Origin of the sequence: Shewanella piezotolerans WP3, from assembly GCF_000014885.1 — a bacterium.
GTDB lineage: Bacteria > Pseudomonadota > Gammaproteobacteria > Enterobacterales > Shewanellaceae > Shewanella > Shewanella piezotolerans.
Genome location: NC_011566.1, coordinates 115,344 through 173,014, shown reverse-complemented (window position 1 = coordinate 173,014; position 57,671 = coordinate 115,344). Strand labels below are relative to the sequence as shown.

The window sequence follows — 57,671 nt, the reverse complement described above, 5'->3', positions numbered from 1 at the left end:
TCCTGATGAAAAAGCACGCTGGATGGGTAGTGGTGCAATGGACACCCAAGGTAATATCGCTTTCGGCTACTCTGTTTCTAGTGTTGACAAGCACCCTTCTGTTTTTGCTGCGACCCGTAAAGTTGATGATCCTTTAAACGAACTAACCAGTGAAATTGAACTCAAAGCGGGTACAGGCTCTCAAGGTAATATCTATCGAAATCGCTGGGGTGATTACTCCAGTATGAGCATTGATCCGGCAGATGAATGTACATTCTGGTTCACAACAGAGTATTACAAAGCGGAAGATGACAATACCACAGCATGGTCGACTAACATCTCTAGCTTTAAACTACCCGAGTGCCAGGTTGGCCCATCCGGAGAGATTAGTGGAAAGGTAACTGATGGAGATACTGAGACAGCGCTTGCCAATGTCGTAGTCACTGCTGCAGGACGCTCAACGGTAACGGATGCAGAGGGGAATTACTCTTTTACTGTTCCTGTTGGTGATTATACGCTTTATGCATACAAGTATGGTTGGGAAGAACTCACAACAGCAGAATTTACAGTAGACGAAGATGAATCAGAGCTATTAGATGTTAGCCTTACCAGCGCAGAAATGGTTACCGTTTCAGGCTCAGTGATGGATACTTCAGGTCAAAACTGGCCTTTATATGCCAAAGTTAATGTCGAAGTACCGGGTGATGTGATTTCAACATTTACCAATCCAGAAACTGGCGAATATAGCATAGATCTTGTAGCAGGGACGGCCGTGAAAGTTGCGGTATCAAGTAACGAGCAAGGCTACCTAAAAGCATCTGAAAATATCACTCCCGTCAACAGCGGTGGTTCATCGGCAACTTTTGCTCAAAATTTCAACCTCAATATAAATCCTAACTGTACAGCTGATGGCTACGAGCTAAATGAGCTCAGCTTCTTTGAAGGCTTTGAAGGGGATGTATTCCCTCCAGCAGGCTGGACAACAACAGATGATGCTACAAGTGGTTTTACATGGTTCAGAGCAACAACGGAACGCTCGATTTCAGGGATCACTAATGAATCTGTAGGTTTTGCTCTAGCTGATTCAGATGCAGCTGGAACAATAAACTTAGATACTTCGTTAATATCACCTGTCTTTAATACTGCTGACTACACTCATTTCGATTTAAGTTTTACAGCTTTCCACTATTATATAGGCGGAGATAAAGTAGCTGTAGAAATAAAAATTGACGACGGCAGCTGGATAACTTTAAGCGACTTAAACAAAACAACCAGTAGTTCTACTTCAGCAGAACAATATCATTTAGATCTAAGCAGCTATGTTGTTAATGCAACTAGCTTCCAGCTCCGCTGGAGATATTATGATGCCTACTATGCATGGTACACCGCCGTTGATAATATCAGAATCGGTTCATCGACTTGTGATCCAATCTCTGGAAACAAGGTCACAGCATATGTAAATGACGCAAACTTTGCTACGACGCTAAACAATGCGCAACTCATGGTTGATGGCCAGCCTATTACAGTGTCTGTAGCGACAGAAGAGGACGAACAACTTAGCGATGGCCTGCTAATGTCATTTATTCCTGATTCAGCTACCGATATTAAATTGACTGCACCCCTCTATGAAAGCAAAGATGTTGTTGTTTCAGACTTTAGCTTAAGCTCACCAATTGAACTGAATGCAGGCTTACTAGAGGTGTCAACCGACGCTCAAACTGATTTCAACATTACCGTAGGCCGTGATGAAGAGCGAACACTAGCGGTTGAAAATACAGGCACAGCAGGTGCTACTTATCAGGTACTAATGATCCCTGGTAGCAGTGAGCCACTGCATGTTGGTGTTTATGATGCTTCAGGACGCCATTTTGGTCCCAAAAATCTACAAGATATGGATGCTAAAAAATCTCGTTATGCAGCTGATATTAAAGCAACACAGCTACCTGGCGGCGATATAATTGGTAATTTCGATTTAGGTTTACTCTATGGCTGGGGTCTAGTAATGGACCGCAATACAGGTAACCTGTGGGTCAGTGATATAGATGCAGATCCACAATTACTCACTGAATATCAGACAGACGGGATCCAAACTGGGCGCACAATACTGACCCCTAAAGAGCAAGGATGGGGAGCAGATTTAACATTTAACGGCAGAACCAATAGTTATTGGCAAGTCTATGTCGGTGGGGATAACTGTATCGTCGAGATCAGTGAGCAAGGTGGGCTTACTGGCGAAAAGATATGCCCGGAGTTTGCCCAGTCACAGCGTGGACTAGCCTATGATCCAATGACAGACACCTATTACTCTGGCAGCTGGAACGACTCACTAATACATCAGTTCAATACTAACGGTGAGCTGCTCCGCTCTATAAATGTCAATATGGCTATCGCTGGATTAGCATTTAACTCCGCTAATGGTCAACTATATGTCACTCATAACGCTGCCGCTGCAACAGGTGTTTTTGACATATATGTGCTCGATGTAAATACCGATTACCTCGATATTGTAGGTGGTTTTAATGTTGAAGATCAAAATGGAACCTCACTTAGAGGTCAAGCAGGTCTAGAAATAGACTGTGATGGCAACCTGTGGACTGTAGATCAAACTCAACAAAAAGTGCTTGGTATTGCAACTCAATCTGGAGGCGTATGTGACTGGAAGATAGTTCCTGGACTTACGTTAAAAGAAGATCATGAAGGGGCTATTGAAGCTGGTGAAAGTAACGACATACAGCTCACACTAAAAGCTTCAGAGCTTGCAGTCGGCGAATATGAAGCAACCATTATTGTTATGAATGACACCCCTTATGGTGTAACAAACATTCCTCTATCAATTGTGGTAACTGAAGCAGTTGTGGGTGAACTCGGCTTCAAAGAAACCGCAGCTTCAGTGAAAAATGGTGATGCTGTTGAGTTACTCATTGCTCGTACTAACGGCGATGATTTTGCTGCTTCTGTAAAATACGAGTTAGTCTCAAACTCAGCTATTGCGGGCGAACATTTCGATGCTGCAAACGGATTAGTTGAGTGGGCAGACAAAGACGCCACTGATAAATCCGTACTAATTGAAACGATTAACCTCGATCTTGATCAAGATATATCATTCACAGTACGCCTATCTGACGCTTCTGGAGCAACGCTTAACGAGGCTGCGAAAGATACATCTCTTATAACGATTACTGCAGATAAACTAGGCGTAATTGCGGTAAAAGAGACCAACGTATCTGTCAATGAAGAGGATGGTTCTGCTGAAATTACCCTTAGCAGAACTGATGGCTCAGATCGTGAAGTTATGGTCAATTATGCCGTTAGTCATATCTCAACAAATGATACAGATCTGGCTGACACTACGGGTACAGTGGCTTGGGCTGATGGTGATATAGAAGACAAGACAATATCTATCACTATCAATGACGATGCTAATGTCGAAGCCGATGAAGCATTTAACCTTGTCATTTCGGCAACAGATAGCACCATTGAGCTTGGCGCTACAGTAACAGCCGTGCGAGTGTTGAATACAGACAAAGTAGAAGTTAAAGCGAAAGAAAGTAGCGGTGGCTCTCTGGGCTTCTTATCGCTAGTAATATTGAGCTTATTCGGCTTAAGTCGTCGAAAGTTTATGGGCTAATGCTCGGTTAAACCTAAAACAGGAAAGGGGCTCCCTTTCCTGTTTTTCATGGAGTTCCATTTATGAAAAAACTCGCATTACTATTTATTCTCACTACAGGTACAGTTATGGCTTGCGACTCAGCTTCCAACTCCTCTAAGGCAAAGGTATCGAAACCTGCCTCAGAAACTCAAGCAGCAGAAACAATTGAAAATGATGACGTTCATCTTGTGCCGAACCAATTCCCATTAGAAGATGGAGTTTTACCTAAACAAGAAAACAAAGAAAACAAAGAAAACAAAGAAAACAAAGAAAACAAAGAAAAAGAATAATTAGTTGTACAAGGAATGTCATGAATCGTTTATTTTTTGCTGGGGTGCAGTTAGCCATTTTATGTTTTTTTTTCGGGCACTCAGCCTTTGCTAATACTGATATTGAACGCATTCAGGTTACGGCCAGCAAAAATCTTACTAAAAATCAGTCTAGCTTTGACAATCATAACATTATCGACATAGAGGCAATCGACTTTCCAATACAAAAAGTTTCTGACGCACTACTCTATACCCCAGGGGTGACACTTAATGGGCAAGGAGGGTTGTGGCAGTCTTACAATATACGTGGTCTATCTCGCTGGAGAATAAAATCGCTCATTGACGGTATTAATATCAACACAGATAGGAGAGCTGGTAACTCGCTTTCTTTTATCGATCCCAATCTACTCAGTAGCATAGACGTCATTAGCGGCCCAAGCTCTATTTATTATGGTTCAGGTGCAATTGGTGGTGTTATAAATTCAAACCTGAAGCGAAGTAATACAGGTTACTTAAATGCTGGCTACCAGTCCTTTGGCAATGAAAATAGTATTGCTTTAACAGCACCGATTAACAATGATCTCTATACAGGGTTTGCTTATAGGGAAGCTGAAAATGACAATAACCAACAGCAACAGCCATTGCTATCCAAGTTTGAACAATATTCCGGATTTATCAGTTATCACACTGATATATCGGAAGACTTGCAACTGGAAACATCTTTAATTGGCTCTTACGGCGATGATATTGGCAAGACCAATAATCAGTATCCTGAGAGTCGGGTTAGTCTCTACCCTTTTGAAAAACACCTACTCGGTAAAGTGACAGTCTCAGCATTAGAAAACTGGGCATTAGGCGGTTATTTTCATCACCAAGATTGGCAATCAGACACTCTAAGAGTTGAAAAAAGAAGAAATATTAATGATTATGGTAGTTTTGATTGGGGACTGTATGCTCAACAACATTGGCGACTGAACTTGATCAATGGTCGCATTGGCATAGACAGTGATAATCGCTCAAATGTCGAGATTACAGAACAGCAATATACCACGTCAGATGAACTTCAATGGAGCAAAACTATCTTAGAGGGTGATGAGTATCGTGGTGCGATATACGCTGATGCGAACGTAACCCTTGCCAAAATAAACGTCACTACTGGAGCCCGAATCGAATACATTGAGCAGACCAATCAAGTCAGCATATCCGATCAGTTTGCCACCGGCTTTGTAAAGTTATCAACCGCACTCAATGACAGTTCAGACATAGTGTTAGATTTAGGCACAGGGTTTCGTTTTCCCACCTTAACAGAACGGTTCTTTAATGGTTCAACCGCAAGAGCACAGTTCATAGGTAACGAAGAACTGAAACCAGAAGAGAGCCAAAATGTACTGATTTCATATCAATTATCGAGCGAGTTACTTACTTTTAACCTCAATGGATTCTATAACCACATTGATAACTACATAGAGAAAGTTGCACTAGATCCCAATACTTTAACCTACCGAAATGAAACTAACGCAGAAATATATGGTGGTGAAATAGAGCTGAACAGCCAGATAACGGATCACTTCTCCATCAATTGGATCTATCAATATACCGTTGGTCAAAATGCAGATGGCCTCCCCTTAGCTGACATTCCCCCAGCAGAAAGTCGGCTACTGCTAACTTGGGCAGAGGATGATTGGCAAGTTGCTACATTCTACCGCTATAGAACCAGTTTTAGTGAGCCCGCCTCGGGAGAACAACCACTTGAGTCCGCACATATTGTTGATCTAAGTGGTCACTATTGGATTTCAGACTCTTTTAAATTAACCGCTAGCATCAGTAATATTTCCTCCGAAGAATATTTAGCAACTTCTGATGATATGGCAAACATTATGCCTGGGCGGAATTGGAGTTTAAGTGGAAGCTGGCTATTTAATTAGCCTATTTTAAGCTGATAAATCATGTGCGTGACTCACTGCCACGCACACGACCTTTACAGACTAGAATGTATAAGCAACCGATACACCGACATTTCTAGGGTCAACAACCGCAGCATAACCATGTTCATAACCCCGTCCTGGCGGCTCATTCACTGTCAGCGCTTGCTCATCAAATAAGTTGTTCACAAAGGCACTGATACGCCAGTTATCATTTTGATAGTCAACATTAAAGCGACTTAAGATGTAATCGCCAGCCACGCGCTCTTCAGTATTGGCAATATCAGCAAAATACTCATCAACGTAATTTCCTGATAACCCAAATGTCAGCTCATCAGACAGCCAGTATTTAATGCCAAGATTAGCAGTAACGTTCGGCGCAGCATTAAGTTCATTACCAACAATATCGCCGTAGCTCGGGTCTGCCGCTTTAATTTCACTTTTAAGCAGACCTAACCCTGAAAACAGTTGCCAGTTTTCACCCAACATACTGGTAAATTCAAGCTCTAAGCCATAGGTTACCGCTTTATCAATATTGGTGATCCTACGTAAACTATTAGACGCTTGGTAGCCGTCATAATCGTTATAAAACAGGTTGGCATTCAAGTTAACGTTGCCGCCATCAAAACGACTTCGAGAGCTCATTTCATAGGTATCAACAGACTCATCATCATAGTAATAATAATCGCCACCTGCTGAAGTTAATGCCATTGCTCCACCACCGGCGTTGTAACCACGTCGGCCACTTAACGCAAGTGTCGTGCTATCAGTCACAGCGTATTGCACCACAAGTTTTGGCAATGCCACTGTCTTAGCTTCATCGAGTTGCTCATCAATTGCCGAACCTCTAAATTGCATGGCAAAGTTTCGTGTTTGCTCATCGCGCATGACTCGTCCACCAAGAGTCAGCCACCACTTTTCAGCCATTGCAAAGGTCATCTCTCCATAAACAGAAGAGGAGGTACTGCTGTCATCTCCACCATAAGAGAATCCCCCCACACTGCCAAAGTCTTGAGTGCGCTTATAGTAAGCTAAACCAATAAAACCATTTAGATTTCGGTCATTAAGCCCAAAGCTATATTTACCATCGACGTTGTAACTTTTGTCATTCATGTCAACTGTACTCTGAGCTGCAGGCAAAGGCTCATAAGATTCAAATCCCCAATCATAATCCATGAAGGAGAATTGTAAATCGAGTGACTGACCATCAGTAAGCTGGTAATCAAATGTCACTGAATGTGTGGTTGACTTGGTAGTAATATAGCGTTGAAACAGCGGCTTATATGCCCAAGGGTCATCACCAGTGAAGTAATTACGCCCTGAATCACCTTGCTCGTCGTTATATGAAAAACTGTACAGTACTGATAAGTCTTCTAAGCCTGCAGGTTGCCAGAGTAATTTACCGCGCCATCGATTGGTAATGAGTTCATTTTGATCAAAGGTTTTAGGATTAGTTTCATACACTAAGCCCTTATTGTAAGTGTTGCCATTTACATTTTGGCCCGTGATCCTAAAGGCAAGCTGATCGTCTAAAATTGGACCAGATAGCATCACTGCGCTATCAATAAAGCTGTCTTGATCTCGATAACCCAAACGTGCAGCAGCTTGCCAATCAAAGGTTGGATCTGCCGTTTTGATGAATACTGCGCCGCCAATACTGTTACGGCCATTAATTGTTGACTGTGGTCCTCGGAAAACTTCTATTTGCTCTATGTCCCAAAGGCCTGTATCACCTGTTAAGTCAGCGACAAAAGGCTCTGCAACACCATCGACAAGGGTCGAAACACGCGCCTTAGCACCGCCAGTGAAAGAGTTAAACCCAGTAGCAGAGCCATTACCAGTAACCCCTCGAATATCCGGTACCGCTCCTGTTGTTACAACAACGTTTGGCACTTCAGATAAAGCACTGGATACCGATTGGTATTGGCCACTGTCTAGCGTCTCTTTATCGATAACAGAGACTGATGAGGTCGTGTCTTTAAGGCTACGCTCAACTTTTTCACCATATACAGTAATCCTTTCTATCGATTCTGTTGGTTCAACAGCAGCATAAGCCGTCGAAAATATAGGACTACATAATATTGCCGCCACAACGAGATTTTTCTTAAACGCCCTGTATTCCATGGGATCCCTCAAGTTCACAGTAAATAGAATTTATCGTTCCAATTAAAAGCAGCAACAATTTACATTAAACTACACCCACACTCAATTGCGAATCATTCACATTTACATTACCATTTACACAATTTTAATACCTGTGTAATAAAGCCTGTTCGTTATTTTGTATTGTCTCTTGGGAATTCGTAGGCATACCTCAGTAGACGAAGAGCGATTTTGTTCTGCTGTTACTGAGATATATCGGACACAAACGTTAATCTGACCTTTAAGGAAGAGTTGATGATTATGTTTCAAATCACGGCATTCATTCTGACTTTAGTAGGAGTCATAATGATATACGCCACCAGCAAGCATCAGAAGTTGCTGCAACAAGCCTTACCTAAACCACTCATTTTAGTGGGGCTTAGTTTATTGCTATTTGCACTACTAAGTTGGGGACAGCTTCTGACCACAACTGCAGCGATTTTCACCTGGCTATTCACCATAGTCGCACTGTTAATTTGCGTACCATTCACAACGCTTTATAAGTCAAGAGACCCCCATTGATGACACGGTTAACCCAAGCGGAAAAAATCCAACCACATTGGTGGCGAAAAAGCTTCACCGCATGCTTTTTGGGTCTGAGTTTATCCTATGGTGTTATTGCCGTTTTTGCATGGTTTGGCCCAGGAGGAATAGACGCACCAATGAAAGTGCAAATGAATATGTGGCTAGTCAGTTTTATCTGGCTCCCTGTTGTAGCCTTTAGTTTTCTGTTCAAAACAGCGACGAGTGCATTTAGTTATCTCATGTCGGCTAACCTCGTTGTGTACAGTTTATTTGCAGTTTTATGGTGGCTCACATGAGAATACGTCCAGATATTTTAAGAACCTATCAGTCTATTCACACATGGACAGGCATCACTACAGGTCTGCTGTTGTTTATCGCCTTTTTTGCTGGCGCCATCACTATGTTCAAACCTCAAATAGAGCAATGGGCGACATCTCCAGCACAAGCACTGCAACAGGTCCCTACAGAGTTACTCGATAGCTTAATTCAAACTGCAATCAACAATAGCGAAAAAGCAAAAGATGGTTTTATCATCAGTTTTAACGACAATGATTCTCCAATTAAGTGGTATGAAAAGGGAGGCGGACGAGGTTTACGCCTTGATGATCACTTACGTCATGCCAGCTTTAATGATGATGGCGATTGGGTTAGCCAAGCAAGCAGTACCAATGAATTAGGTACGCTAATTGATCAGTTACACCGCACAGCAGGGATCATAGGCAAAATCGGCCACGAGGATCTCGGCGTATTAATTCTAGGTATTGCCGCAGTCCTGTATTTTCTAGCACTGATCTCAGGGATTATTGTGCTAATGCCTACACTAGTGAAAAATCTATTTGCACTAAGACAGCACAAAGGGGTGAATCGTTTTTGGTTAGATAGTCACAACTTGGTGGGTGTGATCAGCTTGCCTTTTCACTTGATTATCGCCTGGACAGTGGTGGTATTTGCTTTTCATGACCTGTTTTATGGCGGCTTGAGTATTCTTTATGGCGACAAGCCCTTATTTGAACCCAGAGAGCGATCTACCATTGAGTACTCCGTTAGCCAGTTGCACAGTATTGATAGCTATATCGCTGAAGTCACGCCAATAGCTGAAGGTTATCAAATCACCTCAATGGAATTTAGCAAACTCAACTCAACCTCGCCGTCTTTAGCGGTTGAACTGCAATCTAACGGACGTATGATGCGTGGTGGTTACAGTGATTTCGTCTATATGCATCCATATACTATGGAGGTGCAATACAATACCATTAGCCAAGTTGAAGAGGGGTTATATGGCCCTATAGTTAACAGTATATTCGCACTTCATTTTGGTAATTACGCAGGTAGCTTTGGCCGCTGGATATATTTTTCTCTTGGCTTACTCGGTGCATTTCTATTTTATAGCGGTAATTTACTTTGGCTTGAAAAACGTAGACAGAAACAAGCTGCACAACGCAAAGCAACCAAAATCATGGCCTCTCTCACTATCGGCGTTTGTCTAGGCTCGATGTTAGGTGTTGCAGTCGCTATGCTAGCCACAAAGTGGCTCTATCTACTAAGCGAGCAGATAAACAGTTACTACCTCAGTTGCTACTATATTGCCTTTTTTGCTGCTTTAGCTTACAGCTTTGTTAGGGGCGCTGCCCTTGCCGCTATTTCACTACTTAGGTTGCTATCACTTTGCTGTTTGTTAATTCCTGTAACCAGTTTAGTCGCACTGCTACTGCCTCATCTCGCAATATGGACAGCCGCAGATATAGCCTCCCTAACCATTGAGGCCATATCCCTTATATTTGCCCTGCTTTTCTATATCGCAGCAAAAAAAGCACACCATAGAGCCTACTTTGGAGAGCCAGACAGCATTTGGGCTGTGACTCACCAGCAAAACGAGTTAAAGCCACAACAGAACGGTAACACTCAAGTGTTGCCTTAAACTCATGTAGCCATCACCGAAAGAGCCCAGTTACTTGCTGGGTTTCTTCTATGTCTACGGCCTCTAATGACCCCGCAATAGTGACGATGAAATAGTCGTGACAGACCCAATCATTGCTATGTAATACCAATTGCATTAAAAGTTTGACCATTCAGCGGGAATTCAAAACGCTGTAGGCAAGTAGTGGGATTTGAGCTAATAGTTATTCTCGGCTCTGGCATCCTGCTTCGCTCTCGATAATTGCTCCTGCATTATTCTACCTTCGACCATCCTTGGTCTCGTATCTCCTAAATCTGACCGCCAAGGAGGGCCGGAATGTCTTATTTTGTATGGAACAAAATAGACCATTTAATCGTATATCCAAATCCCATAACGAAGCATACAGCGTTTGCCAATTTGTTTAACCTCAGCCGCACTACGTGAGCCTCTCAGTCTTTCCACTTCTGCTTTGCATTGGCTTAAAAGGGAATAACCATTTCTTTACCGATGCGCTTTGAATTGAAAAGACTGAGGGGTTCTGAACTGGCCAAATACTTAATGCAATTGGTATAATATCCACTTAAGGTTGACCTTTTATCTATCTCTGTAACCTGTAGAGTTGTCAGCATGATCTTTTTACCAATTTGTCGATGTGAAAGACTTTATCTTTTGTTAGAAATGTCGACTTACAAAAGGTAAATACCCGAGTTGTAGTTAAACATACGTTTATATTGAGGTTAACCTTGTCCGCTTTTTATCATCGCTGCCGCTATTTTTTCTTACCTCTTTTTTTCACCAGCTTGCTTTTAGCTGTCACTCAGTATTCTCTACCCAAACTGCAAACGTGGCACAGCGTGATTGAACAACTACCTTTTTGGTTGCTACCAGTCGTGATGATTATTGCGCTGCAATTTAACCGCAGTCGCTTAGCATATCTTGCGTTACTGTTACTGGCCTATTGCTATTTTCTAGACCAAAGCTCGTCTACAACCTTATTTGATAGATATCCACAACAGATCTTTCTTGCAGGTATTTTTACCGTGACTTGGTTTGCTTTTATTAAAGACAGAGGGCTACTTTCTGCTCATGGTGTCGTTAGGATTTTAGGCGTTTTGCTCTGCTTTGCGGCCGCTTTTGCTTGGATATGGGGCAATACTCAATACAAGAGTGCTATCGATAATTACTTACCCAGTATGATAACGATGGAGATACGAACCCTCGCTCCCTTCTATCTTGGAGCTATGTTGGTTTTTGTACGAGGCATTTGGCAGGCCAATTTGGTTAACACCGCTATTTTTATCACCTTAGCACTATGGGCTATACACTCGCTAATGCCAGAGCTGCTATCCGTTTCTGTATCGATAACAGCCTTAGCCATTGTATATATCCTCACAGTGTTAACGGACTCCTATTTTCTTGCCTATCGCGATGAACTGACGGGTCTTGCTTCTCGTCGCGCCCTTTATAACTTAGTGTTGTCACTAGGACGAAAATACAGCGTAGCCATGCTCGATATCGATCACTTTAAAAAGTTTAATGATACCTATGGCCATGATGTTGGTGACCAAGTGCTTAAATTAGTCGCCAGTAAGATCTCCCAAGTAAGAGGGGGCGGCAAAGCCTTCCGTTATGGCGGTGAAGAGTTCACCATCGTCTTTTCTCGCAAAGATACTTCATCAATTTTGCACTTCCTTGAAGAGGTGCGAGAGATAATTGAGGACTACGACATAACACTGCGTAATGAGCAGCGTAAGCAGCAAACCAAAGCTAAGCGAGGCAAGGCGCAATCCCAGAGCAAAACCGTCAATGTCACCATCTCGATTGGAGTGTCAGAGCATCAACATGGTGAGACTTTTGAACAAACCCTGAAGAAAGCAGATCAAGCGCTGTATCGCGCCAAGAAGAAAGGTCGTAATCAGGTGTGTGTTTAACTAAACCCTAAACTCAAACCGACTATAGTAAACCTATAGTATTAACTTCTTGTCTATGAATACAATTCAATTGTTATAAAAATCAATCTATTATTCAATCAATGTTAGTTTTACGAGCCCTGACATTAATATGAAACATGGATGAAGAATGGACAACTTAATTAATCAAGCAGCTGCATTAGGGGAAAAAATCAGCCTAATGACGCAGGGAGCAGCTTACAATGAATCAGACTTCTCAAAAATTGCTTTTTCTGAACTAGAAAAGTCAAATATTAAATATGATATCAGTGGCAGCGAACTGTTAGCATACCAGCTTAATGACCTTTCCAGATTGGCACACAATAAAGAAAACTTTAGTGATTTCCCCATTATCTTGTTTAAAAATGATGATTTCATCATTCAAGCTCTGCATTGGTACGAGGCTTCTACCAGCATTCACGACCACCGCTTTGATGGTGCATTCAAGGTTCTTAAGGGATCGAGCATTGAGACTACTTACGACTTTAACACTAGCGACGATAGCTCGAACCGCACTCAAAGTGGCACCTTAGTCAAGCGACGGATACGCCACCTTCAGGTGGGGGATACTTGCGAAATCAACGGCGGTAACAGATACATACACTCCCTGTTTCATATCGAGTCGCCCTCAATCACACTTATTATTCGAACCCATAGCAAGGACAGTTACCCGGCGCAAAGAGACTACCATGCTCCTTCGCTATCTTCTGAGTGTTTTTACCAAAGAGCGGAAGCAAATAAACTCGCTGGAATTATCAATTCTGATGCTGGACGCCTGTTTTCTTTCGACAAAGAATTCTACCACCAGTTATTCGATAATATTGAAAAATTCCAGATTATTCGGCTTATTCCTATGTTGGTGAAGAAGAATGATAACCTAATAAAAGAAGTGCTAATCAATAAGTATGGCGAGCATGAAGCTGCAGAAATAGCAAAAGTGACTGAACTCACGCACTGCAGACGACAACTTAACTTTCTAAGAAAAGGCATCACCGACTATGAATCTAGACTAGTGATCGCAGTGATGATTAACTCCTCAACACGTGTTGAAACGGTACAATTGTTGACAGAAGTGTTACCAAATGCGGTATTCGAAGACGAGATATCTAAGGTTGTCGAGTATATGGTAAAACATCGTTGGGTCCCTATCACCATTGAAGGGGATTCTATCGCCGATATCATTACAGCTGCTGTCTCAGCCACTACTATTGACGAATACTTCTCCCTGCTAGTTGAAGACTTTGGTGCAGAGGCTGTCGATACTGGCCGTGCTATGCTGGAGAAAGCGTGGCATCAGCTCACAACAAACAAAACCATCAGTATGCTTTGGGAGCTAAAGTAAAATAGATACTAATAGGGAATTTCAACACAAAGATATTCCAGATTCATCATCACATTTAGCTTATACAGTTATCATCATATTCATCCTTAAGGTTGGCTAAGCTAGCTAACCTGAGGACATAACATGTCAAGTAGATAGTACTTTTGTACCTTACTCGTTGATAAAAATGAATTTATATCAATGTGAAAATCTAATTGTAACTGTAAGATAAAGTTATTAGCAGTTCGTCTTAAAGTCATACAAAACAGTTATCCTTGTACTGTGTTATCACTGACAAATAAAATAATAAGTGTAGAAAATGAAGCCTGCAATTAAGTTCAACTGGTAAGCCCCTAGAACAGTAGACACTTCATAGAGTTATACTTAACCAAAAATATGAGGTGTTACATGCGCGGAAAACGATATCCAGATGAGTTCAAAATAGAAGCTGTTAAACAAGTCACTGAGCGTGGTTATCAAATCGCAGATGTTGCTGATAGATTAGGCGTCACTTCCAAAAGTTTGCACAACTGGATTAATAAGTTTGATAAGCCGGAAAAGCAACACATCACCATTGATAATCAACAAGACGAAATACGTAAACTCAAGGCTGAACTACGTCGCGTAACCGAAGAGCGAAATATCCTAAAGGAGGCCGCCGTGTACTTTGCAAGCGAGTCAAAGAAAAGTACACGTTCATAAAGTCTAGGCTCAAGCACTACCCAGTAAAAACCCTATGCGAAATACTTGGCGTTCACCGCAGCGGCTTCTATGCCTGGCTTAAGGAGCCTCTGAGTCGCAGAGCTACTGAAGATAAGCGACTACTAGGTAAAATTAAACAGTATTGGCTAGAAAGCGGTTGTGTGTATGGCTACCGAAATATCACTTTAGACCTTAAAGATGATGGTGAGGCTGTTGGAAAAAATCGGGTATATCGGATCATGAGAACAGCTGATATTAAGGCTGTACGTGGCTATAAGCGCAATCCAAGTTTTGGCAGAGGCGATGTTAGTCATACAGCACCAAATACGTTAAATAGAGGGTTTGACATCGCTGAGCCCAATAAAGTTTGGGTGACCGACTTTACCTATATTCGGACTCATGAAGGTTGGCTATATCTCACTGTTGTTATCGATCTATTCTCTCGACAAGTTGTCGGTTGGACAATGAAAAGTACAGCTAGAGCTGACCTAGTTATTGATGCGCTACTGATGGCGGTATGGAGACGCACTCCAACAGAAAAGGTGCTTATCCATTCCGATCAAGGCGTGCAATATACTTGCTCTGATTGGCGCAGCTTTCTTAAAGAGCACAACCTGGAAGCGAGTATGAGTCGAAGAGGAAACTGTCATGATAATGCAGTTGCTGAAAGCTTTTTCTCATTACTGAAAAAAGACAGGATTAAGCGAAAAGTCTACAAAACCAGAGATGAAGCGCGTGCTGAAATATTTAACTATATCGAATATTTCTACAATCCAGTGCGGCATCATGGTAGTAATAACGGACTGTCTCCAATGAATTTTGAAAAGCAGTATTATGAGAACTTAGAAAGTGTCTAGAAAACTAGGGGCTTACCAAACCCTACACAACTTGATAATATTCTATCTTATGATGGCAGTGATATTACTTATGGATTTCAAAAATCATTTAAAATAGAACAATCCGAAGCCGAAGACATATTTAACGAGTTACTTAAATGGATGTGGTTTTGCACATCACCTAAGAGTGAAGGCTATAGGGTTATCGAAAGATGAATTAATCAGTAAAAAGAGAAAACAATATGAGCTAGTTTTCGTTCTACTAGGAGAAAGAACTTTTACTAAATGGTATTCCACTTATCCAGAATCACATTCAATGGACAAAATCTATTCTATGAGAATAAAATGAGAAAAACTATATTACTTTTTATTACTCTTTTTAATATCACTCCACATGCATTTGCTATTTACTCAGAAGGTGATATTAACCTACCTTTACAGTCAAGCGTTGTAAATTACAGTGATTGCTTTAGTGGTTTCTACTCTTCCTATGAAAGTTGGAAAAATTCCACAGTCATTAATAGCGGTGTTAAAGAACAGTACTTCATTCATCGTTTTTCAGAGGACGATTACCATTTATTTAAAGAAAATACTTTCTGTTATTCGATAACTTACAAGGTGAACAAACACTTAGTTAAGGGTTTCCTGCTTTACCCTAAAGAAAACAATTACAAAAAAATACCGAGTATTATTTATAATCGAGGTGGAAATGACAGCAAGTATCATACTCTAACTTTTGATAATTTATTTTCCTACCTCTTCCCTTTGGCACTAGAGGGGCACATTGTGATAGCAAGTCAATATGGCGGTGCTAAGGTCTGGCCTAAGAGCTTTAAAGGGAACGGCGGCGTTGACGAGTTTGGCGGAGCTGAGGTTAATGACGTGCTCGCTCTCATCCCTATTATTGATGCTCTACCAATTGCAGATCCCAACAGAATCGCAATGTTCGGATGGAGTAGAGGCGGTATGATGTCATTAATCGCGGTCACAAAAACGGACAGAATAAAGACCCTGATTCTTGGGGCTTCACCTGTTGATTACATCACATCAACTCTTACCTCTTCTCCTTTTGAAAATGAGGTTCTTAGCCGGTTAATCCCAAACTACAAAGCAAATAAGGCCCAAGCACTCAAGCAAAGATCTGCTATTTATTGGGCCGATAAAATCCCAAAGGATATTGCTATTTTAATGCTTCATGGAACAAATGATAAAAGGGTAGATGTGAATTCTGTTATTAATTTCGTGGACTTAATTAAACGGTTGGGAATTAATGTAAAACTAAAAAAATACGAAAATGGTAGTCATTCGCTTATAGAGTCAAGAGGCAATGTTTATAACAGCATACTTGATTGGCTCAAAAATAATCTGTAAATGCTAAATGTAACTTATGGTGATATAAATGAGGGATATTATGATTAAAGAACTTTACATCAATAGAAATTAATTAGAAGAAAAAGAATTATTTATTAGGAAGAATAGAATAATTGATGAAGCATTATTGAAGAATGTATCTGGTGGCGGTGCTCCTGGTCGTGAAAGCTGTACCATTAAGCCTAACTGTCAACCTGCTTGCGGTTGTGGACCAGATATTTGTAATCCACAAGGTCCTTTCTGCATTAGTACACCTCCATAGGACTTAAGTAAGATGGCCAAGCATTTAGAAGAGGATAATTGGCCATTGCCTCAAAAGTAGCTGGAGTGACGTGTACCTATTCTATACGCACACAACACTAATCAATCGAGCGGGCAGTTGCCATCAATAGCCCTTTTTCAACCCAAATCGAAACTGCAACGCCGCGCACCACCAGCTCAGTAGGCCGCTCTCCACGCTCTAATATTGGCTGCACACCATAGAGGCTTGGGTCATATTGCACTTCGTAGAGAGTGATTGGTTGCTTACCTTCTTGACTAAACCGAATCTGCGCGGCAGTTAACCCCTGGATTGAGCAATAACGGCCGCCAAGCATCTTACTATGACTCTGGCTAAGCAAGCGCGAATTAACTGGAGTGAAATCAAGCTGCGTAAAGTAATCTCTAAGCTGGCTTAATTGCTGGGTTTGCACCTCAAGTGGCTTCATCTTTACATGATTACGCGCCACTTCATCGGCAATTTTCCAACTCATACTCGTCATAACAACACTATTTGATGCACCATTAAATAGCTGCTGCATCTGGGTATACGAGTACAGCTGAAATGCTACCAGCAGCACAAAAACACTCGCAGCAAGTGCATAGATCATTCTAACTAAAGGTTTACGGGGTTTGCTGGCGCGATTCAAGTGACTTGCAGCCTTAAAATGGGGGTCATTAAGGTGTACAGGCTCATGCCGAAACAAGCCTTCACTGAACTTCTCTTTGTCAGCCATTTCTTCAGTAGAAAATAGCGCCTCCATGCGGGCTAAGCCATCTTCTGACAGTTGTTGAAATTCAATATATTGCTTCACCGACTCTCTAAAATTGCTGTCAGTGGCATCGTGTTTATTACTCATCGTATTACTAGCTCCCCTGACCGTTACTTTGTGCTGTGGTGGTTTCATTTTGCATAATCTCAACCGCCTTAATTTTAATCCTATGTAGCCTCGACAAGATGCTTCCTCGAGGTTGACCCAAGTCATTTGCGATCTCTGCGGCGCTAAAGCCTTCAACCGCCCACAGATACAGTACCTCCCTTTCCGCGGCATTGAGCTGAGAGAATAGATACTCGATTAAGTCATGCTGCAGCGCGACCTGTTCCATACAGGTTTCATCTAAAAGTGCAGGAGCATGCTCATCTATTGGGTCAAAATCGATCCGCTTTAAACGTCTGCAATCATCAATAAATTGATTACGGATAATAGTGCGTAGATAGGCTTTTGGATATTGAGGCTTAGCAGCGCTGCTTAACCAACGCTCTATCGCTGTTTGCAGCAAATCTTCCGCTGCGGGTCCATGTCGAGTAAGACATAAACAATAGCGATATAGACTCTGCAGTAACTCTCTATCCATCGTCTGTTACCGCCAATTTATAGCCCGCAATCCAGCCTAGTTGAATAAGCTGAGGTAATTCACTCAAATCCACCTCTGTGTTAGCTAATTGCTCGAGCGACAAACTCTGCTGTATAGCCATTATTAGCTGAGCTTGCGGCGCTGATATTTGCCTAAAGTTCACCTTAAAGCGGTCCCGAAAGATCAGCAGATAGTTTGTTGCGCTATCGCAACTAACCGTGTGGCTTTGCTCTGTTGTGGCTTGATGCTTTAACCAGACTTGTTGCACCGGATAGCGACAACTAAGTAGCTCAATATCAGGTTGCAGTAGCAGCACAGCTTGTTGCTGCAGAGATTCAGTAAGCCGCGCCATTTGCTCCAGCTCATGTACTTGTGGCTGTTGCATATAGTCACTGCGATCTTGCGCGTAATAGCCCTGCTTTAACGCCCATTCAAGCATTGCTAGCTCAGGTAGGTATTCAAGCCCAATAAATACTTGATGCTGCTTAATCTCATCGCCAAGTAACCTAGGGAACTGTGCGCCATAATGATTTAAGTTGGCATCCTGCAACGGATAATGGTTGCAATATTGCTGTGCTAGCTGCTCAAAACAGCGCTCTCCCACTACCGTTTGGCATACAGGAAAGCTACTCTGTAGACTACTTAGCAGTGCTTGAAAGGCATTGTTTTGATAAACTTTTAACCGAGATTGCTCACGCTTATTGACCAAGGCCAGTAGTGCGCTGTCATCACCTTTAGTTTGCAGCGCTTGAATAAATGCCCCTTGCCAGTCCGCTAAGCGCATCGGTCCACTCCTGCAGCGGGCTTAGCATTAAACTGCATCATATCGGCGGCAATCTGCCGTTCCTGTAACAGCCGACCTAGTGTAGGTATTTCGCTGTCCCACTCAATCATGGTGGGAATATTGCCATAGAGCTGAATGTAATCTTGATAAGCCTGCCAAACTTGCGGATCGACAGGATGGTTATGGGCATCCAGCAGATAATCATCTTTTTGATGGAATCCCGCCAAATGTATCTGTTTAACCCGCCTAGCAGGTACGGCATTCAAAAATGCTTGTAACTGCTGGTCGAGATTCACACTTGTGACAAAAGCATTATTGATATCCAGCAACAGGTAGCAATCAGCTTCTTCGGCAATCGCAGCAATAAACTCCCCCTCACTCAATTCATTATGTTTGCAACTCATATAGGTAGACACATTTTCCAGTAATATTCTTTCACCCAGTAGATCTTGGGTTTGCTTGATCCTATTGCTGATATGCATGACGGCTTCGTCTGTGTAGGGCAACGGCAACAGATCTGCGACTTTAAAGTCGTTATTACCAGAGAAACTTGCATGTTCGGAATACCAATGGCCACCACAGGCTTGCTTGAGAGGTTTAATCTTGTTGAGGTAATCAACATCTAGTGTATTACCACCACCAAGAGACAAGCCTACACTATGAAACACCAGCGGAAATCGCTCACTAATACGCATAAGCAGATGTTGGTTTAGTCCACCTTCCACCAGCCAGTTATCAGCCAACACCTCTAGCCAAGGGATTTCAAGATTTTCGTCAGCCAATATTTGCTGCACATGAGGAGTGCGCAGGCCAATGCCTGCGCCTGTTATGCCAGATCTAGCCATTAGCTTTTCGCCGGTTTAACCGCTTTAACTTCCCCACCCGCTATTTTGTCGCAAGTACCTGCCGGAACATAGATCCACTCGGTAGGAAGGTTGTCAGCTTTGGCTTGTCCAGCGCAGCCATGACTGCCATCTAATGCGCCGCAATCGTTAGCCCCCGCTTTAGCAATCCCGGCGCATTTCTCCCACTCTTTCGGTTGATCTGGTACCGCTTGTGCGCTCAGAGATAAACTCGCAGCTAAAACACCCGCCACAGTGACGCCTATTGCAGTTGTTGAAGATTTCATATCGATTATTCCTTTTGATAGATAACACATTCAACCCTATAACGAGTGAGCGACGGCATTGATTGCATTATGTACAAAATTAATTTTAGTCGAGTCAGAAAAAATCGTTAAAAACGCAGAGTTCCCCTCCCGCAACTCAACCCTATTCATTAATAGGCTTAATGATCAACAAAGCTATTATTAGGCTAGAGTCAGACGTCATAACGACTGAGATTGGACATCATCAGTTGACTTTTGTCGCCTCACTTGTTGTAAATTAGTCATACAGAGACGAACGAATTAGCTGATTTTCCCTATTTTTGCCTATAGTTAGTTAAAAGAACGATAAAGGACTATAAATGACAACAAGCAACGCCATTATCAAAGTTACCAATTTGCGCCTGCGCACCTTCATCGGCTTCAATATCGAAGAGCGTGAGAAAATGCAGGATGTAGTGATTAACATAGAGATCCACTACCCTGCGAGTAATGCCATTCGCGAAGATAACGTCGATGAGGCACTCAATTATAAAAAGGTGACTAAGGCTGTCATTCAGCACGTCGAAGAGGGGCGTTTTCTACTATTAGAAAAATTAGTCTCTGATGTACTCGATATCAGTAGTCAGCATCCATGGGTGCAATATGCTCGAGTAACCATTGATAAGCCCCACGCATTAAGGTTTGCAGACTCCGTATCACTGTCTTTAGAGTACCGAAAATCTTAATGTTCCAAAGTTAAACCATTCAATCTCAGCAGGAGTCAATTATGGACGTACCTCAGGCTCAACAAGTGAGAGATGCATTAATCGAACAAGGACTCGAGACCCCTTTAATTCCGTCGGATATGACCGCCGAACAGAAGTACGAGCGCATTAAGGGCTTAATGACGGAAGTGGTTTCTACCTTAGGCCTCGACCTTAGCGATGACAGCTTACAAGAGACGCCACACCGTATTGCCAAGATGTATGTCAACGAGATATTTTCCGGATTAGACTATGATAACTTTCCTAAAATTGCCCAGATTGAAAACAAAATGGCGGTTGACGAGATGGTACGGATCACTGATATCAGCGTCGTTAGCACCTGCGAGCATCACTTTGTAACTATCGATGGCCTCGCAAGAGTGGCCTACATTCCGAACCGCACCATTATTGGTCTGTCCAAAATCAACCGAATCGTGCGTTTTTTTGCACAGCGCCCTCAAGTGCAGGAACGTTTAACCAAGCAAATCTTAGTTGCCCTGCAAACATTATTGGCAACCGATAATGTCGCGGTCAGTATTGATGCTACCCATTACTGCGTAAAATCTAGAGGAGTAATGGATACCCAATCGCAAACGCAAACCACAGCCCTCGGAGGCGAGTTTAAAACTAGCGCCGCAACTCGGGCAGAGTTTTTCCGCTAGTCAGCCATTAAGGAATTAGATGCCAGCCGCTATTTTAATAACCGGAGTCGGTAAACGTGTCGGCTTTTACCTTGCCAAGCATTTAGCCCAACAGGGCCATAAAGTCATTGGCACTTACCGTAGCCAATACCCACAGCTACAAGAGCTCGAAGCCTTAGGTGTTGAGCTGCATAGGTGTGATTTTTACCACGATGCTCAACTCGATGAGCTACTGCAAAAACTAGCTCAACAATCTGCTTTTAAAGCACTAATCCATAATGCATCAGACTGGTTACCTGACGGTGATACAACGTCAGCATTATCGATTATGGACAAAATGATGCGCATTCATGTGAGTGTACCTTATACCATTAACTTGGCTCTTGCGGATCAGCTCAAGGCCAATAGTGGCATGGCTGATATTATCCACATCACCGATTATGTTGCAGAGAAAGGCAGTAAGAAACATGCAGCTTATGCTGCCAGTAAAGCAGCGTTACAAAACTTGACCCTGTCCTTTGCCGCAAAATATGCCCCCGAGGTTAAGGTCAATAGTATTGCTCCTGCACTGCTCATGTTTAACCCTGATGATGACGAACACTACAAACAGAAGGCATTGAATAAGTCACTGATGACCAAGGAGGGTGGTGAGGTAGAGATCTTAAATGCGATAAACTACCTATTGCAGAGTCACTACGTTACCGGTCAAACCTTGAAAATTGATGGCGGCCGCCACTTGGTTTAATCATATTAAAAAAGGCACCGTATAGGTGCCCTTTTAGTTTCTGCTGCCGTGACTAGAGGTTTTGCAAACTACGAACATCCGCACCAGTCGGCCCTTGATACACCCTTAAGCCAAATTCTGGCAATATAGCAAAAACATGATCAAAGATATCCGCTTGGATATCTTCATAAGCCGCCCACCTGATATCATTGGTAAAGATATACAGCTCAATCGGTACACCACTTGATGTTGGCGCAAGCTGACGTACTAACAAGGTCATATCTTTATGCACCTTCTCATGCTGTTTTAAATAAGCCAACATGTAGGCTCTAAAGGTACCCACGTTAGTCAAGTGACGACTATTCACAGGCATATCGGCATCTTCAACCTGTGCATTAAATGTACTGATCTCCTGTGACTTTGCAGCGAAATAGGACTTAAGAAGGTTAATCTTCGACAAACGTTGTCTATCTTGCTCAGTTAAAAAACCGATAGAACTTATATCAATCTGCACCGAGCGCTTAATTCTACGGCCACCAGATTCAGACATGCCACGCCAGTTTTTAAAGGCATCCGATACCAAAGCATAAGCGGGGATCATGGTAATGGTTTGATCCCAGTTACGCACCTTAACCGTTGTTAGCGATACCTCTTCAACTGCCCCATCTGCGCCATACTTATCCATTTGGATCCAATCCGTTGGGCTGACCATTCTGTTAGCTGCTAGTTGAATACCAGCCACAAAGCCCAAAATAGTGTCCCTGAAGACCAACATCACCAAACCTGTCGCAACACCTAAACCACTTAAGAAGTAAACCGGCGATTGGTCAGCCAGAACCGAAATAGAGATGATAATAGCGACGAAAAACATAAACAGCTTAAACAGTTGTACAAAGCTCTTAATCGGCAGTCGACGGCTAACTAAATTAACATCAGCAACTTCGTTGGCGGCATCTAATGCACTATAAACCGCACGCACAAATAAAATCACAATGGTGACATCGAGTAGCCTGTCAGCCAAACTCGCCAAGACTTCATGCTCGGTTAGTGCCAATGGCAGAATGATGTTGAGAATAAGAGCAGGAACCAATTTGGCCAACTTCTCCAATACACGATAGCGCATGAAGATATCGTCCCAATGAACACGGGAGCGAGTGATGACCATATTCATCGTGCTCACAACCCCCCGTTTCACAAAGATATAGCCTATAAAAGCCACTATGAAACAGACAATGACAAGAATACTAGTTGAAACACCGTCCGCTGGTTGACTATCGATACCGACTGTCGCCAACCATTGAGTAATTGACGCGCGTAATTCCTGATCCAAAATTATATCTCCATCTATTTAACGTTCTATCGCCAACTCTATATATTATCCAACAATACAACGGAGCCTCGCTTACAATAACGCAACAAACATTCATTTTTGCAGCTATTTATGCATTGCGAGTTGACTGTAATCTATAGATTACCAACAATCCATTTTTGTCGCCTGAAGTTAATCGAGATCATTATGACTAAATACTTATTTGCCAGTTTTATTACCCTGTTTAGCATTAGTAGTTTTGCAAATGATTACAGCCAAGATGCTCCCGTGCTACCAAAGCCAAACATTGGTATTACCCTAGATTATATTCCAGCAACCGATGATATGTACGGTATAACTATAGCACCCAGCCACTACGATACTGACTATGCCCAGTGGGGTTATTACATTGGCTATGCACAGAGCAAAAAAAATGATTTAGTCGTTGAAGAACCCGGTGAAGCTTATTCACAGAGTTCACTTTGGCGTTTTGGCTTAACCTACCCGCTCGCTGCAGGCTTAAGTTTATATGGCGGGGCAACGGCGTATATTCATGAGGTCTCCTCTACCACTAACATAGTTCCTTATGTTGTCGGCGCTGAGCCGGTATGGGAAACTGACAAAGACACCACATGGGGTGCAGAAGCTGGCATTCGATATGTGTTAGGCCCTAATTTTACCTTAGCAGCTGGATATAACAGTGCCACGGAATCTGCCGTATTTAGCATTGGTTATACAATGTAAAACAAGCATAAGTCCGCTATTTTGATCTTGTCAGTGTTAATCTAACGGGAGTTTGTCTATGCTAGGGCAATCTCCTTTATAAGGTTAACAATCATGTACAAAATGCTAATGGCATACGCCTGTATTGCCCTATTCTCGCTATCAGCGCCCGCCTATGCCGATGAAGTGGCACGAGTCACCTTAGAAAATGGTGCAACCGTTAAGCTCAACGATGACTTTACTTGGGAATATATCATCCTTGAGAGCCAGGCTAAACCAGACACGGTCGTTCCTGTAACACTGCCGGCAACAGTCGCTGCTGTCAGCGAGAATGCGGCTCCATCCGTCACCCCAACGACTCCGATAGCGAATACCGAAGCACTCACCTCAAGTGCTATCGCTCAGTCTGCACTATTAAAATCAACCGCCAAAAGTGGTGTTAAAGTCAGCTTTTTAGATAGCCAGTGGGATGATGATGGCCGTTTAGGTCTAACCTTCGAGTTATCAAGCAATAGCTCAGAACACTATGTGATGATCGAACTAGAAGTAAGTTTGTTTGCCGACTCTGGCGCATTAATCAAAAAAGAAACCGTTAAAGTTTGGCAAGCTGTTTTCAGAATGCCTGACTCATACCTGCGTAAAGGCCAAACTCGCGAGAGCCGCGTATTATGGATAGAGGGCATCGATAAAGCGCAATGGACTAAGCAGCTAATGAGCCTGAAGATGAAAGAGATGGACTCACGCATGTAACCTCAATCGTTGAGCCAATTCTTTTTGAGACCTAGCTTTGAGCTAGGTCTTTTATTTTCCCAGCCTAAAACCTAAGTAATTCCCCTTTTAACCCAATAACCATTCAAATAATGACTGCAGCTCTCCCCCTGCAAAACCATAATAGATTGCTTCTTTGCTAAACTAATGCATAAGCGAGCAATCAAACTCCATGGATAAGGATTGAATAGTATGGATAAAGCACTGCAGACCATGATTAACAATATGCCTGAAAAAACTGGAAAGGATCTCGATGAATGGACTCAGATATTAGCCAAAGAAAACTTCGACAAACATAGTGTTGCAGTAAAATATCTTAAAACCGAACATGGCGTGACTCATGGTTTTGCCAATACCATTGTCACCTTATCGAGAGAAAGTAATGAACCGATAGCCGATCTGTTGGCCGACCAGTACATTGGAAAAGAAAGCCTTAAACCGATTTACCGAAAGCTAATCACTATAATCGGTAAGTTCGGCGATGACATCACCATTTCACCTAAAAAAACCAGTGTCAGCCTAATAAGAAAAAATCAGTTTGCATTAATCAAACCCGCAACTAAAAGCAGAATCGATTTGGGCTTAAAACTCAAAGGAATTGATGCACAAGGGCGCCTAGAAGATTCAGGGCCTTTCGGCGCCATGTGTACTCACAGGATTCAATTGAGAACCCTTGATGATATTGATGACGAAGTCACTAACTGGCTATCACAAGCCTATGAGAAATCTGTGTAGCTAAATACAGCTATTTTAAAATGGCTATGAATATCTATCAGCTTTAAATAATCCTGTAGCCCCATAAAAATAGCCACAAATTTCGATTGACCTGTCTATAGCTTTATAGTTTAAAGTGACTAACCATCAACGGATATATAGGTATGTGATTGTGTATAAGATATCTGAGCTTGCAGCAAAGGTTGGGCTATCTCGAACAGCGCTACTTTATTATGAGAAGCAAGGGCTTATCACTGGGCATCGGCTTGAAAATGGCTATCGCGTCTATAGCGATAAAGATCTGCAACGCCTCCGTTTGATTCAACAATTACTGGCAGGCGGTTTAACACTTAAAGAGTGCAAAGTATGTCTAGAAGCAAAAGTTGATAAACAATTATTGCAAAGCCGCCTAAAAGCGTTGGATATAGAGATAGAGCAAAAGCAACAGTCACGATATTTACTTGCAGCCATGCTTGGTGAGGGCGACCTCAAAGCATGGCACACAAGTTTAGAAAAACTGGCGCCAGATGCTCATCTAGACTGGTTAACAAAGCAAGGTTTTAGTGAGAAAGAGGCCTTGCGACTGAAATGGTTATCAAAAGATATGAACGAACACGATGTATATATGGCAGACTTTATGACGGTTTTTGAACCGTTAGAGCGCTGGGGGCCAGGCAGTGAAAGTGATACACAAAAAGCCTTATCACTTCTTCCACAAGCACCAACGAATCTCTTAGAAGTTGGTTGCGGCAAAGGATTAGCGACTCAGGTTTTAGCGCAAAAAACTGAGGCGAAAATTACAGCTATCGACAATGAGCAATCAGCGCTGGACCGGTTGACACAACGATTTAAGCAACAAGGAATTTCAGACCGATTGGAAACACTCTGTACTAGCATGACTGAGCTGCCTTTCGCTGATGAAAGCTTTGATCTTATCTGGGCGGAAGGTAGCGCTTATATCATGGGTGTAGAAAAGGCGCTGCAGCAATGGAGGCCACTATTACAACAACACACTTACTTAGTGATTAGCGATCTTGCGTGGAAAACTGATACCCCTAGCAGTGAATCAATTGAATTCTGGAATCAAAATTATCCTGATATTCAATTGGTAGCAAATCGAATTGAGCAGATACAGCAAGCAGGTTATCGCATCGTCGCTCATTTTCCGCAAAGCGAAGAAGCATGGTTGGATTACTATGGCCCCTTAGGTGAGCAAGTCATTAAACTGGAGCCAGAAATGCCCTCCTCTGCCGCGCTAAAAGATATCAAGCATGAAGTGAGGATCAGCACAAAATTTGCAGACGAATTTGGTTACCACTTTTTTGTCTTAGCGAAAAGCTAGGCAGAATAAGTGTCTGTACTCCCGCCTCTATGATTGAGAGCAGTACGGGCTAAGACAACTCTCATATCGTTGCAATGCTTCAGATAATATAAAAGCTTAGCTAAAGCATTGCTCACTTACAGGGGGCAGCCCATCATACTCGTCGGCATTTTAACCGCCACCATATGTCCTTTGGCGCAAGTAACGCCTGCAGCGATAAGGCTGATATCTAACACCACTTTATTGGGCTTTACTTCGCGAATAACGCCACGCAGTTCCAGCTCAACACCCATGGGGGTTGGCGCGAGATAATCGATATTGAGTGCTGCGGTAACAAACCTTGGTGCCTCCTGCGTACCATCGGCAAACGCCCGCCCTGCGGCAGCGCTAGCACTTCCAGTACCATGGCAATCTATTAATGACGCGATGAGCCCGCCGTAAACAAAACCTGGGATCGCAGTATGAAAAGGCTTAGGGGTAAATAAAGCGATAGTTTCATCGTCGTCCCAGAAACTTTTGAGTTGATGCCCATGGGGATTATTTTTACCACAACCATAGCAATGGCTAAGATCTGCAGGGTATAAATCTTGGAAAGCTTGCATTGCTACACCTTAGTTAAGTTCAACTATCATCAACTCGTCAGGCTAGGCTATTACACATCACCACTTTCAACAATGCAGACATTAGGCTTAAGACTAAAGACTTTTTTGCGCAATGGGCCAAAGGATAAATGCAATGTGTTTGAGAAGTATTAGGTTTCATTTTTTAACAGCCAATAATGGCAATCAAAATGCTCTAGTGTATTTGTGAACGTTGATGGTATGGATGCCATCGTCGAGCCCACATGGAGCTGCTTACGGCGTTTCACATATGCATAGAGTATTTCTCTGCAACAAACTACATTCATATCGGATTGATAGTGCAATTAAAAAAGGGCTATCAAAGATAGCCCTTTTGGTATTTGTAGCTAATACCAAAATCACTGCAATGGCTTACAAGCTTGGCAAAATACCTGCTGGCAAGTAGGCGTTGTAGCTGGCTGTGATTAATAAGTCAGTAGCCGCTTCGATATCTGGGCCGAAGAAACGGTCTTTATCGTAGTAAGTCACCAATTCACGTAGCTCAGCTTTAGCTTTTGCCACAGCAACTGCGGGTTGTAGTGGACGACGGAAATCCAAGCCTTGCGCCGCTGCAAGTAGCTCAACCGCTAACACACCACGGGTGTTTTCTGACATATCACGCAAGCGACGCGCTGCAAATGTTGCCATCGACACGTGATCTTCTTGGTTAGCTGAAGTGGGTAAGCTGTCTACTGACGCTGGATGGGCGTAGGTCTTATTCTCTGATGCCAATGCTGCAGCCGTAACCTGCGCAATCATAAAGCCTGAGTTTACCCCACCGTTTTCCACCAAAAATGGTGGAAGCTTAGATAGATTTGAGTCGATCAACAGCGCGATACGTCGCTCAGCAATAGAACCAAGCTCCGCAATGGCAATCGCTAGATTATCTGCAGCCATCGCAACTGGCTCAGCGTGGAAGTTACCACCAGAGATAATGTCACCAGTGTCTTGGAACACTAATGGGTTATCAGTAACGCCGTTTGCTTCAGTGCCTAACACCTCAGCCGCGTGACGAATTTGGGTCAAGACTTGTGGCTGACAGCGCTCGCGGCGAACAGATCTTAGGCATTAGAGAATCCTGTCACTTTTTAATGACAAAGTCTCCCTAGACTTGATATTTAATAGTATCAAATAGATAGTAATTGAATATTACAAGCTACCTCATTACAGTAATTAAATAGTAAGTATTACTGACTGTCTATAAAGATGGTTACATTCTGATGAATATTAAATTTAAAAAACGGCATTAACTTTAAAAATATTATCCCAGTATGAATTGCACGCCTATAAAAACCTCCTCTACACGGTAATGGAATTAAAATTGAAAAACACCAACTCCCCATACAAACACCTTTGCTTAGAACATATACTTTCATATAAGTGCGATGATGTTATTGATGGCTTTATGAAGTCATTTAGTGTTTCCAATACTGAATCGCAAGAGATATTCAAAGAGATGTTAAGGTGGATATGGTACTGCAATTCGCCACAAAGTGTTGGTTATCGCTCAATAGACTCCTCCATCCTGATAATTGATGAAATGTGGCATACTTTTATTTTATACACTAAAGAATACCACAATTTCTGCCATGAATACTTAGGTTACTACCTACACCATAGCCCTACCAAAAAATCAGATGCTATAGAATTCAAGAAACAAACAAGAAAGGAAGTACTAGAGATAAAAAAAACTCAATATGAATTAGTGTATGACCTACTCGGAAAGAATGTTTTTATAAATTGGTATCAAACGTATCCCGAAAAATATTCTGCAAAGAATATTTTATCAATGAGGATTAAATAGTTTGAAAATTATCATTACACTTTTGGCTCTTATTATATTATTTAACATTTGCCCTTCAACTGCTGAAGCAAACAATGATTTATCTACTTTTAATCATAACAATATAATTAGGCCTAAAAATTGCTTTACTGGTGTTATGTCATCATATGAGAGCTGGAGAAAACAGCTTATCGCCAAAGGTATAACTGGTAAAGATGAATTCGCTCAACTCTTTCCACAACAAAAATATGATTTATACCAGGAAAAAGTACACTGCTATTCGTTCATCTATCAAGTCGATGAGCATATGGTTCGAGGTTATTTACTATACCCAAAACTACCATCCCCAAGCCAATTACCTTCGGTTATATACAATCGTGGTGGTAACAACATCCCGCGTCACACACTAAAGTTTGGCAATTTATTTTTAACGCACTTTCCGATTGCTCTTGAAGGCTATGTCGTTATCTCTAGTCAATACGGTGGCGCTATGGTCTGGCCGCGATCATATAAAGGTAATACAGGAGTCGATGAGTATGGAGGTCGCGAGGTAGAAGATGTATTGGCGTTACTACCTATACTCGATAACTTGCCAATTACAGACCCGAATAAAGTAGCCATGATGGGCTGGAGTCGCGGTGGAATGATGTCTTTAATTTCAGCCACTAAGTCAAACCGAATTAACACCTTAATACTCGGTGGAACGCCTGTAGACCTACTTTCATCGAAAACATACCGCCCTGACTTGGAACGCTTTGTCTTTAAAAAGCTTATACCCAATTATGAAGAGAACAAAGTCGAGGCACTAAAAAAGAGGTCTGCCATCTATTGGCCTGAAAAAATCCCAAAGTCTACCTCTATTCTAATGCTACACGGAGAAGATGATCAGAGAGTTAAAATTGATAGTGTTAGAAACTATGTCAAAGCAGTGGCAAGTAAAGGTGTAAAGGTGGAGCTAGTGGAATACATCAATGGCAGCCATTCACTTACGGAGTATAACGAAGAAGTCTTAACCAAAGTAAAAAAATGGCTCCAGAAAGAGCTATGAAAATTATAACCCTAATACCTAGGGTTATACAATTTAGATAATAACTAAGGGCTACCACATGAAAAAGTCAAACTCTACCCAGTCAGAAGGTTTAGAAAGAAATGAGATTATTGAAACTACGCTTCTTAAAAATGTAGGCGGTGGCGGTTATCCAATACCACCTGGGCAACCTGGATTTCCGGGGCAATTGTGCAATCCAGACTGTCAACCCCTCTGTGGTTGCGGCCCAGACGCTTGTAATGCTGAAGGCCCTGCTAAAGCTTGCGTTGGCACACCACCTTAACCATACCAGCATAAGCATAAGCCATATTCTTTTGTATGTGGCTTATGCTTATTTTTAGCTATATCACACTATAATGTCACCAGCTTGGCAAAATATCTGCTGGCAAGTAAGCGTTGTAGCTGGCAGTGATCAACAGATCGGTCGCGGCTTCGATATCTGGGCCGAAGAAACGGTCTTTATCGTAGTAAGTCACCAATTCACGTAGCTCAGCTTTAGCTTTTGCCACAGCAACTGCGGGTTGTAGTGGACGACGGAAATCCAAGCCTTGCGCCGCTGCAAGTAGCTCAACCGCTAACACACCACGGGTGTTTTCTGACATATCACGCAAGCGACGCGCTGCAAATGTTGCCATCGACACGTGATCTTCTTGGTTAGCTGAAGTGGGTAAGCTGTCTACTGACGCTGGATGGGCGTAGGTCTTATTCTCTGATGCCAATGCTGCAGCCGTAACCTGCGCAATCATAAAGCCTGAGTTTACCCCACCGTTCTCCACCAAAAATGGTGGAAGCTTAGATAGATTTGAGTCGATCAACAGCGCGATACGTCGCTCTGCAATAGAACCAAGCTCCGCAATGGCAATCGCTAGATTATCTGCAGCCATCGCAACTGGCTCAGCGTGGAAGTTACCACCAGAGATAATGTCACCAGTGTCTTGGAACACTAATGGGTTATCAGTAACGCCGTTTGCTTCAGTGCCTAACACCTCAGCCGCATGACGGATCTGTGTCAAACATGCACCCAGTACTTGTGGCTGACAGCGCAATGAGTAAGGGTCTTGCACCTTTTCACAATTAACGTGATCGAGGCTGATTTCTGACTCATCACCCAATAGATGACGGAACACAGCAGCTGAATCAATCTGACCTTTTTGACCGCGAGCAGCGTGAATACGCGAATCAAACGGGCTTCGGCTACCCATAGCCGCTTCAACACTCATGGCACCAATGACTGAGCTCGCCGCGAATAGATCTTCAGCGTTAAACAAACCTTCAAGGGCTAATGCAGTAGAAGCTTGGGTACCATTAAGCAGCGCTAAGCCCTCTTTAGCAGCTAACTCAAGCGGCTTAAGGCCTGCAATTTCTAGCCCTTCAGCAGCAGTAATTAGTTGACCTTTATAGCTCATCTCACCTTCGGCAAGTAGCGGTAAACACATGTGAGATAGCGGCGCTAGATCACCCGAAGCCCCTACAGAACCTTTCTCTGGTACACATGGATATACTTCAGCATTCACTAGTGCGATAAGGAAGTTAATCACCTCTAAGCGAATGCCAGAGAAACCACGGCTTAGTGAGTTAATCTTCAATACCATCATCAAGCGCACCGTGGCGTCTTGCATGTATTGACCTGTACCCGCCGCATGCGACAACACAATAGAGCGCTGTAGCAACTGCAGGTCATCGGCGGCAATCTTGGTGTTAGCCAATAGACCAAAACCTGTGTTGATCCCGTAAACGGTGCGCCCTTCATCCAATACTTGTTGTACTAGACCCGCACTGGTGTTGATGTCGGCAATGGCACTATCAGCTAGCTCAAGGGTAACTTTTCCACGGCTAATTTCACGGATTTGCTTTAGGGTTAGGCTACCCGGTGTTAATACTAAATGGCTCATGTTCTACTTCTCCAACATCGGCAGGTCTAGGCCCTGCTCTTTTGCACAATCTTTTGCTATATCGTATCCAGCATCAGCATGACGCATCACACCTGTTGCAGGGTCATTCCACAGTACTCGGCCTAAGCGAGCTGCAGCATCATCTGTTCCGTCTGCCACAATCACTACACCTGAGTGTTGGCTAAAGCCCATCCCGACACCACCACCGTGATGCAAAGACACCCAAGTTGCGCCACTTGCAGTGTTCAATAGCGCATTCATTAATGGCCAATCAGATACCGCATCTGAGCCATCGAGCATTGATTCTGTTTCACGGTTAGGGCTGGCTACAGAGCCAGAGTCTAAGTGATCACGACCGATGACAACTGGCGCTGATAATTCACCATTGTTAACCATTTCGTTAAAGGCAAGTGCCAAACGGGCACGATCTTTTAGACCAACCCAACAGATGCGAGACGGTAGACCTTGGAAAGCGATACGTTCGCGTGCCATATCTAGCCAGTTGTGCAGATGTGGGTTATCAGGAATAAGCTCTTTAACTTTAGCGTCAGTCTTATAGATATCTTCTGGATCGCCAGACAATGCAGCCCAGCGGAATGGGCCAATACCTTCACAGAACAATGGGCGCACATAGGCTGGCACAAATCCGGGGAAATCGAATGCGTTTTCAACACCCTCTTCAAATGCCATTTGACGAATGTTGTTACCGTAGTCAGTCGTCGCGGAGCCCGCAGCTTGCAACGCGAGCATTGCCTTAACTTGTACAGCCATAGATTGCTTAGCCGCTTTAACGACAGCCGCCTCATCTGTTTTACGCATCTGCGCCGCTTGCTCTAGCGTCCAACCTTGGGGTAGGTAGCCGTTGAGTGGGTCGTGCGCCGATGTTTGGTCGGTTACCACATCTGGAGTAATGCCGCGCTCAACTAACTCGGCGAATACGTCAGCCGCGTTAGCGAGTAAGCCAACAGAAACCGGCTTGCCACTTGCGTTAGCTTCATCAATCATCGCAAGAGCTTCATCTAACGTGGTGGCTTTTTTGTCAACGTAACGAGTTCGTAGACGGAAATCGATACGAGTCTCATCGACTTCACAAGTCAGTACAGAGTAACCAGCCATCGTGCCAGCTAGAGGCTGTGCGCCGCCCATGCCACCAAGACCACCGGTTAAGATCCACTTACCCTTCGATGAGCCGCCAAAGTGTTGCTTCGCCATCGCCACAAAGGTCTCGTAGGTTCCTTGAACGATGCCTTGTGAGCCGATATATATCCAAGAACCTGCTGTCATCTGGCCGTACATGGCCAAACCTTTCTTATCTAACTCATTAAAGTGCTCCCAGTTAGCCCAATGCGGTACTAGGTTAGAGTTAGCAATAATGACACGCGGTGCATTGCTGTGAGTTTTGAATACACCGACTGGCTTACCCGATTGCACTAATAACGTTTCGTCATCTTCAAGGCGCTGCAGCACCTCAACGATTTTGTCATAGCACTCCCAGTCACGTGCTGCACGGCCAATACCGCCATAAACCACGAGATCTTCAGGGCGCTCAGCGACATCTGGGTGCAAGTTGTTCATCAACATCCGCATTGGCGCTTCGGTCAACCAGCTCTTACAGCTGAGTTTTGTTCCTGTTGGCGCTATGATGCGGCGGCTTGGGTCGTGTCTCTTATCCATCAGTACTACCTCGTTCAATTTGTTTTTATAGGCTTGTTTCTATAACTGTCTTTTTGTTTTTTATAACCATTTTCTGCTCATGTGTTTGAGCGTTTTACTTGTGGAGCTGTAGCAAACCAACCTCTAGTTAAAGGTCAGATGGCCACCTAATCTAAATCGACTGCCCGGGTGCACTAAACGTGCAAAACTCACCACACCTTGGCGTGACCAAGTGCGTCGAGTAATTTGTAAACAGGGCTCCGATGCCTCAATGTTGAGCAGTGCTAGCTGCGCATCATCGGCCATCCTGGCTTCAATGGTATGCTTAGCTTCTGTAAGCGGCGCCACCATAGATAAGTATTCGTGAGGTGTTTGCTGGGTAAAATCTTGTGCCAAATACTCAGGGACAAGTTTTGGGTTAACGAAACGTTCCTCGAGTTGCAGTGGCGTACCTTGCTCGCAATGCACCAATATCGACTGATACACAGTACTGCCCTCTTCTAGCCCTAATGCAATGGCTATAGCGCCTGTGGCGCTAGCTTGGGTCAAAGACACTTGCTGCACGCTGTAACCATGGCCGCGGTCTTTGATCTCATCGGCAATATTACGAATAGCCATCATAGAAGATTGGCTTTTAAGCCCCGCCACAAAAGTGCCCAATCCTTGAGAGCGCTCTAATACACCTGATTCAGTGAGCTCCGTTAAACCACGCCTTGCCGTCATTCGGCTACAACCAAACAGCTCGGCCAACTGGTTTTCCGACGGTACACGGCTATCTTCGGCCCATTGTCCTGACTCTATCTGCGCTAGAATATATTGCTTAATCTCTTCAAACTTTGGCGTTGCCATAATGGGTCAGTTCACCTTTCTCGGTTGCTTTGCTGTAACTGATTGCATTTTTTGATGACCGATAAATCATGCTGGCTATAAGTGGTCAATTTGTAGCGATGAGCTATTTATAATGATCAAAAACTCGGCTACAATCCTAGCTTGTATATACAAGTAAATACAAGCTAGCTCACAAATTATTTTTAATGGCTTCCCTTAGTGTTAATATTCAGCCATTGCTAAAAACAAAAAAAAGAGAGTGCATCATGTCGTGGGATCAAGTCTGGATTGATATCAACATCGCTACCATGTCTCCAAATATTTCAGAGCCTTATGGTGCAATTAGAGATGCAGCATTAGCGGTTAAAGATGGCAAAATTGCTTGGATTGGCAAACGTTGCGATCTACCAGAATTTGATGTTCTCGCCACACCAATTTATAAAGGTAAAAATGGCTGGCTCACCCCAGGGTTGATTGATGCCCATACTCACCTCGTCTTTGCCGGCAACCGTGCTAATGAATTTGAGCTACGTCTGCAAGGGGCGAGTTATGAAGAGATCGCCCGCAATGGCGGCGGTATAATTTCAACCGTTAATGCCTGCCGTGAAGCCGATGAGGCAGAACTGTTTGAGCTGGGTCGCCAACGCCTTAATGCACTCGCCAAAGAGGGGGTGACCACAGTTGAAATCAAATCTGGCTACGGCTTAGACATTGAAACTGAACTAAAAATACTGCGGGTTGCTCGTGAACTTGGCAAGCATCACCATGTCGATGTGAAAACAACTTTTTTGGGCGCCCACGCCATTCCACCAGAATACAAAAATGATAGCGACGCCTATGTCGATTTAGTGATCAACGAGATGCTACCGCAAGTGATAGCAGAGAACCTTGCCGATGCGGTGGATGTGTTTTGCGAAAATATCGCCTTCAGCCTCGCGCAAACTGAGCGAGTACTCACAGCCGCCAAGAATGCAGGGCTTGATATCAAGCTCCATGCCGAGCAGTTATCAAATTTAGGTGGCTCTGAAATGGCTGCCAAGCTAGGTGCTAAGTCTGTAGACCATATCGAATACTTAGATGAGGACGGGGTTAAAGCCCTCAGCGAAAGTGGCACTTGCGCCACCCTACTGCCCGGTGCATTTTACTTTTTGCGCGAAACCCAATTACCTCCAATAGAACTACTGCGCCAGTACAAGGTGCCGATGGTGGTTGCCAGCGATTATAATCCCGGTTCATCACCACTGTGCTCTAGCCTATTGATGCTCAATATGGCTTGTACTTTAATGCGTTTAACGCCAGAGGAAGCACTGGCTGGCATGACTCGAAATGCAGCTAAAGCCCTAGGCATTGAAGCTGAAGTCGGAGTATTAGAAACCGGAATGACAGCCGATTTCTGCTTATGGAATATCAGCACGCCAGCGGAGCTTTCCTATACCTATGGTGTTGGTTCCTGTATCGAAGTGGTGAAAAATGGGCGCTTAGTACATCAATGAGTTTTATAAAGGGTTGAATGTCAGAGCGATGATGTTTTGTCATCGCTCTGCATTAGGCTTCTTCCACAAAGCAGAGTGTGCTTAGCGGTTACAGCCTCCTATGTCAAATCAGCGCAGAGGTTTCTTGCTGTGCTAAACACATAAAAGTCTGCTGCCAGCGCACGTGCAGGCTATCTGCAAATACCTCCCTAGAACGAAGCATCAACCTCGAAGCAATACACTGATATTTTGTTTCAGTATTGCTCTTGCTGCCCATAGAGTAATTACAACAATAAAAAGCAACATTAAAATGATACAGATAGCCCATATTAACGCTTGAAATAAAGACACATTAATCAGTGACTGGCTATAACTATCAAGCAGAGCAAAGATGACTAAAGTAAAAAGAATAGACGTCGTAGTTAATAGTAAGTTAGTCCATACCATTCGCCCCATCAAAGCCCTCTTACTTCCACCTACCGCCAACATTACCGCCCATTTCATTTGCTCACTTTTGACGGCATAACTAAACTTGTTATAAAGAGTAAATATCACTAAAAAAATTATCAATAAAGCCATAAATGTCGAAGTTATAAACAACAATTTCCCGGCAGGATCAGTATCTTCAATTAATTGAACTAAACTTTTTCCGCTGTCATAGCTGAGCTTCGGGGATAACATTGAAGCCCAATCATTTAACCGAGATGAGGTGATTCCACTATTACCACTTTTACTATAAAAAACAGGGGCGATTCGGCTAGCAAGAAGTGGGTTTTGATCTTTAAGACTCAGGTAAATTATCGGCTTAGGTTCATTGGCAATACCAAAGTGAGGAGAGTCACTCACAATACCAGCCACCTGGACATGCTTTTCATAATAAAAACCTGACACTTTCAAAGCGATTCCTTTAACGGCCCTCCAATCATTGATACCTTGTTCAGCGGCTAACTGCAGTGCCATTGCTTGGTTAACAATCACTTTATTTTCAGCCAACTTTCCTTCAGATAAGGCTGGAATTCCCAACAAGCTAAGGAAGTTATGAGAAACATATAAACCATTAATCGGTTTTTCTAGCCCTACTCCAGTCTGAGATTGATATTTTAATGATGGCGCTCCTAGTTGAGTAAACGGTGCCGAAGATAAAGCAATTGGTACGCCAGCAACATCCCAATCCCCCTCAAGCTGCTCGGAGGTCAACATGACACTTAAACGCCCATCGACTTTAGGTTTAAAGCTGGTGATGTCTTTTGCGATAAACACTGAAGAATACTTTTGTAACTCATGATACATAAGGCTTAACGATACCAGCATTACACTGGTAATAACGGCGAGCTGTATGACCAATACAAGCTGTTTAATACCTTGCTGTATTTTGCTCATATGTCCCTGTTTGCCTCGAGAAAAAAGCTTATTTATTGAGCCAGTTAAAGGCAACAACGCACAACAGATAAAAAGTAATAGCGAACACAAAATAGCAACCAACCAAAGCCAAATATTAAACCGAACTCCTTCGACAAAGTAATCTTGATACACACCGATATTACCAACATAGTGAATCACAACTATTCCGAGTAATGGGCTTAAAAAGCCAACCAAAAGCAGAGCTGGAAAACTCTCCCTAAAGAGCTGTGCCATAAGTCCACGCCTGCTTCCACCTAAAGCCAACTTTAGCCTCATCTCAGCCTGGCGTGTAATACCTTGTTGCGAGTAGGCAGATACAATGCCACTGAAAATAATAAAACCAAAACCTAGCAGCAAAAGAAGCAAGATAGACGCCTGCCTATATAAAATATCACGCCCATTGGGGTTCAGTTCCACGCCAGCGATTAACCAAGGGCTATAATGTTTATCAGCAAAGCCATTATCAGGCCAAGGTGTCTGCTGCCTTAGAACCATATAAGCATCTTGAAGCAATTCAATATCTACTCCTTGACTCAATAATGCAAAACCATAGCGATTGCCCTTCGTCTTCAAAAAGAGTTGCGGGTTATCAGCAAACATCTCTGGAATACCTAACTCCAAATAAGACTCTGGAAGCCAAATATCGATATCGATATCTCCCAGTCGTTTCATCGCTTGCGGCGCTACACCTTTAATTAAAATAGAGCGATCTTGATAATATAAAGAGCTTTCCTTTAATGAGGATTTTAAATGTTGTTGCCAAAACTGATTCGATACTATGGCTGCTTTAGCATTAAGATTCTGACTTGAAAAAGGCGCTGCCAACCCGAGCATTTCAATCGTATTTTGTGAATAAAAGCCTATGGTTACTCTTGGTAATTCCTTTAACCCTAACGTTATCGATCCTGACTGAACCGCAATACTTGTAACAGCCTCGACTCCTGCAATCTTTTTCAACAAATCAATATTATAGCCTGCAGTAGGTTGAATATTGCCACTGAGATCTTTTTTCGCAATAGTTAGCATAGGCGCCTGATTATTCACCCACTGCGGTCGATCACTGCTCAGCAACCAGAATAAGTTAACCACTAATCCTATTAAACAACAGAACATACAAAGGCTGATGATGAGTAAACCCCAAAAGCCACGTTGTTCTTGCCACTTGCGCCAACCATAAATAACATCAAACAGCATGTTTAAACTCCAGAGGTGATGCAGCTGTTATTTCTCCATCACTAATTTTGTACGCTTTTTGACAATAAGCAGCGACCTCTGAGTCATGCGTGATAATCAGTACAGTCTTCCCCTCTTGATGCAAAGCACTCAGCAGTTCCATCACATTGTTTGAATTACTCGAGTCTAAATTCCCCGTAGGCTCATCACATAAAAGGATGTCAGGTTGACAAATTAATGCTCTGGCAATCGCGACTCTTTGTTGTTGACCACCAGATAATTCAGCAGGATAAAAAGCGGCTTTTTCACTTAAGCCAACCTTCCGTAATACATCGCTAACTTTTGCCTGATAGTCCACTGCTTTTATGCGAGTGTTAAAACGTAATGGCACTGACAGGTTTTCAGTTACCGTCATATCAGCTATTAAATTAAAATTCTGAAACACCCAACCTATGTGGTTATTTCGAAGTTGACTCAATTGATAAGTCGAAAACGTAGTGACGTCCTGTCCACACAGGTGGTAACGTCCTGAATCAGCGGTATCCAATAGACCCATAATGGACAGCAAAGTTGATTTCCCACTGCCTGATTGGCCTAAAATAGCCACCATTTCTCCGCTATGAACAGAGAAATTCACTTGCTTTAGAACATGATTGTTGCCAGCACCATTGCTAAACGATTTATTCAAATCAGTCAGTTCTATAACGCAGTTATTCATAAATATCTTCCATGACAATTTGAGTAGAATTAGCTTGCGACTTAGGAACATTAGTTAAAATTTGTTCTCCAAGATAAAGGCCGCCTAACACTTGCATACGATCGCCTGCAATATCACCAACCATGATATTGCGACGTAGAAAAAGGTTTTGGTTTTGATCTAATACGAATACCGGATATTCGCGATGAGCTCGAATGACGCCGGCAGGCCTGTCGACAACAAGCGTGTTGTGGTGTTCTGCAATATCAACGCGTGCAGTAATGTCAATATTAGGCCTAACGGCAGCAGGGAAATCACCATAAAAGCTAATATCAATTTCTACACTGCCACTGTTTACAGTAGGGTCAACACGAGAGACTTCCCCTTCTATTTCTAGCCCTTTAAACTGAACTTTAGCTACCAACCCTGGACTTACATATTCAGCATCTGCTGCAGTAATATTGATCCGAGCATAATAGGAGGAGAGATCAGCTATCATACCAATTGCCTGCCCCTGTTCTACATGACGGCCAACCTCAAGCTCATCCGCTAATTCCGTTAACATGCCAGCCATACTTGCACGAACATTTAGCTGCTCAACCTCAGATTGTAGCAACTCTTGTTGCTTAATCGCTTTTTCCAGTCGATACCGGGTAGAGTCCTCAATTGCTTTGCGCGTTTTTTTCAAAGTCTGAAAACGGCTCACCTCCATTGTGAGCATGGCATCTTCCTGCTCCCATGCAACCTGAGCCTTATGCAAATCTAACGTCGAAATAACTTGGTTTTCTTTTAATTTTTTATGGGCTATCAATTCAGCATCAGCCAAAGCGAGCTTTACTTTTGCTAAACGAATTTTACCGCGCTGATCATCTATCTCTTGAACTGACTCAGCCATAACTCTTTGCTGATTGGCTTGTTCTTCTAACAAAGCCAACTCACTGGTTTCCAGTAATCTAAGTAGTTTAGGGTTATTAAGGCTTAAGATTATTTCGCCTTTTTTAACCAAGTTTCCGGGCTTCTTATACACCTCAACAATATGTCCACCACTAAGTGCATTAATACCGCGCTGCGTTTTCGGCACAAACTTTCCATACCCCGAGACAGTAATATTTAGGGCAGCATTTTTAACACTTGAAACCAGTGAGGAACTATCAACATGATTGGAAGAAAAAGCCTGCCGGCTGAGGAGAGAAATAACTAAGGTAACGCAAGCTATGCCTATAACGGTAAATAAAAACCAGCTTGCTTTATTCAACCGGCTCCTATCCTTGGGGATCTCAAACATAATTAAATTCCATTTAATTAATTGCGATTAGCTACAATACGAATAATTACAAATAAAAACAATAGTAAAACAAAATATTGACATCACCGAGAAATACATTAGGTTACCTCATGTGGAGATATGGATGTACTCCACTAATTCAACTCATTTAAAATCAATGAAGAAAAATATATAAATCACTTTTGCTTTTAGCTGTACTCACACTTAACTCTTATAATGTCATGGCGAAACCCAAAACATGTGTAGAAATTAAAGAAGGTGGTGGAGGAGGGCAAATTTGTTGTACCACTTCAAACGGTGAACTCACCTGCGAATAGAGTTTGCTAAACCCCAATACAAACTACTGGGGCTTATAGCCCCACTTTAACTCAATCGAGACAGCTATGCGCATTATATTTCTATCACTTCTAGTTTTTATGTCTATAAACGTTAGTGCAGACAGCTCCTTGCTAATCGCTCTAGGGCAACATCAAAAAACAATCTTATTGGATTCAGTCGCTGGAAAGCAAAAACATAAATTTCCTGCTATCTATATTTATGATACTAATCAGCAACAATTCTTAGGTAAAGCGCATGCAGAAGCTTATTTAGTTACATTAACAGCGCAGTCTTTTTGGCCTTCATTAATATCACAATGGACTCAAAATACAGAACAATTTACAACATCAAACGAAGCACTTACCAAATCACTTCCTATATTGAAGTTAGATAGGGATTATTTAATTTTGTACGACAACCTGCCAGCCCCAATGTTGATGCAATTAAAATCAATGGATCCCAAACTACAAGATAAAGATACCTTAGTTAGAAAAGTATTAAGTGAAATAGACAGCGCTCGAAGCTATACGACTTATTAACCTAAAGTAGAGTAAACCCAATATTAGGTTACTAATGAGCCATGCTGTACCACGTCAGTGAAATGCATGGTTTATTTTTTAACTCAACGAAAGAAACGGTCAAACTTTGCTACAGTCCCTCTTAAGGTCTATTTCATGTTGGGGGTATTTAGCGCACTAAACCGATGACGTTTAGTTAATAGAATAAGATAACAATTGGGTTGGCAGCAAAGAAAAATCGCCGATACCGCGGGCGATTCGAGTTAACTTTTATCTACAGGTGCCGCGTTCAACCAGTACCTTTTTATTTGTTACGGTGCCTTGACTAACTGCTTGACGGTTAAAGCATGGGATATACAACCTGCCAACTTCGGCGCCATTGCTATCAACGTAAGCGTAGATTGAAAACTCCCAATAGGCGGCTTGTACAGCCGTGGTTACTGCAGCAGTAGCTATTAAAGCTAAAAGTCCTTTTCTCATATTCATTGTCTATCCCTTATATTCTAATAGAATGTTCTAGCATTTATTATTCTATCTGTATCACTTCACTTATCTACTGCTCTTTTTGCTAGGATCCACGGCTAACTATCATCATTTAGTACGACAAAACCTAAATAATATTAAGAAAAATGGCAATATATTAAACCGTTCCGTTATATTAATTCCTAACAGTAGTAACCCGAATAGTTAATTTTAAACTGGTGAGTCAAAAGATTTCAATATTCGGTGGTTCGTTTTTCCGCTCATCAGTTGCAACCTATTAGAACAAACCGGACACTACAGCACAAAGTAGTGCTATCACTTTAGAATTCAAGTCGATATTCATCAACGTTACTAAGAGGAAACAGTGAGGATTATAGCCAGATATACTTACAAAATTACAAACAGGCACAGAACGATATGACGAAGCATTCCAATCCACAATCGCGATACCAACGTAAAAGTTAGTGCGATGACAATTAAAGTTCAATAATTAACCACCAATACAGCCACCGCCACGTAGCACTAAAGACTGATTAAACAACTAAAAGTCATTTCTCACTTTACTGGTTTTTTCTCACGTGTAAATTATCTGTGCCAAAGTGGAGACCTCTCCAGCAGTCTTGGTTTATTTAATAAAAATAAACATACAAAGGACTGATGATGAAATTACTAAAAATAACCCCGCTGCTACTTTGCGGTTTGTCACCACTAGTATTTGCAGGGCAAACGCTAAATAGCGCGGGAGCAACGCAAACTCAACTTTGCTACAGCTCACTGAACAAACTCAAACCCAGTATTAGTGCATTATCTAGCACAATAACGATTGATGCCTGCCTAAGTGCGAAAGATCCAACCAAACAGATCACCATTAGCTGCCCATCGTCGAACAATGTCGATATTGACGGGATAGATAAGTTAAAACTCAAGAATGATGGCCTTGCTGCTAATGTTTTCGCTAACTGTCTTTCTGAGATAGCGGATTCAGGAACAGCTTTGGGCTCACAAGATACTGCCGCTTTAACTCAATTAGCTTTGACAACACAGGTAAGCAACCCAACCACAGATGAAAAAACAGCTGAAACACTCACAAATACAAGTAATCGTTGGATCAGCTCATTCGAGCTAGGCTATAAACAACAAAATGGCTATGACGATGACGGCAAACGTACTGGTTTTGATCAAGGTGGGGTTACCGGCTCACTCAAGCTAAATGGTCGTTGGAAGAATGGCTGGGGATGGAGTGACGCAGTAACTAACTTTGAGGTTGGAGTAGCATTTGGCCAAAACCCAACTGTTAATGAAGAAAAGTCTGATCCCAACGCTGCTGGATTTAACGATGTAACCGATACTATTGATGGTTACATGAAGTATTTATATTCACCAGGCCATTTTATGGCAACCGCAAATGGCGACTCTGTTCTTAGTTTTGCAGCATTAGCTGGTATTCGTAGTTTAGATGAAGCAACCCAAGGTAATGAGTTAGCAAGGTATTACGGCGGTGGTCTAGAGTTCAACCTTTACAGCGCGGGTGTAGAAGAAAACAGTAATGCGCTTCCTCGAGCTAGAGTTGGCGGCTACTTTGTTAGAACTACAAACCATGGAGCAATGACAGACGTTAATCTTTGGGTGATACAAGCACAATATCAACTGGTTGCAGACAAGCCATTTTTATTAGGTTTTAAAGCAAACTTAGGCCCCGATGATCTTGATGACTATTCAGTCACCTTGAGTGTAAGGCAAGATACCGCAAAGCTGCTCAGCTTCTTTGGTTTTATCACTGAGTAACCCGGTTATTGATGACTAGAGTAAGCAAGACTTTATTTGTTATCTGCTTACTCTTGTCATTTCCCAAAGCATAAATCTTATCGTTTTTTTGTCCCTAATCTGCAAACCACACTAAGGAAAACCAATCTCGCTTGAGCACCCATCTCTCTTAATTTTAGAAAAATGTGATTGCAAGATCGTCGAAAAGTGTCCTTAGGCTACATGACTGAAAACTAACTACGATTTGCGACGCGAATAAACTAGCCAAAAGCAACGTTTCAGCTTAGGATCTGAGCAATAAACAGATCAATAGCACATTGCGGAGTAACCAAACATTATGGGTATCAGAGCCATTGTCGTAGATACAGCCGGTACAACTACCGATCTTAACTTTATTGAGGATATTCTTTTTCCTTATTCAGCTAAGGTATTACCCGCTTTTCTTGAAGAAAATCAAAAGAATGTGTTAGTTGAAAACTGCATTTGTGATGTACAAGATATTGCACTAGAACCTGACGCCGATCTTGCTCGAGTGACTGAAATATTGTTGCAGTGGATTGAAGAAGACCGCAAAGCGACACCGCTTAAAACCATTCAGGGTTTAATTTGGAAGCAAGGTTACGCTAACGGTGAGTTTAAAGGGCATATCTTCCCAGACTTTATCGAAGCACTAGACGGTTACAAGCAGCAAGGCTTGCGAGTATATAGCTTCTCATCGGGTTCTGTTGATGCACAGAAATTACTATTTGGTAATAGTGATGCAGGTGATCTAACTGACAAATTTAATGGCCACTTTGACACCCGCACTGGCAACAAACGTTTTAAGCAGGCTTACTGCAATATCCTAAATACGATTAGCCTTAGTCCAAAGCAGATCCTCTTTGTTTCTGATGTACTTGAAGAGTTGAAAGCGGCCAGTGAAGCAGGCTTGAATGTGCTACAAATGGTGCGTCAAGACAATCAACGCACGGGTGACTTTAAACAGATAAGCAGCTTTGCAGAAATTGAGTTATAAACGTTAGCACTAACGATTAAAGGCATTCTTAACCGAATGCCTTTTTGTATGTGCTCTTTATTCTTGGACGATATATTGCTGCTTTAACCTATCCCAATGATCACTCTGACGCAGATACTCCTCTTGGCAATACTCACCACTTTGTAGCAGTGCCTGTGGCCGATCTATCATTCCAGCAAACTTCTGTGGATCACTGCCATAGATTATACCAATTGCATTAAAAGTTTGACCATTCAGCGGGAATTCAAAACGCTGTAGGCAAGTAGTGGGATTTGAGCTAATAGTTATTCTCGGCTCTGGCATCCTGCTTCGCTCTACCTCCTAAGTCCATTTAGTCGTATATCCAAATCCTATAATGAAGCATACAACGTTTTGAACCCCGCACTTCGTGAGCACCTCAGTCTTTCCACTTCTGCTTTGCATTGGCTTAAAAGGGAATAACCATTTCTTTACCAAAGCGCTTTGAATTGAAAAGACTGAGGGGCTCTGAACTGGCCAAATACTTAATGCAATTGGTATTAAACACAAGGTAGCAAAATATCGCTGCGCATCTAAACTGTGCTCATCGGCAAAATCTTGTTCTTCAAGTTTTTCAATGCTTTCATCTTCTAGAGCAAACAGGTCTGCAGCGCTCAGCGCAATATCTGCACCATCATCAAATGAATTAAGCAGCAGTAATACCAATCAGTATAAGAAGTTGATCTACTCAGAGTGTTTTTTGCGAACTAATTCAAGGCGGATAAGTGACATAATGGTTATTCCCTTATGAAATTATTCAACGCAGAAGTAGGCAGCAAAAACCACTCCTTACAGGCGAGTTTTAGCTGTTCTGATACTGCGTTAATAAGCTTGAACGTAGAATAACTATGACCTTCTCTCATTAACTTACCTCAAAACCGCTAAACTCTCGCTGAGCGAGCAAATTTTTATACTGATTGGTATAGAGTCGCCAAAGTATCAACCGCATCCTCCTCTTTACCTAATACAATAACTTGGTTTGCATAGATAAAAGCATGACCATATTCATGACCAATGGTGTGCAATAAGGCATCTTGAGTAGCGGTAGCAGCACTAACCCCTGTTTTTTGGTAGTTGTCGGCACTAAAGCGGTTAAAGACTTCAATGATAAACGCATAGGGAATATGGATCTGCATTAACTCAGGATCAAATAGAGGCCCGTCTTCGGCGCCATAGACGATCTGTAAGGATTGCTGCAGCGGTAACTCATCAACTAGCAATTGTAGTTGTGGCTCAACTGATTTAACTATACCCGCTCTACTCGAAGATGCTCGTTTCAGAGGCATTGTGCCTGTTCAATTCTAGGCGCATTAATATAGAAATGGTCATTCCCTTTTAAATTAGTGCAACAACGAAGTGGGCTGGCACAAAGCCTTCTGTGATGGGCTTTAATGGACTTTACTCAGTGTTATTGATTTTACCAAGGGAATGACCATTAGTCGCAACCAATGCCGTGATTAAAGTCCATTAAACTCCCACTGAATTCTGCACCTTCAGGTAGAACGAGTATAGCTTGTAGGCTTGCTGCTCTTGTGAGGATTTAGCAGGCTCAAATTGGCTTAGCGTTTTTGCTTGGCACATGCTAACCGCTAATAAGCTGCAACATGCTAATCTACCGATATAAATTGCTCGCACAGATACCTCTCACTAGTCCTTGTTGCGATAACAGCATGCTGGTATGCTGAATAAAAATCAAACAACCGTTTGAAACCGATTTACACTAATAATAAGAGATCATTATGGATAAGTTTCTCGAGCAATACCCAATAAATACCACTATAAATGTCGCTTGGGGTGAAATGGATGCGCTACAACACGTCAACAATGTGGTTTACTTTCGCTATTTTGAAACTGCCAGAATTGATTTCTTCAATCAAATTAATTTGCTCGAAGATATACAAAAAACCGCGATTGGACCGGTGATCAGTGAAAACCAAGCACGCTATAAGCGACCCGTTACCTTTCCAGATACGCTCGTAGTTGGTGTCAGTATCAGTGATATTAACGATGACCGTTTTATGATGCACTACCACGTATTTAGCCAAACCCAACAAGCTGTAACCACCATTGGCTCTTCTCAGGTAGTGATGTTTAACTTTAAAACTGGACAGAAAGCACAACTAACGCCACAGCTATTGGATGCGTTAGAAACCTATAAGCTGGTGTAATTGTCAGCAGCGGTTCTCTGTATGACTTTCTTTGTAAGTTTAAGCCTAGAGAATTCAAAGGATTTGAAATGAGTGAAAACATTACCCATCTGCCTGATGAGCAACAATTTGTGATTAATATTGGTACGGCGCAAGCAGTGCTCACTTACGAGTTATCGACCAGTAACACTGCGCTAAATAGCCAAGGTTTATGCAACTTCAGCCACACCTTTGTCCCAAAAGAGTTACGAGGAAAAGGCTTAGCAGAGAAGTTAGTTCGACATGGCTTGAGTTGGGCAAAATCACAAGGACTAGAGATTGATGCGAGCTGCTGGTATGTTCAGAAATTTCTCTCGAAGACTTAAGCGAATTGCATTTAGTTTATTGATTTTGCAGTGCTTTTGGCTATTAAATGGCTGCGCACAACAGCATGCCTTTATAAGCAGTAACGGAATAGAATCTGCTAAACTCGATGCATTAAGTCAACAACTTGAGGCACAAGGCTGGAAGGTGACGTTGACACAACTGGAGATCCCCAGAGAATTTCCAGATACGAGCATTGCCATAAACCCCGCCCAGCAAAATCAATATGCTATCGAGCAGTTAATAGCTCTCATGCAAGAGCTTAGGTTTGGCGAGCCGCACATCTTTAAGTTTGCTGAGGGGAAACATTTTTACAGCATCAATAATATTGGTCTCTATATCCGAGGAAGTCAGCCAGTTTCAATGCCACCGAGCTGGCTAAGAAGCGACAACTGCGAAGAGGGTGACGCATTATTATCATTGAAATCTGCGGGTAGTGTTACTTTAGAATATGACCCATTTGATGCAGATCTAGAGCAGCTAAACAGCTATCAAGGCCGGTGGCTGTTCGATGGGGAGACTCTCAATGTTCACATCATGGAGCACCAGCAGGACTATATATGCAAAGAAATAATGAGAAAGACATGGCGAGGCTACAGCCCCGCACAACTATTCACGCCACTCAAAGAGGTGGAGTTTGCCCCGCTAAACTGCCACTTTATCATCATAGAGGCAGAATAATTAATCGCTAACCAGCTACGCCAGTGAGTGTTGCTAATTGCTCTCGGATCTCCTCGCTTAACGCCACACTTTTTTCCGCCGCATAATCGTAATGCACTACCGATGTTTGTGCCTCGACGGTTTTTTTGCCATTTTGCCAACAACTCTGAGTTAACTCAAAGCTACTATTACCGATGCGGCTAACCCAGGTTTTAATGATAACGTCGCTAGCAAAGTAGGTCGGAGCATTAAAGTTGACGTTAAACCCAGCAATGATCAGATTCCACTTCGACAAATCTTGAGTTGGGTTAAATATCTGAAATATCGGCTCACGCGCCGCCTCGAACCACACAGGAAACACGGTATTATTGATATGGCCTAAGGCGTCTGTTTCACAAAAACGTGGTTGTATGGTTAAGCTGAATTCACTTTCATTCACGGTGTTCTATCCTTTATTTATTATCTGATACCAATCGGTATATACCCATCCGACCTGAAAATGCAGGATTCAGTGGGAGTTTAACGGGCTTTGGTCACAGGTTCATTGCTCCATGCTGAACTTAAGCACCAACATCCATGTAGACGAGGCATTGATTGCAGCTAATGGTCGCTGCCTTGGTAAAATCAATAACACAGAGTAAAGCCCATGCTCTTTCTATAAGAAACGCCCATCGAAGAAGGGGATGGGTATAAAACATTGCCGCCATTCTACCGATAAAACAGCCAATACGGTAAAGCCAGCATTTTTATATCGGTGCTAATGCGTCAACGAGGCTGAACACTGGCCGTTATTAACAACAGATTAGCCAGATACAAAAAAAAGGATGCCTTAGCACCCTTTTTGTTGTTATCAAACTTCTATCTACGGCTGGTTAACGAGCATACATCTTATCGATTTCAAGAGCATACTTGTTGTAAATGACCTTACGGCGCAACTTCATTGTCGGCGTAATTAAACCCGCTTCCATCGAAAAGGCATCGGGAAGTAGGGTAAACTTTTTGATTTTCTCGAAGCCAGCTAATTCAGATTGCAACATCTTTAGTCGCTGCTCAAAGTGCTCAACCACATGAGCGTGACGTAACAAATCGAGTTGTGATTCGTAGTTTACACCCTTCTCTTTTGCCCAAGATTCTAATGACTCGAATGCGGGAACAATCAATGCGGTGACGTAGTTACGTGCATCAGCAACAATGGCAACTTGCTCAATGAATGGACAGCAGCCGACTTTACCTTCAACACGCTGCGGTGCAACGTACTTGCCGTTTGAGGTCTTCATCAGTTCTTTAATTCGGTCAGTGATAAACAGATTACCCTGCTCATCAATGCGGCCTGCATCACCGGTTTTTAACCAGCCATCTTCAAAAGTATCTGCCGTTTCTTGCGGACGATTGTAGTAACCGCGCATAACAGTATCGCCGCGGACTAAGATTTCGTTATCTTTACCAAGTTTTATTTCAACTTCTGGCAATACTTGACCGTTTGAACCAGGTACACGGTTAGCTAAAGTATTACAGGTTGCTGTTGCAGTGGTTTCCGTCATGCCATAACCACACAAAACCGGTACATCGATACTTTGGAAGAATGCACTTACGTTTGGATCAAGTGCTGCACCACCGCAAGGCATAAACTTAAGGCGGCCACCTAAGACCTGTTTCAATTTACTGAAAACCAGCTTATCAGCCAGTTTCCACTGAAGGCTCAGCCCTAGTGACGCCTTGTGACGCCCTTGACCCACTTCAGATTGCTTATGACCAACAGACATCGCCCAGGTGAACATTTTCTGTCTCATCTCTGGGGCTTTAATCACTTTGTCTTGGACTGCGCTATACACCTTCTCTAAGAAACGCGGCACCACGCATAAAGTATGTGGACGGATCTGGACAATCGCCTCTTTCACAGCCATTGGGTTAGACAGATACACGTTATGGCCACCGCGGCACAATACGTAAAAGCTCCAGCCACGCTCAAATACATGGCTCAGTGGCAAAAAGGCTAATGACACATCACCTGGTGTAAAAGGTAGCAAAGTATCATGCTGGCGCACCATAGATGCGATGTTGCGGTAGTCCAGCATGACCCCTTTTGGATCGCCTGTGGTACCAGAGGTGTAGATAAGTGTTAATAGATCATCAAGGCTAGTCGCCGCGAGCCTTTTTTCCAGCTCGGCATCGGCCACCTTATCGAGTTCACGCTCAAGCAGCTCGTCTAAGTAGAAATGATTAACTGTATCTTGAAGCGGTACGCTTTTATCAAATACCACTACACGCGATAAAGAGTCGCATTTGGCAACCAAGTCGCATGCCATAGCGTACTGTTCTGCGTCGCCAGCAAAAATCAGCTTTGCTTGTGCATCGTTAACAATGTAAGCAGCTTGTTCTAAAGTGCTGGTTGGATAGATAGGTACAACAACCGCTTTAGCCTTTAATAAGCCTAAATCAGCACAAGTCCACTGCGGACAGTTCTGTGAAAGGATCACAGCGCGGTCTTGGGATTCAATGCCAAACTGAATTAACAGCCGTGCAATTTTAGAGGTGATAATATCAAAGTTGCTCCAGCTCACTTGATGCCAAGGCGCTGCCATTTCGAATCCTTCGAGTGCAATCGCATCGCCAAGAGCTTGGCTTTGTTGCCGTATAAGAGATATAACGTGATATGACTCGAGTGACATAAAATAACTACCTTTTAGCTTACAAGTGTTCCGCTTTGAAATCAGTTTACTCGAAGTTCGCGCAAAAACTAAGAGCTTTTGCTCTATTAGTGTTAAGTCAAACACAAAAAAAAGCCGCTGATGGTGATCAACGGCCTTCGATTAACAAAAAATATCTTAAGCTAACCAGCTCAACTGAAACAACAACATCTCAGCAACAAGCGTAAAGGGTAGCGCCACAAAAAGGTCGTAGCTCAATCAACCACTTCAATTCAAACAAGCCGATTTAATTAGGATAACCAGTTTAAGTGCAATTAATAGTACTGACCCTATCGTGCCCAAGATACAGATTCAAACAACTAGGGGCTGTTGATCTTTCGAGCTTAGTTTTTGTTCGAATTCAATGCTTCTAGTACAAGGCTTGAGCGATAAAGCTTAGCCGGCTAAGTGAAAAGCTCATAACACCGTAATAGAAGCATTGAAGCGAACCCAAAGGGCCGCGTTTCTTGGCTATTTTTACTGTGTTGTAGACTATTTGTGGAGAATAACTAAACGGCATAGCCTCCGCCTTGTCAAAATAGCCAATAAACTGCGGCAAAAACAACCGTGAAAGATCAACAGCCCCTAGTCAGAGAGTAGATCTCCACGCCATAATCGATATTTCGCGTACCAAAGGCATAATAGGGCCAAAACCAGCAGCGGAATGTCCCAAGCTACCCAGCGCCAAATATCACCACCATGTTGCACCGTCGACAGTGACGAAGATACCCAACCCGATTGCAGTGCGACTAAAAATATCGTGGCAGAAATCTGCATTGAAGTGCGGCACATCGAGCCCAAGCCTAATATCGCTGCGCAACCAATTACATTACTTAACACAATGTGCGACCAAACCGACAAGCTAATTTGTGGTGATAGCAAGCTAACTAATGCAGCGGTCACCATCATGCTAACGGTCAATATTGCCAGTAAACGGTATTGAGTTAGCATGAAGGCATTGATCATGCCCTTTTTGCCATCAAAGCCAGGCAATACAAATAGACTTTCAACCGCACGCCAACGTTGAATACGGCTCCAGTGCAACATTGCGCAAGCGATACTACTAAATTGAATCAACAAAAATAGCACAGGCAACTGCACATCGAGCATATATGCCCCGAGGGCTAACAGTAGAGTCACCACTGGCATAGCCAACAACATCATTGTTAGCATAGGGCCTATAAAGTAGTTGGCGGGATGCAGATAACGTTCGAATCGGTTAAGCAGCTTGGAAGACTTAAATGACGGTAACCATAACCAGCCCATCTCTAGACCATTAAGGTAAACAATACGCGCCTTATTATTCCAGCCAAACCTTGATAGTTTGCGCCATAAAAGCGCTGCTAAAACCAGATCTGCAAACAATAACAAAGCACTACCTGTTGACGGCAACAGAGCAGCCAAGTAAGGCAACATCGGCAAAGAGACATACAATACAAATGATAGATGAAAAGCACTGCTATTCTTCAAGCTAAAATAGAGAAACCCGAGCCCGAACAATAGTGTCAACAGTAGCTCATCAAACTTATCAAATGCGTTATGTGCTGCTAAAAAAATGGTGGCGATTATAAGGCTAGTTATCAATAACCCAAGCGCTTGTAGCAGCACACTTTGCCGGTATTGAGGCACAATAGCCGCCCACTCTGTGGCTGCTAAGCGGTTCATCTGCCAACCAATAGCGACACAAGTTGAAGCGACAAACATATTCATCAGCAGCATTAGGGTGTCGACTTTGTGCTCAGTGTCATCAGGGAGTAAAAAAGGCACTCCCAAAGCCATAACCAACCCCAGCAATCCAACACCCAGAAAACTGGCGCAACCAAGATCAAATAACCACAGCCGAACAGAGCCTTTTAACCACTTTCCCGAGGTGATGAATGCCCAGCTCATGAGTGCAGCTCCATAAACAGCTGCTCCAAGTTAAGTGAGTTAGCACTAATCAGCCCAGCAAACTGCTGCTGTTGATAGTTATCAACCAACACATTACAACCATTTCGATGCAGTACATTTAACTCAGCAGGCAGTGCGGCAGACTCATTCAGCTTTAATAGCTTCACCTGCTCTCTTAGCTCATCTATCTCTTTAAATATCACCAACTCGCCATGCTTCAGCAACGCGAGATGGCTAGCAACCCGTTCAAGATCGGAAGTGATATGAGAAGAGAACAGCACACAAGAGCCTGACTCGATTGCTAACTCAAATAGATCGGCCATAAACTTACGTCTAGCGATGGGATCTAAACTGGCGACGGGTTCATCGAGAATAAGCAGTTTGGGCCGGTAAGCCATTGCCATAATGAGTGCCAACGACTGACGCTGTCCAACGGATAGACGCTGCACTTGCTGCTTAGGGTCCAGATCGAATCGTTGTAGCCATTCAGCCTCTAGTAACTTGTCCCACTCAGGATAAAAGCTACGATGCAGATCCAGTGCTTTAGATACACTAAAACCCTCATAACCAAAGGGTTGTTGCGGCACATAACCAATTTGTGTTTTAAGCTCTGACGTCATCTGTTCAACGGGCGTTGCTAGCACCTCAATACTGCCTGAACTTGCTTGCATGATCCCAAGGGCACAACGCATTAAGGTCGATTTACCCGCGCCATTTTGGCCAAGCAGACCAACAACCATTCCTGGGTACAGCGCCATATCTAAGCCATTAAGCGCGACTTTATCATCAAATTTTTTTGTCAGCTGCTTGCAGACTAAAATGGGTGTTTCATTCATATCCATCGAAAAGAATCCTTTAAATTTTACTTCCAGCGATCACCAAGCAGTGTTTTTAGCGCATCTAAACTGATGCCGAGTTGTTTAGCCTGCTCAACAACCGCGTCAATCTGCGGGTGTAATAATTGTCCATTGGAGCTGATATCACTCTGCTCACGTTGTGCCACGCGAGTAGGTTGACCACGGCGGCGCTCCAGCCAACCTTGCTCCACTAGCTGTTGCACTGCTCGGCTCACCGTCATTGGGTTTACCGTTAAATGCTCAGCCATCTGCCGCACTGACGGCAATACTTGCTCACTTTGTAGTTGGCCACCCACAATCAAACGCACGATCTGCTCGCTTAACTGTTTATAAATTGGCTCACCACTACTGGGGTTGACATTTAGTTGCTCTAACATTAGCCTTTAGTCACTGTATTAATACATTGATACACCGATACAGTACCAAGTTAACATATACCCGCTCCACTGCAAAGTGCATGTTTCAGAGCACACTGAAGTCGAGCGGGTATCGAATCGCCAAAATTGCAAAAAGGAATCAGTATCATGCACCAAGGAATGTATTCGCAATTACGAGCCGGAGTTTGCCCAACTCTGACGCGCCGTAAGAAAGTTGCTATCGCAGTTGCCATTTGGGCAGCTGTACTGCTTCCCTCTGCTCATTCGCAGCCACTTTCGCTTTCAACGACAACTTCAGCACCTAGCACTGATAACAGCTGTTATGTTGACGGACTGTCCGAGCAGATGAACTGCGGCACGGTCAGCGTACCTGAAAACTATACCAAGCCCGACGGCAAACAGATTCAAATACACTACGTGGTAATGCCCGCGATTAAGAGCAGTGGCAAAAGTGAAGCCTTGTTAGCGATTGCAGGTGGCCCAGGGCAATCAGCAATAGAGAATGCCAAGGGCTTTGATCAAATGCTGACAAAAGTGCGCCAAACACGAGACGTTATCTTGATCGATCAGCGCGGTACAGGGCAATCAAACCCATTGCAATGTATCGGTGACGGTTTTGATAGTGCCTTGGCGATTAACGAAAACGATTTTGATACTCGAGTCGAAACCCAAAAGTGTTTAGATGAATTAGACGCCGATGTTACCCAATATGGCAGCCTACCCGCACTGAAAGACTTTGAGGCCGTAAGAGAACATCTTGGCTATCAAAAGCTACACCTTTATGGGGTCTCTTATGGTACTCGAATGGCACAGCTTTATATGCGTCATTACCCTGAGCATTTAGCCACGGTTACCTTAGATGGTGTCGTGCCGATGCAGCAAAGTGTATTGGCGATTGGTGATGCGATTGCCCGTGCTTTTGAACTGGTACTCCAAGATTGTAGCAACAACGCTTTATGCCATAAGCAGTTTCCACAACTAGCTGCCGATCTGGAAAAAGTAGATAGCGAACTGGCTGAAGCTGCCAAAATAAGCACTATTGCAGATCCCACCACAGGTGAAGCAACTCAACTCACCATGACTCGCAGTAAGTTTAAAGGAGCGTTGCGTATGGCGCTCTACTCACCCAGCGTCCGTGCCTTGATTCCCCACGCTATTCACCAAGCTTCGAAAGGTAACTTTCAACCGATTACCGGCCTCTATGCCATGTCTATGGACAGTACTGGCATCGCCATGGGCATGCACGCCTCGGTGGTATGTGGCGAAGATTGGCAGCGATTAACACCCGAATTACGTGCTACAACCGCAGCAAACTATTTCGGTAAAGAGATGATCAAGACCTTTGAGCAGTCATGTGCCGTATGGAATATGCCAGCAGTTGACGACAGTTTCAGCCAAGCTATTGCCAGTGACATCCCAACTTTGCTGTTATCAGGTGAATTAGATCCGGCAACACCACCGAGCTGGGGAGAGATGGCAATGGAAAAATTAACCAACGCTAAACACTTTATCGCCCCTTATGCGACTCACGGAGTTGCCTACCAATCTTGCGGCAATAACTTGATTGCCGAACTGGCCGAAAAAGGCGCGGTAACCGACATCGATGCAGAGTGTTTAAGCAAAGATACTCGCCGTAATTTCTATTTGAATGCGAGTACAGTGGAAGCCATTCCAGCTGAAGGCAGCCAACAAGAAACGACATTAAGTGCCGATGCTGACAAAGCTTTGCGCCCACAACAAGCCCTGAATAAGTAAGGAAACACTGATGATTAAAGTATCAAACTTGTCAAAACGCATCGGAGATGTGCAGGCGCTGAACGATTTAAGCTTCTCGGCACTCGACGGTCAAATTACCGGACTACTTGGCCCAAATGGCGCGGGTAAAACAACCTGTTTACGTACTGTTTTTGGCCTACTCAAGCCCGACAATGGTATCGCTGAAATCGACGGGATTAATATTGCCAAGTCACCCGTTTCAGCCAAACAGCAACTGGGATTATTTCCCGATCCATTTGGATTATATGAACGTTTAACCCCGCGGGAATACATCAGTTACTTTGCCGAGCTCAATGGTTTATCACGTAAAGATGCCAAACAAGCCACCAGCAATGTGATTGAAAAACTGCACTTAGCAGATATTGCAGACAGGCAGTGCAAGGGCTTTTCTCAAGGCCAACGAATGAAAACTGCACTGGCACAAGCCATTGTCCACCAGCCAACCAATATTATTCTCGACGAGCCGACACGCGGGCTAGATGTAATGAGCACTCGGGTACTGCGTGACATATTGCGAGACCTTAAAAACCAAGGTCACTGTGTACTATTTTCCAGCCACGTGATGCAGGAAGTTGCCGCACTGTGCGACCAAGTTATTGTGATGGCAGAAGGTAAAGTGGTTGCCGTGGGTAGCCCTGACGCCTTATGTCAACAAACGGGTAAAGCCTCACTAGAAGATGCCTTTATTCAACTAATCGGCACCGATGAAGGGATTGCCGCATGATGCATTCAATAATAGAAACACGCAATGCAGCACAGCACAACGGCAACAAAAGGATATTGAAATGAGTAATAAAATAATCACCATGCTCCGCAAAGAGCTTATTGATGCCGCACGAGACAAACGCTCGGTAATGGCTGGACTTTACTATGCGATGGGTGCACCGCTGCTGATGTGTGGCATGTTCTTTATGTTGATCGGTCAGCTGACTAGCCCAGAAGATTTGAATATTAACATCGACAATCCGCAAGGCGCTCCTGATCTAGTGAAGTACTTATCTAGCAAAGGCATTAACCAAACCGACGGCGAGAATACCAAGGACATTTTGTTAGTCATCAGTGATGATTACGCCAGTAATATGGCTAAAGGGATCAGCGCAGAGGTCACCCTTATCGCCGATGCTTCTAATGAGAAACTACAAAAATCAATTCGCCGTCTTGAAAAACGTTTGCAAGAGTACAGTTCTGAAATGGGCAGTTTACGCTTAATTGCTCGCGGTATTGACCCGAGAGTCATGCAGCCTATTAAGCTAAATGTAGAGGACCAAGCGACACCAGATTCAAAAGCAGGCATGATTTTGGGCATTGCGACGATGACAATGATCTATGCGGTATTTATTTCAGGCATGAACCTCGCTATTGATACCAGTGCGGGTGAGCGCGAGCGTAACTCGTTAGCATTATTGCTCAGTCATCCAGTATCAACAGGGCAGATTGTACTATCTAAAATTCTTGCCGTGACCATCTTTGCCATGATCGGTCTGCTACTGACCTTAATAGTGTCGAAATTTGCTTACAGCTTCGTCCCTTGGCAGGAATTAGGCTTTAGCGTCAGCGTTAATGGCAATTTCATCGGCATGATGATGCTAGTCGGCCTACCCGTTGCCATAATGGCTGCTTGCCTACAGTTGTTTGTATCGTTTATGGCTAAGAGCTTTAAGGAAGCCCAGTCGTATCTCACCATCGTACTCATTTTGCCTATGATGCTAGCAATGGCAGCCAGCTATGATATTGCACCCGATACTTTGCAGTGGCTACCAGTATCAGGTCAACTACAAGCCTTGATGGAGTTTATCAAGGGTCGTGAGCTACCTGTTGTACAGCTCGCAGTGTCATCCATTACCACATTGGTTATTTCTGCAGGCTTAGCAATGGGTATGCAAAAGTCACTTAAAAGCGAAAAAATTGTCTTTGGTTTATAAGTAAAACAATAAG

Annotated in this window: 54 protein-coding genes and 1 pseudogene (1 of these 55 only partly in view); 30 read left to right on the top strand and 25 right to left on the bottom strand. The window is 43.1% G+C overall.

Features of this window, described 5'->3' with window-relative positions; translation table 11 throughout:
* From SWP_RS22955 to SWP_RS00765, 3 genes are all read left to right on the top strand, one after another.
* A protein-coding gene (locus SWP_RS22955) for a Calx-beta domain-containing protein (protein WP_020910391.1) crosses the window boundary here: on the top strand, window positions 1–3,607 show its 3' portion. 1,307 nt of this gene lie to the left of the window's left edge; only the last 3,607 of its 4,914 coding nucleotides appear in the window; its start codon lies beyond the left edge, outside the window; it ends in the stop codon at window positions 3,605–3,607.
* A 62-nt stretch (window positions 3,608–3,669) separates the two neighbouring features.
* Entirely contained in the window at window positions 3,670–3,918 is a 249-nt protein-coding gene (locus SWP_RS00770) for a hypothetical protein (RefSeq protein WP_020910390.1), read from the top strand.
* A gap of 20 nt (window positions 3,919–3,938) precedes the next feature.
* Complete coding sequence (locus SWP_RS00765) at window positions 3,939–5,822, top strand: TonB-dependent receptor plug domain-containing protein (protein WP_020910389.1); 1,884 nt, start codon at window positions 3,939–3,941, stop codon at window positions 5,820–5,822.
* Between the two features lie 60 nt (window positions 5,823–5,882).
* On the opposite strand, the gene SWP_RS00760 is transcribed toward SWP_RS00765, so the two are convergent.
* Window positions 5,883–7,943, bottom strand: coding sequence for a TonB-dependent receptor (locus tag SWP_RS00760; protein WP_020910388.1), 2,061 nt, complete (start codon window positions 7,941–7,943; stop codon window positions 5,883–5,885).
* Window positions 7,944–8,216: 273 nt separating this feature from the next.
* Between SWP_RS00760 and SWP_RS00755 the strand changes: the two genes are divergently transcribed.
* The 7 genes from SWP_RS00755 (at window position 8,217) to SWP_RS22950 (ending at window position 16,562) form a co-directional block, all read left to right on the top strand.
* Window positions 8,217–8,483: a hypothetical protein gene (locus SWP_RS00755; protein WP_048908444.1), complete on the top strand. Its 267-nt coding sequence runs from the start codon at window positions 8,217–8,219 to the stop codon at window positions 8,481–8,483.
* Window positions 8,483–8,782 carry a hypothetical protein gene (locus SWP_RS00750; RefSeq protein ID WP_020910387.1) on the top strand — a complete coding sequence of 100 codons (300 nt, stop codon included), beginning with the start codon at window positions 8,483–8,485 and terminating at the stop codon, window positions 8,780–8,782. Before SWP_RS00755 ends, SWP_RS00750 begins: the two co-directional genes overlap by 1 nt.
* Complete coding sequence (locus SWP_RS00745; protein WP_020910386.1) at window positions 8,779–10,404, top strand: PepSY-associated TM helix domain-containing protein; 1,626 nt, start codon at window positions 8,779–8,781, stop codon at window positions 10,402–10,404. Before SWP_RS00750 ends, SWP_RS00745 begins: the two co-directional genes overlap by 4 nt.
* Before the next feature lie 833 nt (window positions 10,405–11,237).
* Window positions 11,238–12,314, top strand: a complete 1,077-nt coding sequence (locus SWP_RS00740; RefSeq protein ID WP_338057153.1) for a GGDEF domain-containing protein — start codon at window positions 11,238–11,240, stop codon at window positions 12,312–12,314.
* A gap of 148 nt (window positions 12,315–12,462) precedes the next feature.
* Window positions 12,463–13,674 (top strand): cupin domain-containing protein, encoded by a 1,212-nt coding sequence (locus SWP_RS00735; RefSeq protein WP_044555523.1) that lies wholly within the window; start codon window positions 12,463–12,465, stop codon window positions 13,672–13,674.
* A 387-nt stretch (window positions 13,675–14,061) separates the two neighbouring features.
* Window positions 14,062–15,212 (top strand): IS3-like element ISSpi1 family transposase gene (locus tag SWP_RS00725; protein WP_143711153.1). Its coding sequence is split into 2 segments (ribosomal slippage): window positions 14,062–14,299 and window positions 14,299–15,212, totalling 1,152 coding nucleotides; the frame shifts between segments, so codons are not numbered across the junction.
* Between the two features lie 324 nt (window positions 15,213–15,536).
* Window positions 15,537–16,562 carry an alpha/beta hydrolase family protein gene (locus SWP_RS22950; RefSeq protein ID WP_187148529.1) on the top strand — a complete coding sequence of 342 codons (1,026 nt, stop codon included), beginning with the start codon at window positions 15,537–15,539 and terminating at the stop codon, window positions 16,560–16,562.
* A gap of 359 nt (window positions 16,563–16,921) precedes the next feature.
* Here the strand turns inward: SWP_RS22950 and SWP_RS00715 are convergent, their stop codons facing one another.
* The 5 genes from SWP_RS00715 to SWP_RS00695 are packed head-to-tail and all read right to left on the bottom strand — an operon-like array spanning window position 16,922 to window position 20,089.
* Window positions 16,922–17,680 (bottom strand): hypothetical protein, encoded by a 759-nt coding sequence (locus SWP_RS00715; RefSeq protein WP_020910379.1) that lies wholly within the window; start codon window positions 17,678–17,680, stop codon window positions 16,922–16,924.
* A 7-nt stretch (window positions 17,681–17,687) separates the two neighbouring features.
* Window positions 17,688–18,176: an RNA polymerase sigma factor gene (locus SWP_RS00710; RefSeq protein ID WP_020910378.1), complete on the bottom strand. Its 489-nt coding sequence runs from the start codon at window positions 18,174–18,176 to the stop codon at window positions 17,688–17,690.
* On the bottom strand, window positions 18,169–18,960 hold the full coding sequence (locus SWP_RS00705; protein ID WP_020910377.1) for an HvfC/BufC N-terminal domain-containing protein: 792 nt from the start codon (window positions 18,958–18,960) through the stop codon (window positions 18,169–18,171). Before SWP_RS00705 ends, SWP_RS00710 begins: the two co-directional genes overlap by 8 nt.
* Window positions 18,951–19,805 (bottom strand): MbnB/TglH/ChrH family RiPP precursor modification enzyme, encoded by an 855-nt coding sequence (locus tag SWP_RS00700; RefSeq protein ID WP_020910376.1) that lies wholly within the window; start codon window positions 19,803–19,805, stop codon window positions 18,951–18,953. Before SWP_RS00700 ends, SWP_RS00705 begins: the two co-directional genes overlap by 10 nt.
* The gene (locus SWP_RS00695) at window positions 19,805–20,089 is read right to left on the bottom strand and encodes a BufA1 family periplasmic bufferin-type metallophore (protein ID WP_020910375.1); all 285 of its coding nucleotides are present in this window, start codon (window positions 20,087–20,089) and stop codon (window positions 19,805–19,807) included. Before SWP_RS00695 ends, SWP_RS00700 begins: the two co-directional genes overlap by 1 nt.
* Before the next feature lie 338 nt (window positions 20,090–20,427).
* On the opposite strand from SWP_RS00695, the gene folX reads away from it, so the two are divergent.
* The 3 genes from folX to folM are packed head-to-tail and all read left to right on the top strand — an operon-like array spanning window position 20,428 to window position 22,197.
* Window positions 20,428–20,793, top strand: coding sequence for a dihydroneopterin triphosphate 2'-epimerase (folX, locus tag SWP_RS00690; protein ID WP_044555521.1), 366 nt, complete (start codon window positions 20,428–20,430; stop codon window positions 20,791–20,793).
* Window positions 20,794–20,834: 41 nt separating this feature from the next.
* Entirely contained in the window at window positions 20,835–21,473 is a 639-nt protein-coding gene (folE, locus tag SWP_RS00685; RefSeq protein ID WP_020910373.1) for a GTP cyclohydrolase I FolE, read from the top strand.
* Between the two features lie 19 nt (window positions 21,474–21,492).
* Window positions 21,493–22,197 (top strand): dihydromonapterin reductase, encoded by a 705-nt coding sequence (gene folM / locus SWP_RS00680; protein ID WP_020910372.1) that lies wholly within the window; start codon window positions 21,493–21,495, stop codon window positions 22,195–22,197.
* 52 nt (window positions 22,198–22,249) lie between these two features.
* On the opposite strand, the gene SWP_RS00675 is transcribed toward folM, so the two are convergent.
* A complete protein-coding gene (locus SWP_RS00675; protein WP_020910371.1) occupies window positions 22,250–23,506 on the bottom strand; it encodes a mechanosensitive ion channel family protein in 1,257 nt (418 codons plus the stop codon).
* A 186-nt stretch (window positions 23,507–23,692) separates the two neighbouring features.
* Between SWP_RS00675 and SWP_RS00670 the strand changes: the two genes are divergently transcribed.
* The 4 genes from SWP_RS00670 to SWP_RS00655 all read left to right on the top strand — a co-directional run bounded on the left by SWP_RS00670 (window position 23,693) and on the right by SWP_RS00655 (window position 27,032).
* A complete protein-coding gene (locus tag SWP_RS00670) occupies window positions 23,693–24,229 on the top strand; it encodes a hypothetical protein (RefSeq protein ID WP_044555519.1) in 537 nt (178 codons plus the stop codon).
* 102 nt (window positions 24,230–24,331) lie between these two features.
* On the top strand, window positions 24,332–24,958 hold the full coding sequence (locus tag SWP_RS00665; protein WP_420804962.1) for a DUF3157 family protein: 627 nt from the start codon (window positions 24,332–24,334) through the stop codon (window positions 24,956–24,958).
* Between the two features lie 210 nt (window positions 24,959–25,168).
* The gene (locus tag SWP_RS00660; RefSeq protein ID WP_020910368.1) at window positions 25,169–25,711 is read left to right on the top strand and encodes a DUF4287 domain-containing protein; all 543 of its coding nucleotides are present in this window, start codon (window positions 25,169–25,171) and stop codon (window positions 25,709–25,711) included.
* A 151-nt stretch (window positions 25,712–25,862) separates the two neighbouring features.
* Window positions 25,863–27,032 carry a MerR family transcriptional regulator gene (locus tag SWP_RS00655; RefSeq protein ID WP_187148528.1) on the top strand — a complete coding sequence of 390 codons (1,170 nt, stop codon included), beginning with the start codon at window positions 25,863–25,865 and terminating at the stop codon, window positions 27,030–27,032.
* Window positions 27,033–27,148: 116 nt separating this feature from the next.
* Here the strand turns inward: SWP_RS00655 and SWP_RS00650 are convergent, their stop codons facing one another.
* A complete protein-coding gene (locus SWP_RS00650) occupies window positions 27,149–27,613 on the bottom strand; it encodes a PaaI family thioesterase (protein ID WP_020910365.1) in 465 nt (154 codons plus the stop codon).
* Between the two features lie 390 nt (window positions 27,614–28,003).
* Window positions 28,004–28,675 (bottom strand): annotated as a pseudogene (locus SWP_RS00645) (aromatic amino acid lyase); the annotation flags it as partial.
* Between the two features lie 277 nt (window positions 28,676–28,952).
* Here SWP_RS00645 and SWP_RS00640 point away from each other — a divergent pair.
* From SWP_RS00640 to SWP_RS00630, 3 genes are read left to right on the top strand one after another with little or no spacing between them, the layout of a single operon-like run.
* The gene (locus tag SWP_RS00640; RefSeq protein ID WP_044555518.1) at window positions 28,953–29,435 is read left to right on the top strand and encodes a glycine-rich domain-containing protein; all 483 of its coding nucleotides are present in this window, start codon (window positions 28,953–28,955) and stop codon (window positions 29,433–29,435) included.
* A 1-nt stretch (window position 29,436) separates the two neighbouring features.
* Window positions 29,437–30,462 (top strand): alpha/beta hydrolase family protein, encoded by a 1,026-nt coding sequence (locus SWP_RS00635; protein ID WP_020910363.1) that lies wholly within the window; start codon window positions 29,437–29,439, stop codon window positions 30,460–30,462.
* A gap of 58 nt (window positions 30,463–30,520) precedes the next feature.
* The gene (locus SWP_RS00630) at window positions 30,521–30,745 is read left to right on the top strand and encodes a hypothetical protein (RefSeq protein ID WP_044555517.1); all 225 of its coding nucleotides are present in this window, start codon (window positions 30,521–30,523) and stop codon (window positions 30,743–30,745) included.
* A gap of 76 nt (window positions 30,746–30,821) precedes the next feature.
* Here the strand turns inward: SWP_RS00630 and hutH are convergent, their stop codons facing one another.
* From hutH to hutC, 3 genes are all read right to left on the bottom strand, one after another.
* On the bottom strand, window positions 30,822–32,354 hold the full coding sequence (hutH, locus tag SWP_RS00625) for a histidine ammonia-lyase (protein ID WP_020910362.1): 1,533 nt from the start codon (window positions 32,352–32,354) through the stop codon (window positions 30,822–30,824).
* A gap of 3 nt (window positions 32,355–32,357) precedes the next feature.
* Window positions 32,358–34,028, bottom strand: a complete 1,671-nt coding sequence (gene hutU / locus SWP_RS00620) for a urocanate hydratase (RefSeq protein ID WP_020910361.1) — start codon at window positions 34,026–34,028, stop codon at window positions 32,358–32,360.
* Between the two features lie 123 nt (window positions 34,029–34,151).
* Complete coding sequence (hutC, locus tag SWP_RS00615; RefSeq protein WP_020910360.1) at window positions 34,152–34,856, bottom strand: histidine utilization repressor; 705 nt, start codon at window positions 34,854–34,856, stop codon at window positions 34,152–34,154.
* 245 nt (window positions 34,857–35,101) lie between these two features.
* Between hutC and hutI the strand changes: the two genes are divergently transcribed.
* Window positions 35,102–36,328 (top strand): imidazolonepropionase, encoded by a 1,227-nt coding sequence (gene hutI / locus SWP_RS00610; protein WP_020910359.1) that lies wholly within the window; start codon window positions 35,102–35,104, stop codon window positions 36,326–36,328.
* Between the two features lie 201 nt (window positions 36,329–36,529).
* On the opposite strand, the gene SWP_RS00605 is transcribed toward hutI, so the two are convergent.
* The 3 genes from SWP_RS00605 to SWP_RS00595 are packed head-to-tail and all read right to left on the bottom strand — an operon-like array spanning window position 36,530 to window position 40,659.
* Window positions 36,530–38,902 (bottom strand): FtsX-like permease family protein, encoded by a 2,373-nt coding sequence (locus tag SWP_RS00605; RefSeq protein WP_020910357.1) that lies wholly within the window; start codon window positions 38,900–38,902, stop codon window positions 36,530–36,532.
* A complete protein-coding gene (locus SWP_RS00600) occupies window positions 38,892–39,599 on the bottom strand; it encodes an ABC transporter ATP-binding protein (protein ID WP_020910356.1) in 708 nt (235 codons plus the stop codon). Before SWP_RS00600 ends, SWP_RS00605 begins: the two co-directional genes overlap by 11 nt.
* Window positions 39,592–40,659 carry an efflux RND transporter periplasmic adaptor subunit gene (locus SWP_RS00595; RefSeq protein WP_187148527.1) on the bottom strand — a complete coding sequence of 356 codons (1,068 nt, stop codon included), beginning with the start codon at window positions 40,657–40,659 and terminating at the stop codon, window positions 39,592–39,594. Before SWP_RS00595 ends, SWP_RS00600 begins: the two co-directional genes overlap by 8 nt.
* Before the next feature lie 587 nt (window positions 40,660–41,246).
* Between SWP_RS00595 and SWP_RS00590 the strand changes: the two genes are divergently transcribed.
* On the top strand, window positions 41,247–41,720 hold the full coding sequence (locus SWP_RS00590; protein WP_020910354.1) for a hypothetical protein: 474 nt from the start codon (window positions 41,247–41,249) through the stop codon (window positions 41,718–41,720).
* 249 nt (window positions 41,721–41,969) lie between these two features.
* Here SWP_RS00590 and SWP_RS00585 read toward each other — a convergent pair whose 3' ends face one another.
* Window positions 41,970–42,185, bottom strand: coding sequence for a hypothetical protein (locus tag SWP_RS00585; RefSeq protein WP_020910353.1), 216 nt, complete (start codon window positions 42,183–42,185; stop codon window positions 41,970–41,972).
* A 654-nt stretch (window positions 42,186–42,839) separates the two neighbouring features.
* On the opposite strand from SWP_RS00585, the gene SWP_RS00580 reads away from it, so the two are divergent.
* A complete protein-coding gene (locus SWP_RS00580; RefSeq protein ID WP_143711152.1) occupies window positions 42,840–43,967 on the top strand; it encodes a hypothetical protein in 1,128 nt (375 codons plus the stop codon).
* A 316-nt stretch (window positions 43,968–44,283) separates the two neighbouring features.
* Window positions 44,284–44,961 (top strand): acireductone synthase, encoded by a 678-nt coding sequence (gene mtnC / locus SWP_RS00575; protein WP_020910351.1) that lies wholly within the window; start codon window positions 44,284–44,286, stop codon window positions 44,959–44,961.
* 57 nt (window positions 44,962–45,018) lie between these two features.
* On the opposite strand, the gene SWP_RS00570 is transcribed toward mtnC, so the two are convergent.
* The 3 genes from SWP_RS00570 to SWP_RS00560 all read right to left on the bottom strand — a co-directional run bounded on the left by SWP_RS00570 (window position 45,019) and on the right by SWP_RS00560 (window position 46,265).
* The gene (locus SWP_RS00570) at window positions 45,019–45,264 is read right to left on the bottom strand and encodes a DUF4344 domain-containing metallopeptidase (protein ID WP_020910350.1); all 246 of its coding nucleotides are present in this window, start codon (window positions 45,262–45,264) and stop codon (window positions 45,019–45,021) included.
* 18 nt (window positions 45,265–45,282) lie between these two features.
* Window positions 45,283–45,645, bottom strand: a complete 363-nt coding sequence (locus SWP_RS00565) for a DUF4344 domain-containing metallopeptidase (RefSeq protein ID WP_020910349.1) — start codon at window positions 45,643–45,645, stop codon at window positions 45,283–45,285.
* 242 nt (window positions 45,646–45,887) lie between these two features.
* Window positions 45,888–46,265 (bottom strand): DUF4344 domain-containing metallopeptidase, encoded by a 378-nt coding sequence (locus SWP_RS00560; protein WP_020910348.1) that lies wholly within the window; start codon window positions 46,263–46,265, stop codon window positions 45,888–45,890.
* Between the two features lie 453 nt (window positions 46,266–46,718).
* On the opposite strand from SWP_RS00560, the gene SWP_RS00555 reads away from it, so the two are divergent.
* The 3 genes from SWP_RS00555 (at window position 46,719) to SWP_RS00545 (ending at window position 48,170) form a co-directional block, all read left to right on the top strand.
* Complete coding sequence (locus SWP_RS00555) at window positions 46,719–47,147, top strand: acyl-CoA thioesterase (RefSeq protein WP_020910347.1); 429 nt, start codon at window positions 46,719–46,721, stop codon at window positions 47,145–47,147.
* A 68-nt stretch (window positions 47,148–47,215) separates the two neighbouring features.
* Window positions 47,216–47,491 carry a GNAT family N-acetyltransferase gene (locus tag SWP_RS00550; protein WP_020910346.1) on the top strand — a complete coding sequence of 92 codons (276 nt, stop codon included), beginning with the start codon at window positions 47,216–47,218 and terminating at the stop codon, window positions 47,489–47,491.
* Window positions 47,463–48,170: a hypothetical protein gene (locus tag SWP_RS00545; protein ID WP_020910345.1), complete on the top strand. Its 708-nt coding sequence runs from the start codon at window positions 47,463–47,465 to the stop codon at window positions 48,168–48,170. Before SWP_RS00550 ends, SWP_RS00545 begins: the two co-directional genes overlap by 29 nt.
* 7 nt (window positions 48,171–48,177) lie before the next feature.
* Here SWP_RS00545 and SWP_RS00540 read toward each other — a convergent pair whose 3' ends face one another.
* The 6 genes from SWP_RS00540 to SWP_RS00520 form a co-directional block, all read right to left on the bottom strand.
* Window positions 48,178–48,588, bottom strand: coding sequence for an acyl-CoA thioesterase (locus tag SWP_RS00540; protein WP_020910344.1), 411 nt, complete (start codon window positions 48,586–48,588; stop codon window positions 48,178–48,180).
* A 433-nt stretch (window positions 48,589–49,021) separates the two neighbouring features.
* Window positions 49,022–50,818, bottom strand: a complete 1,797-nt coding sequence (locus SWP_RS00535; protein WP_044555515.1) for an AMP-dependent synthetase/ligase — start codon at window positions 50,816–50,818, stop codon at window positions 49,022–49,024.
* Window positions 50,819–51,206: 388 nt separating this feature from the next.
* A complete protein-coding gene (locus tag SWP_RS24035) occupies window positions 51,207–51,356 on the bottom strand; it encodes a hypothetical protein (protein WP_187148526.1) in 150 nt (49 codons plus the stop codon).
* A 65-nt stretch (window positions 51,357–51,421) separates the two neighbouring features.
* On the bottom strand, window positions 51,422–52,726 hold the full coding sequence (locus SWP_RS00530) for a hypothetical protein (RefSeq protein ID WP_020910339.1): 1,305 nt from the start codon (window positions 52,724–52,726) through the stop codon (window positions 51,422–51,424).
* The gene (locus tag SWP_RS00525; protein WP_020910338.1) at window positions 52,723–53,568 is read right to left on the bottom strand and encodes an ABC transporter ATP-binding protein; all 846 of its coding nucleotides are present in this window, start codon (window positions 53,566–53,568) and stop codon (window positions 52,723–52,725) included. Before SWP_RS00525 ends, SWP_RS00530 begins: the two co-directional genes overlap by 4 nt.
* Window positions 53,569–53,588: 20 nt before the next feature.
* Window positions 53,589–53,960: a GntR family transcriptional regulator gene (locus tag SWP_RS00520; protein ID WP_020910337.1), complete on the bottom strand. Its 372-nt coding sequence runs from the start codon at window positions 53,958–53,960 to the stop codon at window positions 53,589–53,591.
* 147 nt (window positions 53,961–54,107) lie between these two features.
* Between SWP_RS00520 and SWP_RS00515 the strand changes: the two genes are divergently transcribed.
* The 3 genes from SWP_RS00515 (at window position 54,108) to SWP_RS00505 (ending at window position 57,658) form a co-directional block, all read left to right on the top strand.
* Entirely contained in the window at window positions 54,108–55,715 is a 1,608-nt protein-coding gene (locus tag SWP_RS00515; protein ID WP_020910336.1) for an alpha/beta hydrolase, read from the top strand.
* Window positions 55,716–55,725: 10 nt separating this feature from the next.
* Window positions 55,726–56,460, top strand: a complete 735-nt coding sequence (locus SWP_RS00510) for an ABC transporter ATP-binding protein (protein WP_020910335.1) — start codon at window positions 55,726–55,728, stop codon at window positions 56,458–56,460.
* A 61-nt stretch (window positions 56,461–56,521) separates the two neighbouring features.
* Window positions 56,522–57,658 carry an ABC transporter permease gene (locus SWP_RS00505; RefSeq protein ID WP_020910334.1) on the top strand — a complete coding sequence of 379 codons (1,137 nt, stop codon included), beginning with the start codon at window positions 56,522–56,524 and terminating at the stop codon, window positions 57,656–57,658.
* The last annotated feature ends 13 nt before the right edge of the window (window positions 57,659–57,671 follow it).

Excerpts from the sequence above, each read along its gene's own strand:
- SWP_RS00735 (WP_044555523.1), top strand. The coding sequence starts at position 12,463 with ATGGACAACTTAATTAATCAAGCAGCTGCATTAGGGGAAAAAATCAGC.
- SWP_RS00520 (WP_020910337.1), bottom strand. The coding sequence starts at position 53,960 with ATGTTAGAGCAACTAAATGTCAACCCCAGTAGTGGTGAGCCAATTTAT.
- SWP_RS00630 (WP_044555517.1), top strand. The coding sequence starts at position 30,521 with ATGAAAAAGTCAAACTCTACCCAGTCAGAAGGTTTAGAAAGAAATGAG.
- SWP_RS00765 (WP_020910389.1), top strand. The coding sequence starts at position 3,939 with ATGAATCGTTTATTTTTTGCTGGGGTGCAGTTAGCCATTTTATGTTTT.
- folX (WP_044555521.1), top strand. The coding sequence starts at position 20,428 with ATGACAACAAGCAACGCCATTATCAAAGTTACCAATTTGCGCCTGCGC.
- SWP_RS00770 (WP_020910390.1), top strand. The coding sequence starts at position 3,670 with ATGAAAAAACTCGCATTACTATTTATTCTCACTACAGGTACAGTTATG.
- SWP_RS00585 (WP_020910353.1), bottom strand. The coding sequence starts at position 42,185 with ATGAATATGAGAAAAGGACTTTTAGCTTTAATAGCTACTGCTGCAGTA.
- SWP_RS00600 (WP_020910356.1), bottom strand. The coding sequence starts at position 39,599 with ATGAATAACTGCGTTATAGAACTGACTGATTTGAATAAATCGTTTAGC.
- SWP_RS00510 (WP_020910335.1), top strand. The coding sequence starts at position 55,726 with ATGATTAAAGTATCAAACTTGTCAAAACGCATCGGAGATGTGCAGGCG.
- SWP_RS00570 (WP_020910350.1), bottom strand. The coding sequence starts at position 45,264 with ATGCCAGAGCCGAGAATAACTATTAGCTCAAATCCCACTACTTGCCTA.
- SWP_RS00560 (WP_020910348.1), bottom strand. The coding sequence starts at position 46,265 with ATGCCTCTGAAACGAGCATCTTCGAGTAGAGCGGGTATAGTTAAATCA.
- SWP_RS00550 (WP_020910346.1), top strand. The coding sequence starts at position 47,216 with ATGAGTGAAAACATTACCCATCTGCCTGATGAGCAACAATTTGTGATT.
- folM (WP_020910372.1), top strand. The coding sequence starts at position 21,493 with ATGCCAGCCGCTATTTTAATAACCGGAGTCGGTAAACGTGTCGGCTTT.
- SWP_RS00525 (WP_020910338.1), bottom strand. The coding sequence starts at position 53,568 with ATGGATATGAATGAAACACCCATTTTAGTCTGCAAGCAGCTGACAAAA.
- SWP_RS00580 (WP_143711152.1), top strand. The coding sequence starts at position 42,840 with ATGATGAAATTACTAAAAATAACCCCGCTGCTACTTTGCGGTTTGTCA.
- SWP_RS22950 (WP_187148529.1), top strand. The coding sequence starts at position 15,537 with ATGAGAAAAACTATATTACTTTTTATTACTCTTTTTAATATCACTCCA.
- SWP_RS00700 (WP_020910376.1), bottom strand. The coding sequence starts at position 19,805 with ATGGCTAGATCTGGCATAACAGGCGCAGGCATTGGCCTGCGCACTCCT.
- hutC (WP_020910360.1), bottom strand. The coding sequence starts at position 34,856 with ATGGCAACGCCAAAGTTTGAAGAGATTAAGCAATATATTCTAGCGCAG.
- SWP_RS00710 (WP_020910378.1), bottom strand. The coding sequence starts at position 18,176 with ATGGATAGAGAGTTACTGCAGAGTCTATATCGCTATTGTTTATGTCTT.
- SWP_RS00670 (WP_044555519.1), top strand. The coding sequence starts at position 23,693 with ATGACTAAATACTTATTTGCCAGTTTTATTACCCTGTTTAGCATTAGT.
- SWP_RS00555 (WP_020910347.1), top strand. The coding sequence starts at position 46,719 with ATGGATAAGTTTCTCGAGCAATACCCAATAAATACCACTATAAATGTC.
- SWP_RS00750 (WP_020910387.1), top strand. The coding sequence starts at position 8,483 with ATGACACGGTTAACCCAAGCGGAAAAAATCCAACCACATTGGTGGCGA.
- SWP_RS00745 (WP_020910386.1), top strand. The coding sequence starts at position 8,779 with ATGAGAATACGTCCAGATATTTTAAGAACCTATCAGTCTATTCACACA.
- SWP_RS00590 (WP_020910354.1), top strand. The coding sequence starts at position 41,247 with ATGCGCATTATATTTCTATCACTTCTAGTTTTTATGTCTATAAACGTT.
- SWP_RS00535 (WP_044555515.1), bottom strand. The coding sequence starts at position 50,818 with ATGTCACTCGAGTCATATCACGTTATATCTCTTATACGGCAACAAAGC.
- SWP_RS00505 (WP_020910334.1), top strand. The coding sequence starts at position 56,522 with ATGAGTAATAAAATAATCACCATGCTCCGCAAAGAGCTTATTGATGCC.
- SWP_RS00515 (WP_020910336.1), top strand. The coding sequence starts at position 54,108 with ATGCACCAAGGAATGTATTCGCAATTACGAGCCGGAGTTTGCCCAACT.
- SWP_RS00665 (WP_420804962.1), top strand. The coding sequence starts at position 24,332 with ATGCTAATGGCATACGCCTGTATTGCCCTATTCTCGCTATCAGCGCCC.
- SWP_RS00755 (WP_048908444.1), top strand. The coding sequence starts at position 8,217 with ATGATTATGTTTCAAATCACGGCATTCATTCTGACTTTAGTAGGAGTC.
- SWP_RS00760 (WP_020910388.1), bottom strand. The coding sequence starts at position 7,943 with ATGGAATACAGGGCGTTTAAGAAAAATCTCGTTGTGGCGGCAATATTA.
- SWP_RS00650 (WP_020910365.1), bottom strand. The coding sequence starts at position 27,613 with ATGCAAGCTTTCCAAGATTTATACCCTGCAGATCTTAGCCATTGCTAT.
- mtnC (WP_020910351.1), top strand. The coding sequence starts at position 44,284 with ATGGGTATCAGAGCCATTGTCGTAGATACAGCCGGTACAACTACCGAT.
- hutU (WP_020910361.1), bottom strand. The coding sequence starts at position 34,028 with ATGGATAAGAGACACGACCCAAGCCGCCGCATCATAGCGCCAACAGGA.
- SWP_RS00695 (WP_020910375.1), bottom strand. The coding sequence starts at position 20,089 with ATGAAATCTTCAACAACTGCAATAGGCGTCACTGTGGCGGGTGTTTTA.
- SWP_RS00705 (WP_020910377.1), bottom strand. The coding sequence starts at position 18,960 with ATGCGCTTAGCGGACTGGCAAGGGGCATTTATTCAAGCGCTGCAAACT.
- SWP_RS00605 (WP_020910357.1), bottom strand. The coding sequence starts at position 38,902 with ATGCTGTTTGATGTTATTTATGGTTGGCGCAAGTGGCAAGAACAACGT.
- SWP_RS00545 (WP_020910345.1), top strand. The coding sequence starts at position 47,463 with ATGTTCAGAAATTTCTCTCGAAGACTTAAGCGAATTGCATTTAGTTTA.
- folE (WP_020910373.1), top strand. The coding sequence starts at position 20,835 with ATGGACGTACCTCAGGCTCAACAAGTGAGAGATGCATTAATCGAACAA.
- SWP_RS00715 (WP_020910379.1), bottom strand. The coding sequence starts at position 17,680 with ATGAGTAATAAACACGATGCCACTGACAGCAATTTTAGAGAGTCGGTG.
- hutI (WP_020910359.1), top strand. The coding sequence starts at position 35,102 with ATGTCGTGGGATCAAGTCTGGATTGATATCAACATCGCTACCATGTCT.
- hutH (WP_020910362.1), bottom strand. The coding sequence starts at position 32,354 with ATGAGCCATTTAGTATTAACACCGGGTAGCCTAACCCTAAAGCAAATC.
- SWP_RS24035 (WP_187148526.1), bottom strand. The coding sequence starts at position 51,356 with ATGCCGTTTAGTTATTCTCCACAAATAGTCTACAACACAGTAAAAATA.
- SWP_RS00660 (WP_020910368.1), top strand. The coding sequence starts at position 25,169 with ATGGATAAAGCACTGCAGACCATGATTAACAATATGCCTGAAAAAACT.
- SWP_RS00530 (WP_020910339.1), bottom strand. The coding sequence starts at position 52,726 with ATGAGCTGGGCATTCATCACCTCGGGAAAGTGGTTAAAAGGCTCTGTT.